The sequence below is a fragment of the Streptomyces sp. NPDC042201 genome, assembly GCF_055582185.1.
On the sequence record NZ_JBVJDS010000001.1, the window covers coordinates 285,413 to 343,083 of the forward strand.

At 67.7% G+C, this 57,671-nt stretch carries 50 protein-coding genes and 2 tRNA genes (2 of these 52 running past the window's edge); 30 read left to right on the top strand and 22 right to left on the bottom strand.

The window, feature by feature from the left end; translation table 11 throughout:
- Together ACZ6MZ_RS01230 and ACZ6MZ_RS01235 are read right to left on the bottom strand one after the other, a co-directional pair.
- Positions 1-511, bottom strand: the beginning of a protein-coding gene (locus ACZ6MZ_RS01230) for a glycosyltransferase family 87 protein (RefSeq protein WP_469349058.1). The gene continues 980 nt to the left of window position 1, outside the view; only the first 511 of its 1,491 coding nucleotides appear in the window; it begins with the start codon at positions 509-511; its stop codon lies off the left edge, out of view.
- A gap of 118 nt (positions 512-629) precedes the next feature.
- The gene (locus ACZ6MZ_RS01235; protein ID WP_469349059.1) at positions 630-3,329 is read right to left on the bottom strand and encodes a transglycosylase domain-containing protein; all 2,700 of its coding nucleotides are present in this window, start codon (positions 3,327-3,329) and stop codon (positions 630-632) included.
- Between the two features lie 367 nt (positions 3,330-3,696).
- Between ACZ6MZ_RS01235 and ACZ6MZ_RS01240 the strand changes: the two genes are divergently transcribed.
- The 3 genes from ACZ6MZ_RS01240 to ACZ6MZ_RS01250 all read left to right on the top strand — a co-directional run bounded on the left by ACZ6MZ_RS01240 (position 3,697) and on the right by ACZ6MZ_RS01250 (position 6,919).
- On the top strand, positions 3,697-4,413 hold the full coding sequence (locus tag ACZ6MZ_RS01240) for a PadR family transcriptional regulator (protein ID WP_384328890.1): 717 nt from the start codon (positions 3,697-3,699) through the stop codon (positions 4,411-4,413).
- Positions 4,414-4,473: 60 nt separating this feature from the next.
- Positions 4,474-5,556 carry an inositol-3-phosphate synthase gene (locus tag ACZ6MZ_RS01245; protein WP_386877005.1) on the top strand — a complete coding sequence of 361 codons (1,083 nt, stop codon included), beginning with the start codon at positions 4,474-4,476 and terminating at the stop codon, positions 5,554-5,556.
- A 97-nt stretch (positions 5,557-5,653) separates the two neighbouring features.
- A complete protein-coding gene (locus tag ACZ6MZ_RS01250; RefSeq protein WP_469349062.1) occupies positions 5,654-6,919 on the top strand; it encodes an MFS transporter in 1,266 nt (421 codons plus the stop codon).
- Positions 6,920-6,981: 62 nt separating this feature from the next.
- Here the strand turns inward: ACZ6MZ_RS01250 and ACZ6MZ_RS01255 are convergent, their stop codons facing one another.
- Complete coding sequence (locus ACZ6MZ_RS01255; protein WP_389675142.1) at positions 6,982-8,424, bottom strand: CCA tRNA nucleotidyltransferase; 1,443 nt, start codon at positions 8,422-8,424, stop codon at positions 6,982-6,984.
- A gap of 212 nt (positions 8,425-8,636) precedes the next feature.
- Here ACZ6MZ_RS01255 and ACZ6MZ_RS01260 point away from each other — a divergent pair, with 212 nt between their 5' ends.
- The 7 genes from ACZ6MZ_RS01260 (at position 8,637) to trxA (ending at position 18,147) form a co-directional block, all read left to right on the top strand.
- A complete protein-coding gene (locus ACZ6MZ_RS01260; RefSeq protein ID WP_469349064.1) occupies positions 8,637-10,985 on the top strand; it encodes a DUF6049 family protein in 2,349 nt (782 codons plus the stop codon).
- Between the two features lie 45 nt (positions 10,986-11,030).
- Entirely contained in the window at positions 11,031-13,166 is a 2,136-nt protein-coding gene (murJ, locus tag ACZ6MZ_RS01265) for a murein biosynthesis integral membrane protein MurJ (RefSeq protein ID WP_469349066.1), read from the top strand.
- A 119-nt stretch (positions 13,167-13,285) separates the two neighbouring features.
- A complete protein-coding gene (locus ACZ6MZ_RS01270; RefSeq protein WP_469349068.1) occupies positions 13,286-14,983 on the top strand; it encodes a protein kinase family protein in 1,698 nt (565 codons plus the stop codon).
- A 25-nt stretch (positions 14,984-15,008) separates the two neighbouring features.
- Positions 15,009-15,713, top strand: coding sequence for an RNA polymerase sigma factor SigM (gene sigM, locus ACZ6MZ_RS01275; protein WP_469349070.1), 705 nt, complete (start codon positions 15,009-15,011; stop codon positions 15,711-15,713).
- Positions 15,710-16,678 (top strand): anti-sigma factor family protein, encoded by a 969-nt coding sequence (locus tag ACZ6MZ_RS01280; protein WP_469349072.1) that lies wholly within the window; start codon positions 15,710-15,712, stop codon positions 16,676-16,678. Before sigM ends, ACZ6MZ_RS01280 begins: the two co-directional genes overlap by 4 nt.
- 118 nt (positions 16,679-16,796) lie before the next feature.
- A complete protein-coding gene (gene trxB, locus ACZ6MZ_RS01285) occupies positions 16,797-17,771 on the top strand; it encodes a thioredoxin-disulfide reductase (protein ID WP_469349073.1) in 975 nt (324 codons plus the stop codon).
- Between the two features lie 43 nt (positions 17,772-17,814).
- Positions 17,815-18,147 (top strand): thioredoxin, encoded by a 333-nt coding sequence (gene trxA / locus ACZ6MZ_RS01290; protein WP_319681722.1) that lies wholly within the window; start codon positions 17,815-17,817, stop codon positions 18,145-18,147.
- Positions 18,148-18,263: 116 nt separating this feature from the next.
- Here trxA and ACZ6MZ_RS01295 read toward each other — a convergent pair whose 3' ends face one another.
- The 9 genes from ACZ6MZ_RS01295 to rpmH form a co-directional block, all read right to left on the bottom strand.
- Positions 18,264-18,881 carry a GNAT family N-acetyltransferase gene (locus ACZ6MZ_RS01295; protein ID WP_384178301.1) on the bottom strand — a complete coding sequence of 206 codons (618 nt, stop codon included), beginning with the start codon at positions 18,879-18,881 and terminating at the stop codon, positions 18,264-18,266.
- Between the two features lie 301 nt (positions 18,882-19,182).
- Positions 19,183-20,283 (bottom strand): ParB/RepB/Spo0J family partition protein, encoded by a 1,101-nt coding sequence (locus tag ACZ6MZ_RS01300; RefSeq protein ID WP_469349076.1) that lies wholly within the window; start codon positions 20,281-20,283, stop codon positions 19,183-19,185.
- Positions 20,280-21,356, bottom strand: coding sequence for a ParA family protein (locus tag ACZ6MZ_RS01305; RefSeq protein ID WP_384178307.1), 1,077 nt, complete (start codon positions 21,354-21,356; stop codon positions 20,280-20,282). Before ACZ6MZ_RS01305 ends, ACZ6MZ_RS01300 begins: the two co-directional genes overlap by 4 nt.
- 262 nt (positions 21,357-21,618) lie before the next feature.
- Positions 21,619-22,335 carry a 16S rRNA (guanine(527)-N(7))-methyltransferase RsmG gene (rsmG, locus tag ACZ6MZ_RS01310; RefSeq protein ID WP_384178310.1) on the bottom strand — a complete coding sequence of 239 codons (717 nt, stop codon included), beginning with the start codon at positions 22,333-22,335 and terminating at the stop codon, positions 21,619-21,621.
- A gap of 105 nt (positions 22,336-22,440) precedes the next feature.
- Positions 22,441-22,965, bottom strand: a complete 525-nt coding sequence (locus tag ACZ6MZ_RS01315) for a Jag family protein (RefSeq protein ID WP_389782888.1) — start codon at positions 22,963-22,965, stop codon at positions 22,441-22,443.
- Positions 22,966-22,979: 14 nt separating this feature from the next.
- Positions 22,980-24,254 carry a membrane protein insertase YidC gene (gene yidC / locus ACZ6MZ_RS01320; RefSeq protein WP_384178316.1) on the bottom strand — a complete coding sequence of 425 codons (1,275 nt, stop codon included), beginning with the start codon at positions 24,252-24,254 and terminating at the stop codon, positions 22,980-22,982.
- 3 nt (positions 24,255-24,257) lie between these two features.
- Positions 24,258-24,617, bottom strand: coding sequence for a membrane protein insertion efficiency factor YidD (yidD, locus tag ACZ6MZ_RS01325; RefSeq protein WP_384178318.1), 360 nt, complete (start codon positions 24,615-24,617; stop codon positions 24,258-24,260).
- On the bottom strand, positions 24,614-24,985 hold the full coding sequence (gene rnpA / locus ACZ6MZ_RS01330) for a ribonuclease P protein component (RefSeq protein ID WP_384178321.1): 372 nt from the start codon (positions 24,983-24,985) through the stop codon (positions 24,614-24,616). The genes yidD and rnpA overlap by 4 nt, the downstream gene beginning before the upstream one ends.
- 26 nt (positions 24,986-25,011) lie before the next feature.
- Positions 25,012-25,149, bottom strand: coding sequence for a 50S ribosomal protein L34 (rpmH, locus tag ACZ6MZ_RS01335; protein WP_073787211.1), 138 nt, complete (start codon positions 25,147-25,149; stop codon positions 25,012-25,014).
- A gap of 364 nt (positions 25,150-25,513) precedes the next feature.
- Here rpmH and dnaA point away from each other — a divergent pair, with 364 nt between their 5' ends.
- From dnaA to ACZ6MZ_RS01390, 11 genes are all read left to right on the top strand, one after another.
- The gene (gene dnaA / locus ACZ6MZ_RS01340; protein WP_384178324.1) at positions 25,514-27,280 is read left to right on the top strand and encodes a chromosomal replication initiator protein DnaA; all 1,767 of its coding nucleotides are present in this window, start codon (positions 25,514-25,516) and stop codon (positions 27,278-27,280) included.
- 861 nt (positions 27,281-28,141) lie between these two features.
- Entirely contained in the window at positions 28,142-29,272 is a 1,131-nt protein-coding gene (gene dnaN / locus ACZ6MZ_RS01345) for a DNA polymerase III subunit beta (RefSeq protein ID WP_384178327.1), read from the top strand.
- A gap of 77 nt (positions 29,273-29,349) precedes the next feature.
- Positions 29,350-30,228: a phosphogluconate dehydrogenase (NAD(+)-dependent, decarboxylating) gene (gene gnd / locus ACZ6MZ_RS01350; RefSeq protein WP_389782882.1), complete on the top strand. Its 879-nt coding sequence runs from the start codon at positions 29,350-29,352 to the stop codon at positions 30,226-30,228.
- A 47-nt stretch (positions 30,229-30,275) separates the two neighbouring features.
- Complete coding sequence (gene recF / locus ACZ6MZ_RS01355; RefSeq protein ID WP_469349622.1) at positions 30,276-31,421, top strand: DNA replication/repair protein RecF; 1,146 nt, start codon at positions 30,276-30,278, stop codon at positions 31,419-31,421.
- Complete coding sequence (locus ACZ6MZ_RS01360; RefSeq protein ID WP_384328862.1) at positions 31,418-32,011, top strand: DciA family protein; 594 nt, start codon at positions 31,418-31,420, stop codon at positions 32,009-32,011. Before recF ends, ACZ6MZ_RS01360 begins: the two co-directional genes overlap by 4 nt.
- Before the next feature lie 451 nt (positions 32,012-32,462).
- On the top strand, positions 32,463-34,541 hold the full coding sequence (gene gyrB / locus ACZ6MZ_RS01365; protein ID WP_389782878.1) for a DNA topoisomerase (ATP-hydrolyzing) subunit B: 2,079 nt from the start codon (positions 32,463-32,465) through the stop codon (positions 34,539-34,541).
- Positions 34,542-34,592: 51 nt separating this feature from the next.
- On the top strand, positions 34,593-37,256 hold the full coding sequence (gene gyrA / locus ACZ6MZ_RS01370; protein ID WP_389782875.1) for a DNA gyrase subunit A: 2,664 nt from the start codon (positions 34,593-34,595) through the stop codon (positions 37,254-37,256).
- 3 nt (positions 37,257-37,259) lie between these two features.
- Entirely contained in the window at positions 37,260-37,964 is a 705-nt protein-coding gene (locus tag ACZ6MZ_RS01375; protein WP_389782874.1) for a DUF3566 domain-containing protein, read from the top strand.
- A gap of 58 nt (positions 37,965-38,022) precedes the next feature.
- Positions 38,023-38,096, top strand: a tRNA-Ile gene (locus tag ACZ6MZ_RS01380).
- Positions 38,097-38,285: 189 nt separating this feature from the next.
- Positions 38,286-38,420, top strand: coding sequence for a DLW-39 family protein (locus ACZ6MZ_RS01385; RefSeq protein ID WP_219852833.1), 135 nt, complete (start codon positions 38,286-38,288; stop codon positions 38,418-38,420).
- A 268-nt stretch (positions 38,421-38,688) separates the two neighbouring features.
- Positions 38,689-40,083, top strand: coding sequence for a hypothetical protein (locus ACZ6MZ_RS01390; RefSeq protein WP_469349080.1), 1,395 nt, complete (start codon positions 38,689-38,691; stop codon positions 40,081-40,083).
- A gap of 51 nt (positions 40,084-40,134) precedes the next feature.
- Here the strand turns inward: ACZ6MZ_RS01390 and ACZ6MZ_RS01395 are convergent, their stop codons facing one another.
- Together ACZ6MZ_RS01395 and ACZ6MZ_RS01400 are read right to left on the bottom strand one after the other, a co-directional pair.
- On the bottom strand, positions 40,135-41,559 hold the full coding sequence (locus tag ACZ6MZ_RS01395) for a serine/threonine-protein kinase (protein WP_469349082.1): 1,425 nt from the start codon (positions 41,557-41,559) through the stop codon (positions 40,135-40,137).
- Positions 41,560-41,622: 63 nt separating this feature from the next.
- Positions 41,623-42,171, bottom strand: a complete 549-nt coding sequence (locus ACZ6MZ_RS01400; protein WP_384178356.1) for a DNA-binding protein — start codon at positions 42,169-42,171, stop codon at positions 41,623-41,625.
- Positions 42,172-42,357: 186 nt separating this feature from the next.
- Between ACZ6MZ_RS01400 and ACZ6MZ_RS01405 the strand changes: the two genes are divergently transcribed.
- Positions 42,358-42,430 (top strand) — tRNA-Ala (locus tag ACZ6MZ_RS01405).
- A 150-nt stretch (positions 42,431-42,580) separates the two neighbouring features.
- On the opposite strand, the gene ACZ6MZ_RS01410 is transcribed toward ACZ6MZ_RS01405, so the two are convergent.
- Positions 42,581-42,958 (bottom strand): peptidase inhibitor family I36 protein, encoded by a 378-nt coding sequence (locus ACZ6MZ_RS01410; protein WP_469349083.1) that lies wholly within the window; start codon positions 42,956-42,958, stop codon positions 42,581-42,583.
- Between the two features lie 639 nt (positions 42,959-43,597).
- Here ACZ6MZ_RS01410 and ACZ6MZ_RS01415 point away from each other — a divergent pair.
- Positions 43,598-43,984 (top strand): DUF6344 domain-containing protein, encoded by a 387-nt coding sequence (locus ACZ6MZ_RS01415; protein WP_384178362.1) that lies wholly within the window; start codon positions 43,598-43,600, stop codon positions 43,982-43,984.
- Positions 43,985-44,131: 147 nt separating this feature from the next.
- On the opposite strand, the gene ACZ6MZ_RS01420 is transcribed toward ACZ6MZ_RS01415, so the two are convergent.
- Positions 44,132-44,830, bottom strand: coding sequence for a DUF5324 family protein (locus tag ACZ6MZ_RS01420; protein WP_384178365.1), 699 nt, complete (start codon positions 44,828-44,830; stop codon positions 44,132-44,134).
- 502 nt (positions 44,831-45,332) lie between these two features.
- On the opposite strand from ACZ6MZ_RS01420, the gene ACZ6MZ_RS01425 reads away from it, so the two are divergent.
- The gene (locus ACZ6MZ_RS01425) at positions 45,333-45,860 is read left to right on the top strand and encodes a peptidylprolyl isomerase (protein WP_389782715.1); all 528 of its coding nucleotides are present in this window, start codon (positions 45,333-45,335) and stop codon (positions 45,858-45,860) included.
- 130 nt (positions 45,861-45,990) lie between these two features.
- Positions 45,991-46,911, top strand: a complete 921-nt coding sequence (locus tag ACZ6MZ_RS01430; RefSeq protein WP_469349086.1) for a rhomboid family intramembrane serine protease — start codon at positions 45,991-45,993, stop codon at positions 46,909-46,911.
- A 328-nt stretch (positions 46,912-47,239) separates the two neighbouring features.
- Here ACZ6MZ_RS01430 and crgA read toward each other — a convergent pair whose 3' ends face one another.
- Positions 47,240-47,497, bottom strand: coding sequence for a cell division protein CrgA (gene crgA, locus ACZ6MZ_RS01435; RefSeq protein WP_384178374.1), 258 nt, complete (start codon positions 47,495-47,497; stop codon positions 47,240-47,242).
- Between the two features lie 142 nt (positions 47,498-47,639).
- Here crgA and ACZ6MZ_RS01440 point away from each other — a divergent pair, with 142 nt between their 5' ends.
- The 5 genes from ACZ6MZ_RS01440 (at position 47,640) to ACZ6MZ_RS01460 (ending at position 51,673) form a co-directional block, all read left to right on the top strand.
- Positions 47,640-48,407: a DUF881 domain-containing protein gene (locus ACZ6MZ_RS01440; protein ID WP_384328847.1), complete on the top strand. Its 768-nt coding sequence runs from the start codon at positions 47,640-47,642 to the stop codon at positions 48,405-48,407.
- A gap of 192 nt (positions 48,408-48,599) precedes the next feature.
- On the top strand, positions 48,600-48,773 hold the full coding sequence (locus tag ACZ6MZ_RS01445) for a hypothetical protein (protein ID WP_384178380.1): 174 nt from the start codon (positions 48,600-48,602) through the stop codon (positions 48,771-48,773).
- On the top strand, positions 48,770-49,408 hold the full coding sequence (locus ACZ6MZ_RS01450; protein ID WP_384178383.1) for an aminodeoxychorismate/anthranilate synthase component II: 639 nt from the start codon (positions 48,770-48,772) through the stop codon (positions 49,406-49,408). The genes ACZ6MZ_RS01445 and ACZ6MZ_RS01450 overlap by 4 nt, the downstream gene beginning before the upstream one ends.
- Positions 49,405-50,877 carry a class E sortase gene (locus tag ACZ6MZ_RS01455; protein WP_469349090.1) on the top strand — a complete coding sequence of 491 codons (1,473 nt, stop codon included), beginning with the start codon at positions 49,405-49,407 and terminating at the stop codon, positions 50,875-50,877. The genes ACZ6MZ_RS01450 and ACZ6MZ_RS01455 overlap by 4 nt, the downstream gene beginning before the upstream one ends.
- 37 nt (positions 50,878-50,914) lie before the next feature.
- Positions 50,915-51,673, top strand: a complete 759-nt coding sequence (locus ACZ6MZ_RS01460; protein ID WP_384178389.1) for a class E sortase — start codon at positions 50,915-50,917, stop codon at positions 51,671-51,673.
- Between the two features lie 36 nt (positions 51,674-51,709).
- On the opposite strand, the gene ACZ6MZ_RS01465 is transcribed toward ACZ6MZ_RS01460, so the two are convergent.
- The 5 genes from ACZ6MZ_RS01465 to ACZ6MZ_RS01485 form a co-directional block, all read right to left on the bottom strand.
- Positions 51,710-52,345, bottom strand: coding sequence for a restriction endonuclease (locus ACZ6MZ_RS01465; protein ID WP_469349092.1), 636 nt, complete (start codon positions 52,343-52,345; stop codon positions 51,710-51,712).
- A 156-nt stretch (positions 52,346-52,501) separates the two neighbouring features.
- A complete protein-coding gene (pknB, locus tag ACZ6MZ_RS01470; protein ID WP_469349094.1) occupies positions 52,502-54,520 on the bottom strand; it encodes a Stk1 family PASTA domain-containing Ser/Thr kinase in 2,019 nt (672 codons plus the stop codon).
- A gap of 168 nt (positions 54,521-54,688) precedes the next feature.
- Positions 54,689-56,155 carry a peptidoglycan D,D-transpeptidase FtsI family protein gene (locus ACZ6MZ_RS01475; RefSeq protein WP_389940668.1) on the bottom strand — a complete coding sequence of 489 codons (1,467 nt, stop codon included), beginning with the start codon at positions 56,153-56,155 and terminating at the stop codon, positions 54,689-54,691.
- On the bottom strand, positions 56,152-57,564 hold the full coding sequence (locus tag ACZ6MZ_RS01480) for an FtsW/RodA/SpoVE family cell cycle protein (protein WP_389782701.1): 1,413 nt from the start codon (positions 57,562-57,564) through the stop codon (positions 56,152-56,154). The genes ACZ6MZ_RS01475 and ACZ6MZ_RS01480 overlap by 4 nt, the downstream gene beginning before the upstream one ends.
- Positions 57,565-57,590: 26 nt before the next feature.
- Positions 57,591-57,671, bottom strand: the end of a protein-coding gene (locus ACZ6MZ_RS01485) for a PP2C family protein-serine/threonine phosphatase (protein WP_384178404.1). The gene runs 1,428 nt beyond the window's last position; 81 of the gene's 1,509 nt are visible here — the last part of the coding sequence; the start codon falls outside the window, past its right edge; it ends in the stop codon at positions 57,591-57,593.

Sequence of the window (57,671 nt, forward strand, 5' to 3'; positions counted from 1 at the left end):
GGGTGCGGGCGACGCAGACCGCGATGACCGCGGCGCAGATCATCAGCATCCCCGCGTTGACCATCCAGTACATCTGCTCGCGGTACTGGATGGAGCCGCCCGGCGTCAGCCAGGAGGCGACCTCCATGAAGACGCCCGTCAGCACGGGGTACTCCAGGTACTCCATGTCGCCGCTCAGCCGGTCGAAGTACGGCACCAGGTCGTCGGAGAAACCCCGCCCCAGGAAGAGGTGCGGAATGTCCGAGTAACAGGCGTGGGTGTACTGCGAGCTGGTGCCCCGGAACCATGCCCAGTCGTAGCACGGCATCTTCTGCGCCATGCCCAGCGCGAACATCCCGATCGCCACCAGTGCGACGACCCGTACGGGCGTGAGCCAGCTGCTGCCGTACCAGGCCCAGCGCCCGACAGGTCCGCCGATCAGCTCGCTGCCGGCCGCGGCGATCTCGTCCCGCCGGGTGGGCGGTACGACCGGCCGGTCCTGGTGCACGGTTGTCTCTTCTGCGCTCGGCATGCCGCCCATCCTGCCGTACGCGGCCGTGGACGCGGCGAGGGCCGCCGCACCGTACGTACAGCGAATCTGTACGTCACCGGTGCGACGGCCCTCGTGTCAGCTACCTGGGGCCGGGACGCTATCCCCCGGGGGCCCCGAAGATCCCTCCGTTGCCACCGTTCTGGCCGCCTTGATCGGCTCCGGGCGGCGTTGAGGGAGAGTTGGTGACTCCCCCGTCGCCGCCTCCGTTGGCCCCGCCTTGATCAGCACCCTGGTCGGCGCCCTGGTCGGCCCCGCCGTTGTCACCGCAGCCGAACCACTGGTCGCAGCTTCCGCTCGGGGTGATGTCGGACTCGGACGGAGTCACGGACGGCGTCTGTGAAGGCGTCTGCGAAGGCGTCTCGGACGGGGTCGGGCTCGGCGTCGGGGACGGCTCGGCGCCGCCGCCGTAGACGGCCTCACCGATGGGCTCGGGCGTGGGGAAGGGAACGGCCTCCTGACCCTTGACCGCCTCTGCCATGTAGTCGTGCCAGATCTCGGAGGGGAAGGACGCACCGTGGATCGACTCCTGGTCGCCGGTGCCGTACATCTCGAGGAACTCACGATTCTTGTTCGTCGCGTCGTCGTCCATCCGGTACATGTCGATGGCGGTCGACAGCTGCGCGGTGTAGCCCACGAACCAGGCCGACTTGTTGCCGTCGGTGGTACCGGTCTTCCCGGCCACCTCGCGCCCCTCGAGCTGTGCGTTCGTACCGGTGCCCTTCTCCACCACGGTCTTCAGTACGTCCGTGACGTTGTCCGCGACCGCCGCAGGGAATGCGTCCTCCGTCTTGTCCTTGTGCTTGAAGACGACATCGCCGCCCTTCAGCACCTCGTCGACGGAGTAGGGATCCCGCTGCTTGCCGCTGGACGCGAACGTGGCGTAGGAGCCCGCCATCCGGATGGCGCTCGGAGAGGAGATACCGATCGAGAACGACGGCACATTGGACTTGGAGAGCGTGTCGTCATCCCGGAGGCCGGCCCTGATGGCGGCGTCCCTCACCTGAGGGATGCCGACGTCCATGCCCAGCTGGACGAACGGGGAGTTGGCGGATTCCCTCATGGCCTCACGCAGATCAATGGGACCGTACGACCGCTGGCCGTCGTTGGTCTGCAGCCACTCCTTGTCGTCCTTGTTGGTCCAGGTCGAACCGTCGTAGTTCTTGATCTTCAGCTTGTTGTCGCCGTTGTACACGGACTTGTCCGGCGATACGGGCGTGCGCTGGTCCCTGCTCTGTGTCTCCGGGAGCTTGGGATCACGCACACCGTCCTCCATCGCCGCGGCCAGCACGTACGGCTTGAAGGTCGATCCGACCTGGGCACCCGTCTGGTCGGCGTTGTTGGTGAAGTGCTTGGTGGCGTCCTGTCCGCCGTAGATGGCGACGATCTTTCCGGTCGCGACGTCCACCGAGGCACCACCGAATTGGACATGCTTGTCGGTCTTCGGGCGCTTCTTGGGGTCGATGTTGGCGTCGTAGACCTTGGTGACGGCCTTACGCAGCTGCTCGACCTTCTTCTTGTTGAAGGTCGTGTGGATCTCGAAGCCGCCCTTGGACAACGCTAGAGCTGTGTAGCCCTCAGTGTTGTTGTTGATGAAGTACGCCTTGGCCAGGTCGACCAGATAGCCGATCTGTCCGCCCAGCTGGGCGTTCTTCTTCGGGGGGTCCGGCATCGGGAACTCTTTGTACTTGGCGCGCTCAGTGGCGTCGAGATGGCCGTCCTTCTCCATCTCGTCGAGGATCCACCGCCAGCGCTTCGTGGCGTTCTCGGTGTTTTCCTTCGCGGTGGCTGTCGGGTCGATCTCGGTGGCGCCGGCCGGGTCGAAGTAGGTCGCGCCTTTGAGGAGCGTGGCGAGGAAGGCGCACTCGCTCGGGTTGAGGTCCTTGGAGTCCTTGCCGTAGTACGTACGGGCCGCGGCCTGGATGCCGTAGGCGCCGCGTCCGTAGTACGACGTGTTCAGATAGCCATGCATGATCTCGGGCTTGGTCTTCTGGGTGCCGACCTTCATGGAAATGAACAGCTCTTTGAACTTGCGGTCCAAGGTCTGGCTCTGGTCACCCAGCATGGCGTTCTTGACGTACTGCTGGGTGATCGTGGATCCACCCTGGGTCTGGCCGCCCTTGGCCATATTGACGACGGCCCGGCCGATACCCATCGGGTCGATCCCGGAGTCCTCTCTGAACGACTTGTTCTCCGCGGAGATGACCGCGTTCTGCATCGCCGCGGGGATCTGCTCGATCCCGACAATCTGCCGGTTGACCTCACCCCCCGTGGAGACCATCGGGGTGCCGTCGTCCCAGTAGTAGACGTTGTTCTCGGCCTTCGAGGAGAGCTGTGCACTTGGCACATCGACCACGGCGTACGCGATGGTTCCCGCGACCATGACCGAGCCGAGGAAAGCGACGCAGAGACCGGTGGTCTGCTTCCAGGAGGGCACCCATCGATGCCAGCCGTACTTGTCATGGCGCGGATAGTCGATCAGCCGCTTCTTGGACGGCTGCCCGCCCCGGCCGCGGCCGGGGCCGTCAGGCCCGCCGCCTCCGCGCCGGCCTCCGCCGGATCCGCCATGACCGGCGCCCCCGCCGTCGGGAGCGCGCCTGCGGCCGCCCTTCTGGGCGGCCCGCCTGGCTTCGGCTCGGCCGCCGTAGGAACGCTCCTCCTCGTGCGAACCGGAGGGCGAAGCCGAAGCGGCTTCTCGGGAAGGGGCAGCGCGGCGGCCGGACGGCTGCTGGGCTGCACGCCTGGCCGCGGCACGACCGCCACCCTGCGGCTCTGGCGGTTTGCGACGGTGCTCGCTCATCGAACGACTACTCCTCGGGCAGGCGCGGACGCCTGGAAGCGGCAGTTGAGTTCCGGTCCCCCCGAAATGGATACGGACCAGCCCGGCATCAGGCTCATCCGGCATGCATCCGGTAGGCCGACAGTCTTGACGCTTATCGGCGCCACACGGTTCCCGGTGGTCTGCATGCCGCACAGACTACGCACGGTCAAAACCCGCCGAGAGCTGAAGTTCACCCCAAATCAGGCAAGTTGCTTCATGAGAATTGTCAATGTGACCTCGTTCACCATGGCCCCTCTTGTCGCGGCAGCATCCTCGTTCTATCGTGCTGATGTATCGAGTCGATACATCAGCACGGCATAAGGTCCCGGACAGGAGGAGGCGAAGGGTGAGCAGACGCTCGGGCATCCTTGAGTTCGCTGTCCTCGGTCTGCTCCGCGAGTCCCCCATGCACGGCTATGAGCTGCGGAAACGGCTCAATACCTCGCTGGGGATCTTCCGGGCCTTCAGCTACGGAACGCTCTATCCCTGTCTCAAGACGCTGGTCGCCAACGGCTGGTTGATCGAAGAGCCGGGCAGCGCTCCGGAAGACGCGCTCGCCGCTTCCCTCGCCGGGCGCCGCGCCAAGATCGTCTATCGGTTGACGGCGGAAGGTAAGGAGCACTTCGAGGAGCTCCTCTCGCACACCGGACCCGACGCCTGGGAGGACGAGCACTTCGCTGCTCGGTTCGCCTTCTTCGGTCAGACGGAGCGCGAGGTGCGGATGCGGGTGCTGGAGGGCCGCCGCAGCAGGCTGGAGGAGCGTCTGGAGAAGATGCGCGCCTCCCTGGTCCGTACGCGCGAGCGCCTCGACGACTACACGCTTGAGCTGCAGCGGCACGGCATGGAGTCCGTGGAGCGCGAAGTGCGCTGGCTGAACGAGCTCATCGAGAGCGAGCGGGCGGGGCGGGATCAGAGACGGTCCTTCCCCGGGGATCCCGCCGCGCAGGAAGACACATCTGGAGAAGCGGACGGCCTGCCCCGGCACCGGGATGCCGCGTCTTCCGGGGGCATGCCCCCGGGACGTCCCGGACCGCCGGATCCGTCCGCGGACACCGCCACGTGAGGTCCTGCATCTCCGCAGGGTTTCATCAGGAACACTGAGATCACACAGGGAGCAAGCGGAATGGGTTCGGTTCGCGTAGCCATCGTCGGCGTGGGCAACTGCGCCGCCTCACTGGTGCAGGGCGTCGAGTACTACAAGGACGCCGACCCGGCGGGCAAGGTACCGGGTCTGATGCACGTCCAGTTCGGCGAGTACCACGTACGGGACATCGAGTTCGTGGCCGCCTTCGACGTCGACGCGAAGAAGGTCGGCCTCGACCTCGCGGATGCCATCGGCGCCAGCGAGAACAACACCATCAAGATCTGTGACGTGCCGTCCACGGGCCTCACCGTCCAGCGCGGTCACACCCTCGACGGTCTGGGCAAGTACTACCGCCAGACGATCGAGGAGTCCCCCGAGACGCCGGTCGACATCGTCCAGACCCTCAAGGACAAGCAGGTCGACGTCCTGGTCTGCTACCTGCCCGTGGGTTCCGAGGCCGCTGCCAAGTACTACGCGCAGTGCGCCATCGACGCCAAGGTCGCCTTCGTCAACGCCCTCCCGGTCTTCATCGCCGGCACGAAGGAGTGGGCGGACAAGTTCACCGAGGCCGGTGTCCCGATCGTCGGTGACGACATCAAGTCCCAGGTCGGCGCCACCATCACGCACCGCGTCATGGCGAAGCTCTTCGAGGACCGGGGCGTCGTCCTGGACCGCACGATGCAGCTGAACGTCGGCGGCAACATGGACTTCAAGAACATGCTCGAGCGTGAGCGCCTGGAGTCCAAGAAGATCTCCAAGACGCAGGCGGTCACCTCCCAGATCCCCGACCGCGACCTGGGTGCCGACAACGTCCACATCGGCCCGTCGGACTACGTCGCCTGGCTCGACGACCGCAAGTGGGCGTACGTCCGTCTTGAGGGCCGCGCCTTCGGCGACGTCCCGCTGAACCTGGAGTACAAGCTCGAGGTCTGGGACTCCCCGAACTCCGCGGGTGTCATCATCGACGCCGTGCGCGCCGCGAAGATCGCCCAGGACCGCGGCATCGGCGGCCCGATCCTCTCCGCGTCCTCGTACTTCATGAAGTCCCCGCCGGTCCAGTTCTTCGACGACGAGGCCCGCGAGAACGTCGAGAAGTTCATCAGGGGCGAGGTCGAGCGCTAGAGCCCAGCTTTCCCCGTCCATACGAGAAGGGTCTCCGGGCTGCTTGTCCGAGACCCTTCTCGTATGTGCTGCCGGCGCGTATGTGACGCTGGTCCGCATGCCTGTTGTACGTGATGATCTGCGCGTACTGCTGCGCCTCAGCGATTTTCGCCGGCTGCTGGCGGTCCGTCTGCTCTCCCAGGCGGCTGACGGCGTCTTCCAAGTCGCGCTCGCCGCCTACGTCGTCTTCTCCCCCGAGAAGCAGACCTCGCCCGCCGCCATCGCTTCCGCCATGGCGGTCCTGCTGCTGCCGTACTCGGTGATCGGCCCGTTCGCCGGCGTACTGCTGGACCGCTGGCAACGCCGCCAGGTGTTCCTGTACGGGAACCTGTTGCGGGCCCTACTGGCGAGCTGTACGGCGCTGCTGATCCTGGCCTCCGGGCCCGACTGGCTCTTCTATGCCTCGGCGCTGTCCGTGACCGCTGTCAACCGGTTCGTTCTCGCCGGACTCTCGGCCGCTCTGCCTCATGTGGTCGACGACGACCGTCTCGTCCTTGCGAACTCGCTCTCCCCGACAGCCGGAACGCTCGCCGCGACCACGGGCGGCGGACTCGCCCTTCTCGTACGGCTGACGGCCGCGGACTCCGATGCCGTCGTCATGCTGCTGGGCGCCGTCCTCTACCTCGGTGCGGCGCTCACCTCGCTCCTGATGGCACGGGAGCTCCTCGGACCCGCGGCGGCCCTCGTCCAGCCGCGATTGGGAGCCGCCCTGACGTCCACCGTGCGGGGACTCGCGGCCGGACTACGTCATCTCGCGGAGCAGCGGGCAGCGGCCCGTGCGCTGGCCGCCATGACGGTGATGCGCTTCTGCTACGGGGCGTTGACCGTGATGGTGCTGATGCTCTGCAGGTACGCCTGGACGGAGCGGGAGTCCGACGGGCTGGCGCTGCTCGGGTTCGCTCTCGCCCTCTCCGGCGCGGGATTCTTCACCGCTGCGGTGCTCACGCCATGGGCGGTGGGGCGGCTCGGTCCGTCCGGGTGGATGACGGTGTGCGCGGGGACGGCAGCCATCCTCGAACCGGCCCTGGGGCTGGCCTTCGCACCCGTTCCCCTGCTGATAGCCGCGTTCGTGCTCGGCCTGGTCACGCAGGGCGCGAAAATAGCCACGGACACCGTGGTGCAGACAGCGGTGGACGATGAGTTCCGCGGCCGGGTCTTCTCCCTCTACGACGTCCTCTTCAACGTCGCCTTTGTCGGCGCTGCCGCTGTGGCGGCGGTCATGCTGCCCCCGGACGGCCGCTCGGCGCCCCTCGTGGTGACGGTTGCGATCCTCTACGCCGTCACCGCCGTGACCCTGATACGCAGGAGGCGATGTTTCACGTGAAACATCGCCTCCGGAGTAGTGCGCGCCGGTCATGTTTCACGTGAAACATGACCCGCTTGACTTCAGTTCTGCGCGGCCCACCATTCCTTGAGGGCAGCGACGGCCGCATCGTGCTCCATCGGCCCGTTCTCCAGTCGCAGCTCCAGCAGGAACGTGTACGCCGCCCCGATCACCGGACCGGGGCTCACGCCCAGGATCTCCATGATCTGGTTGCCGTCCAGATCGGGCCGGATGGCGTCGAGCTCCTCCTGCTCCTGGAGTTGGGCGATGCGCTCCTCCAGGCCGTCGTACGCCCGGGAGAGCGCGTTCGCCTTGCGCTTGTTCCGTGTGGTGCAGTCCGAGCGGGTCAGCTTGTGGAGCCGCCCCAGCTGCGGGCCGGCGTCGCGTACATATCGCCGCACCGCGGAGTCGGTCCACTCGCCCATCCCGTAGCCATGGAAGCGCAGGTGCAGCTCCACCAGCCGCGTGACGTCCTTCACCAACTCGTTGGAGTACTTGAGCGCGGTCATCCGCTTCTTGGTCATCTTCGCGCCCACCACCTCGTGGTGGTGGAAGGAGACCCGGCCGTCCTGCTCGAAGCGCCGCGTCCGGGGCTTGCCGATGTCGTGCAGGAGCGCGGCCAGCCGCAGCACCAGGTCGGGTCCGTCCTCCTCCAGGTCGATGGCCTGCTCAAGGACGGTCAGTGAGTGCTCGTAGACATCCTTGTGCCGGTGGTGCTCATCACTCTCCAGACGAAGCGCCGGCAGCTCGGGCAGCACCCGGTCGGCGAGCCCGGTATCGACGAGCAGCGCCAGGCCCTTGCGCGGGTGAGCGGAGAGGATCAGCTTGTTCAGTTCGTCACGTACCCGCTCGGCGGAGACGATCTCGATGCGGTCGGACATGGCTTCCATGGCCGCGACGACTTCCGGGGCCACCTCGAAGTCCAGTTGCGCGGCGAAACGCGCGGCCCGGAGCATCCGCAGCGGATCGTCGGAGAAAGACTCCTCAGGGGTGCCGGGCGTACGCAGCACCTGGGCGGAGAGATCCTCCAGCCCGCCGTGGGGATCGATGAATTCCTTCTGCGGCAGCGCGACAGCCATGGCGTTCACCGTGAAGTCCCGGCGTACGAGGTCCTCCTCGATGGAGTCGCCGTAGGACACCTCGGGTTTGCGTGACGTCCGGTCGTAGGCTTCCGAGCGGTACGTCGTCACCTCGATCAGATAGCCGTCCTTCTGGCTGCCGACCGTACCGAAGGCGATCCCGACCTCCCACACCGCGTCCGCCCACGGCCTGACGATCTTGAGAACGTCCTCCGGCCGGGCATCGGTCGTGAAGTCCAGGTCATTCCCGAGCCGGCCGAGAAGGGCGTCCCTGACCGAGCCGCCGACCAGGGCGAGACCGAATCCGGCTTCCTGGAACCGGCGGGCGAGATCGTCGGCGACGGGGGACACCCGCAACAGTTCACTGACCGCGCGGCGCTGCACCTGACTCAGTGCGCTGGGATTGTCTTCATTGGCGTTCGGCACAACAGAAAAGGGTACGTGCCGCGGCTCCTGCGGGCGCCCCTGTTTCGGTCTCCCCGGCCTCCGATGCATAGGTTTCCGGCGGCGCATGAGATTCTTAAGATCATGTGGAGCAGTCCCAAGCACTTCGCCACAGCGCACATCGTTACCATGCGTGGACGCAATAATCGACAACCACCAACGGCAACCAACGATGACGAGGGACGGGCGAGCGCGTGGCGGAGGCGGCAGACTTCCAGGGGACGGGTCACTCTCCTGCCCGCCAGTGGCTGCGGCGCACAGCCTCCGTGATCGCAGGAGCGCCGCTCCTGGCCGGACTATTGGCAGGCACGGGGGCCCCGGCGGCTCAGGCCGCGCCGGCGGCCAGTGGCTCCCGCACGGTCGATGTGGCGCTCGACACACTGAGCCCCAGCGCGCCGGTGAAGGGCGACACACTCACCGTCTCCGGCACGGTGACCAACGAGGGCAAGAACACCATCACCGGCGCCCAGGTGGATCTACGGGTGGGCCCGCGGCTGTCCGGCAGGACCGCGATCGACGATGCCTCCAAGCGCTCGGGCAACGCCTCGGGTGATGTGGCTCCCGTCGGTGGCAAGTACAAGGTCACCTTCCCGAAGCTCGCGTCCGGCATCCCCCAGGACTTCACCCTCTCCGTACCGGTCGGCGAGCTCGGACTCGGCGAGGACGGTGTCTACCAGCTCGGTGTCTCACTGACCGGGCAGACCGCCAACGCACCGTACGAACAGGTGCTCGGCATCCAGCGCACTTTCCTCCCCTGGCAGCCCGAGGCGACGGACCAGAAGACCCAGCTCACCGCCCTCTGGCCGCTGATCTCTACGCCGCATCTCTCCGCGGAGACCGGCTCGGACGATCAGCAGACCGCGGTCTTCGAGAACGACGACCTGGCCAAGGAGCTGGCCCCCGGTGGGCGGCTGGAGCAGATGGTCTCCCTCGGCAACGAGCTTCCCGTCACCTGGGTGATCGACCCCGATCTGCTCGCCACCGCCGATGCGATGACCCGGAACTACCGGATCAGAAACGGGAAGTCCACCATCCCCGGCAAGAACCAGGCCGTGGCCAACCAGTGGCTCAACAACCTTGAGAAGGCGGTGCAGGGCCGTAAGGTCATCGCACTGCCGTTCGCCGACCCGGACCTGGCGTCGCTGGCACACCGCGGCAAGGGAGTCTCCGGCGCGCTCAGCCATCTCCAGCCCGCCACGGACGTGGCCGGGAAGACCGTGGAGACCATCCTCCATGTGAAGCCGTCCGTCGACTTCGCCTGGCCCGTGGACGGCGCGATCGACCCCTCGATCGTCGATGTCGCGACCTCGGCGGGCGCCCACAAGGTGATCACCCGCAGCGACAGCCTGCAGGACAACCTGCCGTACACCCCCAGCGCCGCACGGCCGATCGGCGGTGGAACCACGGCTGTCGTCGCCGACACCCGGCTCTCCACCGCCTTCCAGGGCGACATGACGGCGGCGAGCAGCTCCACTCTCGCGGTCCAGAAGTTCCTCGCCCAGTCACTGGCCCTGACCCTGCAGGAGCCCGACAATCAGCGCAGCGCCGTCGTCGCGCCCCAGCGCATGCCGACGGCCGCCCAGGCGCAGTCCATGGCACGCGCGCTGCACGGTCTGGATCCCGAGCGGTGGACGGAGCCGGCCGATCTGATCGCGGCGGCCGCGGCCAAGCCCGACTCGGACGCCACCACCAAGGTGCCCGGCTCTTCGCGGTATCCGAAGAAGCTGCGTAGCCAGGAGCTGCCGACCCAGGCGTTCGTGGAGATCAAGAACACGCAGGACCGGCTCGAGAACTTCAAGGCCATCCTCAGCGCACCCGACCGTGTGGCCGCTCCCTTCGGCAACGCGATCAACCGGGCGATGTCGACCTCCTGGCGCGGCGAGGCGGGCGGGGCCCAGCAGTACCGCTTCACGGTGGAGCGCTATCTGCGGGACCTGACCACCGAGGTACAGCTCATCCCGAAGTCCGTCCTCACCCTGTCCGGACGCAGCGCGACGATCCCGGTGACCGTCCAGAACAAACTGCTGCAGGGCGTCGAGGAGCTGGTGCTGCGCCTCAAGTCCGACAACCCGACCCGCCTCAAGATCGACGGCGACCGGGCTGTCGCGGAACGGCCCATCAAGATCGACGGCGGACACAGCCAGTCGGTGAAGTTCACCGGCGCGGGCAATGCCAACGGCCCGGTCCAGGTGACCGCCCAGCTCTACACGGTGGACGGCAAGCCGTACGGCGACCCCATGACCTTCCAGGTCAAGGTCTCCGAGATCACGACCACTGTGATGCTCGTCATCGCCGGCGGAGTACTGCTGCTGGTCCTCGCCGGGGTCAAGATGTACAGCCGGCGCAAGCGCGCGGTGGCCCGTAGGGCGGCCGCGGAGCCCACGGACAACGACGAGGGCGTCGACGACCCCGGGAGCGCGCCCGGCACGGACGGCTCGCAGGCCGCGAAGGACACAGAACCCGAGCAGCCGAGTGACCCGACACCGGACACCGGACCGCAAAGCGCGGACCCGTCGGGTACGGGTGAGAAAGTGGACCGTTGAGCGATGTCGTGGCCGGTCGGCCGGGGACGATGAGGTGGGGTAACCATGAACGCGCCGTACGACGGTGACCGCGGGCAGGGCGCGGGCGGCGATCCGGCAGGCCAGGTTCCGCCTTCTCCGCAGCCTGCCCAGGATCCCTATGTCCAGGATGCTTACAGCCAGGACCCCTACTGGTCTCAGGACCTCTCCACGCAGGACCCGGTGACCGAGGCGCTGTACGACCGCGCCTCGCATCCACCGCCGCCTCCGGGCACGTACCAGGAGACCCAGCAGCTGTACCAGCAGCCGCCCGCGCAGCAGCACGCCCCCGATCCCCGGGTCTGGGCCCAGACGCCCCCGCCCGAGCCCTCCGGGCCTTCCCGGCGTCTGCCGTACGGGGACGACCCGAGAACCACTCAGTTCACGGGCGTCGACGAGCTGGTCTCCGAGGCCGGAGACGAGCCGCCGCCGCCGAACGCCTTCGCACATCTCTACCGCGACCAGCAGGTCACGGTGCCAGGCCCGGCCGCACCCGCGCCGGCCTCGGCGCCGTCCCCGGCCAAGAAGCCGGGCGGCCGGGCCGCGGGTCTGCTCAAGTCCAGTGCGGTGATGGCCGCGGGCACGCTGGTCTCCCGGCTCACCGGCTTCGTACGGAGCCTGGTGATCACCGCCGCCCTGGGCGCGGCCCTGCTCGGTGACTCCTTCACCGTGGCCTACACCCTGCCGACGATGATCTACATCCTCACCGTCGGCGGTGGCCTCAACTCCGTGTTCGTACCGCAGCTCGTGCGGGCGATGAAGAACGACAACGACGGCGGGGTGGCCTACGCCAACCGGCTGCTGACCCTCGTCATGGTGGCACTCGGCGCGATCGTGGCCCTCGCCGTGTTCGGGGCGCCGCTGCTGGTCCGGCTGATGTCGGACACGATCGCCAGCGATCCCGCCGCCAACAACGTCGCCGTCACCTTCGCCCGCTACTGCCTGCCCACGATCTTCTTCATGGGCGTGCACGTGGTGATGGGCCAGATCCTCAACGCGCGCGGGAAGTTCGGCGCGATGATGTGGACCCCGGTCCTCAACAACATCGTCATGATCGCCACGTTCGGTCTGTTCATCTGGGTGTACGGCACCGCCGCCGACTCGAGCATGACCGTCCGTACGATCCCGCCGGACGGCGTACGGCTGCTGGGCATCGGTACGCTGCTCGGCCTCGCCGTCCAGGCGCTCGCGATGATCCCTTACCTCCGTGAAACCGGGTTCCGGTTCCGCCCGCGGTTCGACTGGAAGGGCCACGGCCTCGGCAAGACGGTCAAGCTGGCCAAGTGGACCGTGCTGTTCGTCCTCGCCAACCAGGCGGGTGTGCTGGTCGTCACCCAGCTGGCCACCGCCGCCGGCGAAGCCTCCGGCAAGGACGGCACCGGCATCCTCGCCTACAGCAATGCCCAGCTCATCTGGGGCATGCCGCAGGCCATCATCACTGTCTCGGTCATGGCCGCGCTGCTGCCCAGGATCTCCCGGGCCGCTCACGACGGCGATCCGGGCGCGGTACGCGACGACATCTCCCAGGGACTGCGTAATTCCGCGGTCGCGATCGTCCCGATCGCCTTCGGGTTCCTCGCCCTGGGTGTCCCGCTCTCCATCCTGATGTTCTCGTCGAGCGGCCTGGAATCCGCACGGTCCATGGGCTTCATCCTCATGGCGTTCGCCCTCGGACTCATTCCGTACTCCGTGCAGTACGTCGTGCTGCGCGGTTTCTACGCCTACGAGGACACCCGGACGCCCTTCTACAACACCGTCATCGTCGCCGCGGTCAACGCCGCGGCGTCCGCCCTCTGCTACGTCGTGCTGCCCCCCCGTTGGGCCGTGGTCGGCATGGCGGCGTCGTACGGACTGGCCTACGCGGTCGGCGTGGGTATCGCGTGGCGCAGGCTGCGGAACCGGCTGGGTGGCGATCTGGACGGCGGCCGCGTGCTGCGTACGTACGCCCGGCTCTGCCTGGCATCCGTCCCGGGAGCCCTCGCGGCGGGCGGCGTCGCCTACGCCGTCCTGCACAGTCTCGGCAGCGGCGCTCTCGCCTCGTTGGCGGCGCTGGCCGGCGGCGGGATCGTCCTTCTGGGGCTCTTCTTCGTCGCGGCGAAGAAGATGCGGATCGAAGAACTCAACGCCATGGTCGGCATGGTGCGCGGACGTCTCGGACGCTGAGGCGGCGCCGCCGAGCACAACCATCCTCGGTCGCCGCGTGTCGTGCATAGGGGCCGACTGTGGGCACAATTGGCTTGGCTGTTGGATAGTGCGCAACGGATGGGGAGGCAGGAGCGACGGTGGCGGAACGTAGCACGGCTGCCGTCGACGTGGCCGACAACAGCGGTGATGAGCCGCTGACCGCCAAGGCGGGCAAGGCCACGACCGACGGGTTGACGAAAGCCCAGGACACGGCGGAGAAGTCCGCGCCGGACACGGGCGGTGAGCGGCAGAGCACCGAGCCGGCCGGCGCGTCGCCCGAGCTGCACAGCGGCCACAAACTCGCCAGACGCTACCGTCTGGAGGAGTGCGTCACCCGTCTGGACGGTTTCAGCAGCTGGCGTGCGGTCGACGAGAAATTGCGCCGTGCGGTAGGCGTCCACCTCCTTCCCGCCGACCATCCGCGAGCCCGTTCCGTACTGGCCGCGGCCAGATCAGCAGCCCTGCTCGGCGACCCGCGCTTTGTACAGGTCCTGGACGCCGTCGAGGAGAACGACCTCGTCTACGTCGTCCATGAGTGGCTGCCGGACGCCGTCGAGCTCACCGCTCTCCTCGCCTCGGGGCCGATGGACGCCCACGACGCCTACCAGCTGGTCAGCCAGATCTCCCAGGCCATGGCCGCCGCCCATCGCGAAGGCCTCGCGCATCTGCGGCTCACGCCAGGAGCGGTACTGCGGACCTCCTCCGGCCAGTACCGGATCCGTGGCCTCGCCGTGAACGCCGCTCTGCGCGGAATCAGCGCCGAGCGGCCGCAGCGCACCGACACCGAGGCGATCGGCGCGCTCCTCTATGCCGCGCTGACCCAGCGCTGGCCGTACGAGACGGACGCCTACGGGCTCTCCGGCCTGCCCAAGGGTGTCGGGCTGATCGCCCCCGACCAGGTACGCGCCGGCGTCCACCGCGGTCTCTCGGAGCTCGCCATGCGGGCCCTGATCAATGACGGTGCCACTGCCTCCCGGCAGGAACCACCGTGCACCACCCCGGACGAGCTGGCCGCGGCGGTCGCGGAGATGCCGCGTGTCCGGCCGCCGGAACCCACCTTCACCGCCCCGCCCGAATACCAGCGCACCACCTACCAGCAGGGCACGTACGGGCGGCCGCCGTCGGTTCCCGGGGCGCCCGCCCCCGCACCGGTGATGCCGCCGCCCCCGCTTCAGGGCCGTACCGGCAAGGCGCTGAAGTGGACCGTCGCCGCGCTCCTGATCGCCGCCCTCGGGCTCGGCAGCTGGCAGGTGGCCGACCGGCTCCTCGACGGGGGACGGGAGGGGAGCGACACCACTCCCACCGAGACGACCACCGGAGACGGTGACAAGGCGATCCAGCCCGGAAAGCCGGTCGCCATCGCCGGCGCCCGGGATTTCGACCCGCTCGGCCAGGACAAGTCCGAGAAGCCCGCCGGGATAAAGAACAGCTATGACGGCGACCCGAGCACGTTCTGGAACACCGACGGCTACTTCAGCTCGGACTTCGGCCGCCTCAAATCCGGCGTCGGCATCATCCTGGATCTCGGCACGGCTCAGCAGATCGGCCAGGTAGACGTCTCCTTCCTCGGAGGGACCACCGCCGTCGAGCTGAGGGCCGCGTCCGCGGACGCGACATCCCAGCCGGGCGCACTGGACGGTTTCACGAAGGTTGCCGAGGGATCCGGTGAGAAAGTCGCCCTCAAGCCCGGAAAGCCGCTCCAGGCACGGTACGTTCTGATCTGGCTGACCGATCTTCCGAAGACCAGCGACGGTAACTACCGGGGCAAGGTCTCGGAGATCGAGATCACCAGCTGACCGGACCAGGGGAGGGGGCTCACCGTTGGACGACGCCGCACTCGGCGACACAAGTGATCAGGACCTTCTGAGCGCTCATGTCGCAGGCCACCCTCATGCCTTCGGTGAGCTGGTACGGCGCCACCGCGACCGGCTCTGGGCCGTCGCCCTCCGGACCCTGGGCGACCGCGAAGAAGCGGCTGACGCGGTCCAGGACGCCCTGGTCTCCGCCTTCCGCGCGGCCCACACCTTCCGCGGGCAGTCCGCCGTGACCACCTGGCTGCACCGCATCACCGTCAATGCCTGCCTCGACCGGGCCCGTAAAGCCGCGTCTCGCAAGACCTCCCCCATGGATGACACCGAGCGGCTGGAACAGCTTCTTGAGCCCCATGAGTCGGCGGAGGCCCCTGCCGAGCGCCGAGAGCTCCACCGCCAGCTGCTGGCGGCGCTCGCCAAGCTCCCCATCGACCAGCGGGCGGCGCTGGTGCTCGTGGACATGCAGGGCTACCCCGTGGCGGAGGCCGCGCGCGCCCTGGGCGTGCCCGTCGGCACGGTGAAGAGCCGCTGCGCACGCGGCCGGGCGAGACTTCTGCCCATGCTCACTCATCTGCGGGGGGGCACCGGGGATAACAGCGGCATGGGCCGGGGAAGGAACCGGACGCCGGGGGCATCCGTCCCACCGGCATCGGGACCAAGGGATTCAGGACCAAGTGATCCTGCTGCAGCGAAGGGCGGAGGTGGGCGCGCATGACATCTACGGCCGACATGACTCAGCACCCGGATGTCTCGGAGATCTCCGACCTGGCAGAAGGACTGCTCTCGCCGTCTCGTACCGCTGATGTACGGAGCCACCTCGACGGCTGCGTGCTCTGCGCCGATGTCCGTGATTCGCTGGACGAGATCAGGGGACTGCTCGGCACTCTGCCCGGACCGCCCCGGATGCCTGCCGATGTCGCCGGGCGCATCGATGCCGCCCTCGCGGCGGAAGCGCTCCTGGATGCGACCGCACCGGATGACGCGGCTGCGCATGTTTCACGTGAAACAACGCCCTCCTCCCAGAAGCCCGCCGCCCCGGCCCTCCCGCCCTCGGACTCCACGCCCGCAGACTCGACAACGGCAGATGCCGTACCGGCCGACCGCCCTGCCGGCCGTCCACGGGCCGCCACCGGCCCCGGTCGCAGCAGTCACGCCCGCCGGCGCCGGCGCAACGTCGTCCTGGGCACCGTGTTCGGAACAGCCGCCGTGGGTGTCAGCGTTCTTCTGCTCCAGTCCCTGCAGTCGCTGCAGTCTTCGAGTGACAGCTCGGAGGCCGGCTCGGGGATCAGTGCCACGGCGAATGACGGCAAGGAATTCTCGGAGCCCCGTCTCCAGGGCCGCGTGGACGCACTGCTGGCCTCCGGCTCGGCGTCCAAGGGATCCAAGGAGCCCAAGACCGACCGGCAGGGTGCTCCGACCGACCGGGGTGCCTCGAACTCCCCGCTCTTCCGTCCCGAACCCGACGTGCCCCCCTGCGTTCGACAGGGCACCGGCCGCACCGAGCCGGTCCTCGCGGTCGAGAAGGGCACCTACCAGGGCAGTGATGCCTACCTCGTCGTCCTGCCGGACTCCGCTGACGCCACCCGGGTCGAGGCGTATGTGATCGACGGGGCATGCGTGGACAGCGCCCCGTTGGGCAAGGGAAAAGTTCTGCTGACTCACTCCTACACTCGCCACTGACGACACCCTCCGTGCCGCTGGGTCACCGCGGGAATGCCGGACCCGTAGGATCCGTTGGATGGGGTGAAAGTCGTTGATCCGGCCCCAGTAGGCAGTCAGCAGAGACGAGGAAGAACCCGTGAGCGACGTCCGTAATGTGATCATCATCGGCTCCGGGCCCGCCGGCTATACGGCCGCGCTGTACACCGCGCGCGCATCGCTGAAGCCGCTGGTCTTCGAGGGCGCCGTCACCGCGGGTGGTGCGCTGATGAACACCACCGATGTGGAGAACTTCCCGGGCTTCCGGGACGGCATCATGGGCCCGGACCTGATGGACAACATGCGGGGACAGGCGGAGCGTTTTGGCGCCGAGCTCATTCCGGACGATGTCATCGCCGTCGACCTCACCGGTGACATCAAGACGGTCACCGACACGGCCGGCACCGTGCACCGCGCCAAGAGCGTGATCGTCACGACCGGCTCCCAGCACCGCAAGCTCGGCCTGGCCAACGAGGACACGCTCTCCGGACGCGGCGTCTCCTGGTGTGCCACGTGTGACGGCTTCTTCTTCAAGGACCAGGACATCGCCGTCGTCGGCGGTGGCGACACCGCGATGGAGGAAGCCACCTTCCTGTCGCGCTTCGCCAAGTCCGTCACCATCGTTCACCGCCGGGACACCCTGCGCGCCTCCAAGGCCATGCAGGATCGCGCCTTCGCCGACCCCAAGATCAAGTTCGCCTGGGACAGCGAGGTCGCGGAGATCCACGGTGAGCAGAAGCTCTCCGGTCTGACCCTGCGCAACACCACCACCGGCGAGACCTCCGCGCTGCCGGTGACCGGTCTGTTCATCGCGGTGGGCCACGACCCGCGGACCGAGCTCTTCAAGGGCCAGCTCGATCTGGACAACGAGGGTTACCTCACCGTCGCGGCCCCGTCGACGCGGACGAACCTGTCCGGCGTCTTCGGCGCCGGTGACGTCGTCGACCACACCTACCGCCAGGCGATCACCGCTGCGGGCACCGGGTGCTCCGCCGCACTCGACGCCGAGCGCTTCCTCGCCGCGCTGAGTGACAGCGAGAAGACGGCTGAGCCGGAGAAGACCGCCACCGTCTGACCAGCCGTACCCACCCACACCCCACGAAGTTAAGGAGGCCGCCGTGGCCGGCGACCTGAAGCATGTGACCGACGACTCGTTCGAAGAGGACGTCCTGAAGAGCGACAAGCCCGTACTGGTGGACTTCTGGGCCGCCTGGTGCGGACCCTGCCGCCAGATCGCGCCGTCGCTCGAGGCCATCGCGGCCGAGCACGGCGACAAGATCGAGATCGTCAAGCTCAACATTGACGAGAACCCGGCCACCGCAGCCAAGTACGGCGTCATGTCCATCCCGACGCTGAACGTCTACCAGAACGGCGAGGTGGCCAAGACCATCGTCGGCGCCAAGCCCAAGGCCGCGCTCGTGCGCGACTTGGAGAGCTTCATCGGCGAGTAAGTCAGCGGCAGCTGACCCTCAATGTTTCACGTGAAACGGGCCCATCCCCGTACCAGGGGATGGGCCCGTTTTCCTGTCCCGCCGGCCCGATGACCGTTTCAGACCCGATGACTGTGTCAGAGCGGCCGCAGCGCCGGTTCCTTCTGCACAGCGCCCAGCAGCCGGTCCAGTGCCAGCTCCACGTCTTCCTTCCAGGAGAGCGTGGTGCGGAGCTCCAGCCTCAGCCGTGGATACCTCGGATGCGGACGTACGGTCTTGAAGCCGACCGCCAGCAGATGCTCGGCGGGCAGTACACAGGCCGGCTCCTTCCACCGCGCGTCACCGAACGCCTCAATGGCCTTGAACTCCCGCCGCAGCAGATCCTTGGCCACGGTCTGCACCATCACCCGGCCGAGTCCCTGCCCCTGATAGCCCGGCATGATCCAGGCGGTCATCAGCTGGACCGCGTCCGGGGAGACGGGGCTCGTCGGGAAGGCCGTGGATCGCGGCACATACGCCGGAGGCGCGTACAGAACGAAGCCGACCGGCACGTCATCGACATAGACGACACGGCCGCAGGATCCCCACTCCAGCAGAACGCCCGAGATCCAGGCTTCCTTCTCCCTCTCGGCCCTGCCCGCTGTTACTGCGGCTTCCCCGCTGACCGGATCAAGCTCCCAGAAGACACACGCTCGGCAGCGCTTGGGGAGGTCCGGAAGGTTGTCCAGCGTGAGCGGTACGAGCCGACGCCCCATGGAGGCTGTTCCTCACTTCCTTCGCTTGCCGCGCCTCGGGCGGCTGACAGCACGCTCCGTTCCCGAAGCAGACTGCCGACGAAGCCGCCGAGCATTCCAAGACCCAGTCCAGCTGACACCAGTTGGCTGCGGCTCACCGATCGCATGGCCCGCTCTCCTTCTGAGGTGGATCAAGGTGGATGCGCCATACCAGAACGCATCGTATCCACCCAGAGCTGCCCCGGACACCGGGAGACAGCAAAGGGCGGGCCGTGTTCCGGTAAGCATGGAACACGGCCCGCCCTGTGACGGTGCGAGAGCCTCAGCTCTCGTCGTCCTCCCCGGACTCCTCGGAGGAGTCGCTGTCCAGGACCCGCCTCTCGCCCGGGGCAAGAGCACCGAGAATCCGGTCCAGATCGTCTATTGAGGCGAACTCAACGACGATCTTTCCCTTCTTCAATCCCAGGTCGACCTTCACCCGGGTCTCGAACCGGTCCGAGAGACGCGATGCCAGATCGGTCAGCGATGGCGACAGCCGGCCACCGGCCCGCGGCCCCTTCGCCTTGGGGTTGCTCTGGGGACGCGACCCCATCAGGGTCACGATCTCCTCGACCGCGCGCACCGAGAGCCCCTCGGCCACGATGCGATGCGCCAGCCGGTCCTGCTCCTCGGAATCATCCACCGAGAGAAGCGCCCGGGCATGACCGGCCGAGAGCACTCCGGCCGCGACCCTGCGCTGCACAGGGGGAGAGAGTCGCAGCAATCGCAGCGTGTTGGAAACCTGCGGACGCGAGCGCCCGATCCGGTCGGCCAGCTGGTCATGCGTGCAACTGAAATCCTTGAGCAGCTGGTCGTAGGCCGCGGCCTCTTCCAGCGGGTTCAGCTGGGCACGGTGCAGGTTCTCCAGCAGCGCGTCGAGCAGCAGCTTCTCGTCGTCCGTGGCGCGGACGATCGCCGGGATGCGCTCCAGACCGGCTTCCCGGCAGGCCCGCCAGCGCCGCTCACCCATGATGAGCTCATAGCGCTCCGGCCCCACCTGCCGTACGACAACCGGCTGGAGCAGCCCCACTTCCTTGATGGAGGTGATCAGCTCGGCAAGTGCGTCCTCGTCGAACACCTCACGCGGCTGCCGCGGATTCGGCGTGATGGAGTCAATCGGCACTTCGGCGAAGTGCGCCCCGGCTGTCGGCATCGGCTCGGGCACTGCCTCGTGCTCCGGCCCGACCATCTCCGCGTCCGGCGCCGTGGCGGCCTGAGGCAGTGACGTCACCTTCGCCGCGGCCACACCCCGCTCCGCGGTCAGCACCGGACCCGCTCCGGGAGAGGCCGGCGCCGCTCCTGCGGAGGGCACCTGCTTCTCCTGCGGAGCGGCAGGGATCAGCGCACCCAGCCCACGCCCCAATCCTCTACGTCGCTCGCTCACTGGATCCCCTCCGACATACTCTGCTGACTGTTCTGGCTGCCCACATGGGCCTGCTGGGCGTCATAGTGCACCCCGACCCCCCGTAGGGCGATCTCACGGGCGGCTTCGAGATACGACAGGGATCCACTGGACCCCGGATCGTAGGTCAGCACCGTCTGCCCATAGCTCGGTGCCTCCGAGATACGCACGGACCTAGGGATGCTCGTCCGCAGTACCTCCTTGCCGAAATGACTCCGCACCTCGTCCGCCACCTGCGAAGCGAGGCGCGTCCTGCCGTCGTACATGGTGAGCAGGATCGTCGACACATGCAGCGTGGGATTGAGATGCCCACGCACCAGATCGACGTTCCGCAGCAGCTGACCGAGCCCCTCGAGCGCGTAGTACTCACACTGGATGGGAATCAGCACCTCTGCGCCGGCGACCATCGCATTGACGGTCAGCAGGCCGAGCGAGGGCGGGCAGTCGATGAGGATGTAGTCCAACGGCTGCTCATACGCCTCGATCGCCCGCTGCAGTCGGCTCTCCCGTGCCACCAGCGAAACCAGCTCGATCTCCGCACCGGCGAGATCGATGGTGGCTGGGGCACAGAAGAGACCTTCGACGTCCGGTACGGGCTGGACCACCTCTGAGAGTGGCTTGCTCTCCACCAGGACGTCATAGATCGAGGGAACTTCGGCGTGGTGATCGATCCCGAGCGCCGTAGAGGCATTGCCCTGTGGATCAAGATCGATCACCAGTACGCGCGCGCCATGGAGCGCGAGCGAGGCGGCGAGGTTGACCGTGGTGGTGGTCTTCCCCACACCGCCCTTCTGATTGGCAACGACCATGACACGCGTCTGCTCGGGGCGGGGCAGACCCTCGCCGGCGCGACCCAGTGCCTCCACCGCCAGCTGGGCAGCGCGGCCAATGGGGGTGTCGTCCATCGGGGGCGGTGTTTCACGTGAAACATCCTCCCCCGCCGACTCGGTACGGGGACCGGGGACCGGATCGGTCATCGGTCCCGCGATGTTGGCGTCGGACCGCAAGGATTCACTCTCCTCGACTTCAGACTCGCAATGGACAGAGCCTGCCATGCTTTCGGGGTCGTGAACCAGCGAGGCCCGTGGTTCTGTGGAGGAATCCACATCTGTGGACAACCTCGTCCCTCTCACGAGGGGCTTTCGGTCGCGCGGTGTGGCCGCGCGGCCACGGCTGATGATTCCCTGCAGCAGTGAGCGACGTTTCACGTGAAACACGATGCATGCGCCGCAGGCTCAGATCGTCACGACACTCCGCAATGCGTAGGTATGGCTGCTTGTATGGAGCACCATTGATAGGCAGTACGGACTGTACGGCTCAGCGGCGCCGCCTCGCACGACCCACCCGGGCGGCCTTGGCCCGCTTCGCCGCGAACCGCACCCCGCCGGGGCTCTCCCCGACCTCCACCCGCACCACCGTGGCCAGCGGATCGACGATGCCCTCCCCGACGTGCAGCACCGAGGCCTCCACCACACCGAGCTTGCTCAGTGCGGCGCGAGCCCCCTTGACCTCTTCCTCGGCCGTGTCGCCCTTGAGCGCCAGCATCTCGCCGTACGGACGCAGCAGAGGCACCCCCCAGCCCGCCAGGCGATCCAGCGGAGCCACCGCACGCGCCGTGACCACATGCACCGGCGGCAATGTGCCAAGGACCTCCTCGGCCCGGCCACGCACCACCGTCACATGGTCCAGGCCCAGCAGCTCGACCACTTCCTGAAGAAAATTCGTCCGCCGCAACAGCGGTTCCAGCAGCGTGATCTTCAAGTCCGGCCGAACCAGCGCCAACGGAATCCCCGGAAGCCCGGCACCGGAGCCGACATCGCAGACCATCACACCCTCGGGCACGACCTCGGAGAGCACCGCGCAGTTCAGCAGATGCCGCTCCCACAGCCGCGGCACCTCACGAGGGCCGATCAGACCGCGCTTGACTCCCGCGTCCGCCAGCAGCTCCGCGTAGCGGACAGCCTCTGGAAAGAACTCACCGAAAACAGTCCGTGCCTCTTCCGGTGCAGGGGGAAGCTCTGCTGTCTCCGTCACGGGAACCGTCCTTCCATACCGAACCACCATCTGATGGCTGACTATCAGGCTGACAAAGCTCGGCCCCGCCTGCGAAACAGACGGGGCCGAAAAGCGATGGACCGGTCAGGCAGGGAGCACCACGACGAAGCGCTGCGGCTCCTCGCCCTCGGACTCACTGCGCAGCCCCGCGGCCGCGACCGCGTCATGCACGACCTTCCGCTCGAAGGGCGTCATGGGGTTCAGCTTCACCGGCTCACCGGTGCTCTTCACCTCGTCCGCGGCCTTGGCTCCCAGCTCGGCGAGCTCGGTGCGCTTCTTGGCCCGGAAGCCCGCGATGTCCAGCATCAGCCGACTGCGGTCCCCGGTCTCGCGATGCACGGCGAGCCGCGTCAGCTCCTGAAGCGCCTCCAGCACCTCGCCGTCACGTCCCACAAGCTTCTGCAGATCCCGGCCACTCGAGTCGCTGATGATCGAGACCGCGGCCCGGTCGGCCTCGACGTCCATGTCGATATCGCCGTCGAGATCAGCGATGTCGAGCAGACCTTCGAGGTAGTCGGCCGCGATCTCCCCTTCCTGCTCCAGGCGGGTCAGGGTGTCGCCCCCCTCGGCGGCGGACTCGGCGTCGGCGGAAATGGTGCCTTCCGTCACGGATGGACTCCTTCTTACTTCTTGGACGGGTGCTTGGGCCGCTGCTGGCCCTTACGCTGCCCCGACTTGGCTTGGCGTGCGGAACCGGCGGCGGGCTTGCCCGACGGCTTGGACGTGGTGTCCTGCGGCTCGTCCTTCTTCACCAGCGAGGTCTTCGCCGCATCCCCGGCTGCCTCGGAGTCCTGTGCCGGCTTGTCCGTAACCGGCTGAGCAGCGGCGGCCTGCCGCTTCGCCTTGGTCTGGCGCTTCGGCTGCTGCCGCCTCGCCGCGCCGCCGGCCTCGGCCTCGGCACCGGCGGTGTCGCTCTTGACCACCGTGCCGTCGGCCTGCGCCGCCAGACCCACCTTCGCCAGACCCGTGATGAACTTGCGCTCATTGTCGTTGCGGTCGGGGCCCTTGGCCACGATCGCCTGGACGATATTGCGCTTACGACGGGAGCGCACCTCGTCGCGCGAGGAGATGGTCTTCAGCAGACGCTGCAGATACGCGTCCTGAGCCTTGCTGCCCGGAGTCGGGTTCTGGTTGATCACGTACATCTGCTGGCCCATGGTCCACACGTTGGTGGTCAGCCAGTAGACGAGCACACCGACGGGGAAGTTGATACCCGTGACGGCGAAGATCAGCGGGAAGATGTACATCAGCATCTTCTGCTGCTGCATGTACGGCGTCTTGACCGTCAGGTCGACGTTCTTCGTCATCAGCTGGCGCTGCGTGTAGAACTGCGACGCCGACATCAGGACGATCATGATCGCGGTGACGACCCGCACATCGGTCAGCGTGGCGTGCAGGGACGCCACCTTGTCACTGCTGTCCGTGAACTTGGCGGCCAGCGGGGCGCCGAAGATATGCGCCTGCCGGGCGCTGTCCAGCAGCCCCTGGTTGATGACACCGATCGTCTTGCCGCTCGCGATGCTCGAGAGCACGTGGTACAGGGCGAAGAAGAACGGCGACTGCGCCAGGATGGGAAGACACGAGGAGAGCGGGTTGGTACCCGTCTCCTTGTACAGCTTCATCATCTCTTCGGACTGACGCTGCTTGTCGTTCTTGTAGCGCTCCTGGATCGCCTTCATCTTGGGCTGGAGCACCTGCATGTTCCGGGTCGACTTGATCTGCTTCACAAAAAGCGGGATCAGACAGATCCGGATCAGCACCACCAGGGACACGATGGACAGCCCCCAGGCCCAGCCCGTATCCGGGCCGAAGATCGTCCCGTACAGCGAGTGGAACTGGACGATGACCCATGAAACAGGTGTGGTGATAAAGCTGAAGAGACTGGCAATCGTGTCCACTAATCAGGCTCCTTGAGCATTGGGCGAGGTCTCTGCGGCCGGACTGGGGGTGTCGGGGGCCGATCCCCCGGAAGGCACGCCAGCGGCGGAGTGCCCGCCCTTACTGCTGCGCAACGCGTTGCGCAGCAGTTCGTGCCAACGCGGGCGTTTACGTGGTGGAACATGGTCCACACCACCCGGCGACCACGGATTGCACCGCAGAATGCGCCAGGCGGTCAGCGCCGTGCCCTTCACCGCGCCATGTCGGTCGATAGCCGTGTATCCGTAGTGCGAACACGACGGGTAGTACCGGCAGACAGGCCCGAGAAGCGGGCTGATCGTCCACTGGTACAGCTTGATCAGAGCCAGCAGCGGGTACTTCATCGTGTGCCCCCTCCCAGCAGCCGCTGAAGAGCGGCATCCAGGTCTCGGGCCAGTTGTGCATAGTCGGCGTCACCCGCCCCGGGCAGCGCCCGTACGACAACCAGGCTACCGGGGGGCAGCTCGGGCAGTCGGTCACGTATCAGATGACGGAGTCTCCGCTTCACCCGCGTACGCACGACAGCTCCACCCACGGCTTTGCTCACGACGAAACCCGCACGCGACAGGGAAGCGCTCTCCCCAGGCGCGTGCGGGTCCGTTGCACCGCTGCGTAGATGGACGACAAGGAGCGGGCGTCCGGCCCGGCGTCCTCGGCGTACCGCGGCCGCGAAGTCCTCGCGCCGCCTCAGCCGATTCTCGGTAGGCAGCACGTCATGACCTGTTGGCTGTCAGGCGATCAGGCGGACAGACGGGCGCGACCCTTGTCACGGCGGGACGCGAGAATCGCGCGGCCGGCACGGGTACGCATCCGCAGCCGGAACCCGTGGGTCTTGGCGCGACGACGGTTGTTCGGCTGGAAGGTGCGCTTGCTCACTCGGGGGCTCCAGAAAATGTGTGTGAGAGATGGCGGTACATCGCCTGGCTGTCACCGTGCGCCCACGAGTAGCTCGCGTGTACGCCCGAGCGCACCGCTTCACAACCACAGTTCGTGATCTTTGCCCATCGGAGGCAGGCGGCAGCAGCCATCGACAACTCGACCTGGTCACGGTACGCGCGGCTACGCCATCCGGTCAAACCAGCTCAGTGCCGGGCTCCATTGTGCACAGGCTGTGGACAACAACTTGAACCGCGCGGGTCGGCCTGACTACCTTGACTGAACTCCGGATTCTTTTCCTGCCGGTCTTCCCATCCCGTCCCGAGAACCACACATTCGTGGGACCTGCGAGAGAGCGTGCCTTGTGGCTGATGTACCTGCCGATCTTGCCGCAGTGTGGCCACGAGTGCTGGAGCAGCTCCTCAGGGAGGGCCACCAGGGCATCGAGCCCAAGGACAAGCAGTGGATCGAGCGCTGCCAGCCCCTCGCCCTGGTCGCCGACACCGCGCTCCTCGCCGTCCCCAACGAATGGGGCAAACGCGTCCTCGAAGGCCGCCTGGCCCCCCTCATCAGCGAGACCCTGAGCCACGAATGCGGCCGGCCCATCCGGATCGCCATCACCGTCGACGACTCCGCCGCCGAACCCACCCCACCGGCCCCTCCGCTGCCCCAGCAGCACCGCTACCAGGGCCCGCAGCACGACGAGCCGCGGCAGAGCGATACATACGACAGCTACGGACACCGCCCCTCGGACGACGGCATGCCCTCGGTACGCCCCGCGTACCCGGACTACCAGCAGCAGCGGCCCGACCCCGGCGCCTGGCCGCGTACCCAGGAAGACCTGTCCTGGCAGCAGCCCAGGCTCGGCGGCTACCAGGATCGCGACCCGTACGCCACCGCCCGCCCGCAGCAGCCGCAGCACGACTACCGGCAGCCCCAGGGCTCCGAGCGTTCGCCGTACGAACAGCACCAGGACCGGCATGATCTGCAGGAGCCTCCGTCACCGCGTCACGGCGGAGGGCACAACGGCGGTCCGCGCGGCGGAGCGACGGGACCGCTGGGCGCACAGCCCGCCCCAGCGCCCGGGCCCGGCGAGCCCCATGCCCGGCTCAACCCCAAATACCTCTTCGACACCTTTGTCATCGGCGCCTCCAACCGATTCGCGCACGCGGCGGCGGTCGCCGTCGCCGAGGCGCCGGCGAAGGCGTACAACCCGCTCTTCATCTACGGGGAGTCCGGGCTCGGCAAGACCCACCTGCTCCATGCCATCGGGCACTACGCGCGCAGCCTCTACCCCGGCACGCGCGTGCGGTACGTCAGCTCCGAGGAGTTCACGAACGAGTTCATCAACTCGATCCGTGACGGCAAGGGCGACACCTTCCGCAAGCGCTACCGCGATGTCGACATTCTCCTGGTCGACGACATCCAGTTCCTGGCGAGCAAGGAGTCGACCCAGGAGGAGTTCTTCCACACCTTCAATACGCTCCACAACGCCAACAAGCAGATCGTGCTGTCCTCGGACCGGCCGCCCAAGCAGCTGATCACCCTGGAGGACCGGCTGCGCAACCGCTTCGAGTGGGGCCTGACCACCGACGTACAGCCGCCGGAGCTGGAGACGCGCATCGCGATCCTGCGCAAGAAGGCGGTTCAGGAACAGCTCAACGCCCCGCCCGAGGTGCTGGAGTTCATCGCCTCCCGTATCTCGCGCAACATCCGCGAGCTGGAGGGCGCGCTCATCCGGGTCACGGCGTTCGCCTCGCTCAACCGGCAGCCGGTGGACCTCGGCCTCACCGAGATCGTGCTCAAGGATCTGATCCCGGGCGGCGAGGACGCGGCCCCGGAGATCACCGCGAGCGCCATCATGGCGGCGACCGCCGACTACTTCGGTCTGACGGTGGAGGACCTCTGTGGCTCCTCACGGAGCCGGGTGCTGGTGACGGCACGCCAGATCGCGATGTACCTCTGCCGCGAGCTCACCGATCTCTCACTGCCGAAGATCGGTGCGCAGTTCGGCGGCCGCGACCATACGACCGTGATGCACGCGGACCGGAAGATCCGCGCGCTGATGGCCGAGCGGCGTTCCATCTACAACCAGGTCACCGAGCTCACGAACCGCATCAAGAACGGCTGACACAGCCGGCACCTGGCCTGCTGAGGGCGCTCAGGGACACCGTCCGAGACGGTCCCGGGGCGCCCTTCGTCATGCCGCAGGCCCCGCGGCGACCCCGTCGGCAGGTCGCTGCCACGTCATCGCTGTTCGAATACATGGCGGCGCGGGGGACTTCTCCACAGATTGTCCGGCGATCTTCTATCCACAGCCTGGGGATGGCGAAGTTGTCCAGACTGTGTCCACAGGGAGACCCGCCGAAATGACATCAGGCCAGGTCAGCACCCTGTGGAATTGTGAGTCCCGGTGCTCCACAGACTGTGGATGGAAAAGTCTTCCACAGGGCAGCGGTTCAGTTGTCCACCGACGGCCCACAAGCCTGGTGCTGTTGCCCACAGGCTGTCCACAACCCTGTCCACTGTTCGGCAACGAAACGCGCGGGATCGCTGAGTCGAGTGAAAGGCGTCACACCAAGGACCCCGGTTGGGCTGTGGGGAACTGGGGTAAAGCTGGGGACAGGTCTGGGGAGAAGTACCCCTGTCCTGTGCATCGGCTGTGCAGAACTTTCGGCCGTCCACAGAAAGAGCGAGTTGTCCACGGGCTGCACCCACAGGGTCGGTGGACAAAAAAACGGGTCTGACCTGCGCGGATGGCGTTATCCACGGTTTCCACAGGCCCTACTACTACTACCACTCAGAGTTAACGGGGAATCTGCTTCGAAGCAGGGCCTGTGCACAACTCGCCGCTGGAGCGCCCGGCCCCCGTTGCGTCGACTTGACCCGCAGCCGCGCCGACTGTCGGTGCCGTACGTCAGACTGGTCCCCGGCATCACAGCCGACGACGAAGGCCAGCAGGGCGAGCGAGCAACAGCAGGAGGCGGTTCCGGTGAAGATCCGGGTGGAGCGCGATGTACTCGCGGAGGCAGTGGCCTGGGTGGCCCGCAGCCTTCCGGCCCGTCCGCCGGCGCCCGTCCTTGCGGGCCTTCTGTTGAAGGCGGAGGAAGGCGCTCTCAGCTTCTCCAGCTTCGACTACGAGGTCTCGGCGCGGGTCTCGGTCGACGCGGAGGTCGAGGAGGACGGCACCGTCCTCGTCTCCGGCCGGCTGCTCGCCGACATCTGCCGGGCCCTGCCCAACCGCCCGGTCGAGATCTCCACAGACGGTGTACGGGCGACCGTGGTCTGCGGCTCCTCCCGCTTCACGCTCCACACCCTCCCGGTGGACGAGTACCCGGCGCTGCCGCAGATGCCGACGGCGACCGGCACCGTCCCCGGTGAGGTCTTCGCTTCCGCCGCCTCCCAGGTCGCCATCGCCGCGGGCCGCGACGACACGCTGCCCGTGCTGACCGGCGTCCGCATCGAGATCGAGGGCGACACGGTCACCCTGGCCTCGACCGACCGCTACCGCTTCGCGGTCCGTGAGTTCCTGTGGAAGCCGGAGTCCCCGGACATCTCCGCGGTCGCTCTGGTGCCCGCCAAGACGCTCCTGGACACCGCCAAGGCGCTCACCAGCGGTGACACGGTCACCCTGGCGCTCTCCGGGGCGGGGGCCGGCGAGGGGCTGATCGGTTTCGAGGGGGCCGGACGGCGCACGACCACGCGGCTGCTCGAAGGCGACCTGCCGAAGTACCGCACGCTCTTCCCGACCGAGTTCAACTCGGTCGCGGTGATCGAGACCGGCCCGTTCGTCGAGGCCGTCAAGCGTGTGGCTCTGGTGGCCGAGCGGAACACCCCGGTGCGGCTCAGCTTCGAGCAGGGTGTGCTCATCCTGGAGGCCGGCTCCAGTGACGACGCACAGGCTGTGGAGCGCGTCGACGCGCAGCTCGAAGGCGACGACATCTCGATCGCCTTCAACCCGACCTTCTTGCTGGACGGCCTGAGCGCGATCGACTCCCCGGTCGCCCAGCTCTCCTTCACGACGTCCACGAAGCCGGCGCTGCTCAGCGGCAGGCCCGCCGTCGACGCGGAGGCTGACGAGGCATACAAGTACCTGATCATGCCGGTTCGGCTGAGCGGCTGACCCCGCAGGTGAGTAGCCGGGTCCGGGCGTAGGCTCGGCCCCGGGTACGAATCGCTTCAACGCTTAAGGAACGCCTGATGGAGCTCGGTCTCATCGGTCTCGGCAAGATGGGCGGCAACATGCGCGAGCGCATTCGCCGCGCGGGCCACACCGTCATCGGATACGACCGCAATCCGGACCTCGCCGATGTGCACACCCTCCAGGAGCTGGTGGACCGGCTCAAGGGTCCGCGCGTGGTGTGGGTGATGGTTCCGTCCGGGGCCGCGACCCAGGCGACGATCGATGAACTGGCGGCGATGCTGTCTCCGGGCGATGTCGTGGTGGACGGCGGGAACTCCCGCTGGACGGACGACGAGAAGCACGCGGTGGAGCTGGGCATCAAGGGCATCGGCTTTGTCGACTGCGGTGTCTCCGGCGGCGTCTGGGGCTTGGACAACGGCTATGCGCTGATGTACGGCGGCACTCCGGATGACGTGGCGAAGGTGCAGCCGATCTTCGACGCGCTCAAGCCCGCGGGCGAGTTCGGCTCCGTGCACGCCGGCAAGGTCGGCGCGGGCCACTTCGCCAAGATGGTTCACAACGGCATCGAGTACGCCATGATGCAGGCCTACGCCGAGGGCTGGGAGCTGCTGGAGAAGGTCAACTCGGTCACCGATGTCCGTGAGGTCTTCCGCTCCTGGCAGGAGGGGACGGTCATCCGTTCCTGGCTGCTGGATCTGGCGGTCAACGCCCTGGACGAGGACGAGCACCTGGAGCAGCTGCGGGGCTTCGCGGAGGACTCCGGCGAGGGCCGGTGGACGGTCGAGGCGGCCGTCAACCACGCGGTGCCGCTGCCCGCGATCACGGCTTCCCTGTTCGCGCGGTTCGCGTCCCGGCAGGACGATTCGCCGCAGATGAAGATGGTCGCGGCGCTGCGCAATCAGTTCGGCGGCCACGCGGTCGAGTCGAAGAAGTAACGCCTGAGAAGAAGTAACGCTTGACCGGGGAAGGCCGGCGTACACCCATGCATGTCACGCATCTGTCGCTGGCCGACTTCCGGTCGTACGCCCGGGTCGAGGTTCCGCTCGATCCGGGCGTCACCGCGTTCGTCGGGGCGAACGGGCAGGGGAAGACCAATCTGGTCGAGGCGGTCGGCTATCTGTCGACCCTCGGCAGTCACCGGGTGTCGTCGGACGCGCCTCTGGTGCGGATGGGCGCGGAGCGTGCGGTGATCCGGGCCGCGGTCACCCAGGGCGAGCGTTCGCAGCTGGTCGAGCTCGAGCTCAATCCGGGCCGGGCGAACCGGGCGCGTATCAATCGGTCCTCGCAGGTCAGACCGCGTGATGTGCTGGGGATCATACGGACCGTGCTGTTCGCGCCGGAGGATCTGGCGCTGGTGAAGGGTGATCCGGGCGAGCGGCGCAGGTTTCTCGATGAGCTGATCACGGCGAGGTCGCCCCGGATGGCGGGGGTGCGGTCGGATTACGACCGGGTCCTGCGACAGCGGAACACGCTGCTGAAGTCGGCGGCGATGGCGCGGCGGCATGGCGGCCGCGGGATGGATCTTTCGACGCTGGATGTGTGGGACCAGCATCTGGCGCGCGTGGGGGCGGAGCTGCTGGCGCGGCGGGTCGAGCTGATCGCGACGCTGCAGCCGCTGACGGACAAGGCGTACGAGCAGCTGGCGCCCGGGGGCGGTCCGGTGTTGCTGGAGTACCGTTCCTCGGCCGGTGAGGCCTCCGGGGATGCCTTGGGTGAGGGCGCGCATACGCGCGATGAGCTGTTCGAACAGCTGCTGGCCGCCCTGGTGGGTGTGCGCAAGCAGGAGGTTGAGCGGGGGGTGACGCTGGTCGGTCCGCACCGCGACGATCTGGTGCTCAAGCTGGGGCAGCTGCCGGCGAAGGGGTACGCCAGTCATGGCGAGTCCTGGTCCTATGCGCTCTCCCTGCGGCTGGCCTCGTACGACCTGCTGCGTGCCGAGGGCAATGAGCCGGTGCTGGTGCTGGACGACGTGTTCGCCGAGCTGGACGCGCGGCGGCGGGAGCGGCTCGCGGAGCTGGTGGTTCCGGGTGAGCAGGTGCTGGTGACCGCGGCGGTGGACGATGACGTGCCGGGTGTGCTGGCGGGGGCGCGGTGCGTGGTCGCCGACGGCGCTGTGGAGCGCGTATGAGCGGCCTGGGGAGGCTGGGCGGGTCCGACCGGCCGGAGCCGCCCGCCGAGCTGCCCGAGGGGGCCGGGGCGGCGGGGCCTGTCGAGTCGTCGGGTGTGGATCTGGCGCGGGTCGCGTTGCGTGCGGCGAAGGAGCAGGCGCGGGCGCGTGGTGCGGCGGCGCAGCAGAAGAAGCAGGCCAGGCGGGGTGGCGGGCTGCGTTCCGGGGCGCGGGCCGATGGCCGTGATCCGCTGCCGCTGGGTGCGGCGATCAACCGGTTGATCACGGAGCGGGGCTGGGAGACGCCGGCCGCTGTGGGCGGTGTGATGGGCCGGTGGCCGCAGATCGTCGGCGAGGACGTGGCGAAGCACTGTGTGCCGCAGCGGTACGACGACGGCAACGACGAGCGGGTGCTGACGGTGCAGTGCGATTCGACGGCGTGGGCGACGCAGCTGCGGTTGCTGGCGCCGCGGCTGGTGGCCCGGCTGAACGAGGATCTGGGGCACGGCACCGTACGGGTGATCAAGGTGCTGGGGCCCGGGGGGCCGCCGCAGCGGTTCGGGCGGCTGCGGGCGCCGGGGAGCAAGGGTCCGGGGGACACGTACGGCTGATGGTGGGGGGTTCGCCTTGACGGAGGGCGGGCTCGTGCCTGGCCTGTCCGTCGCGCCCCGTTGGGTTCCGTACGGCCGTGACGGGGGCCCTGAGCCGCCTGTGCGGCGGGTCTCCCGGGCCTGTTCCGGGCCTGTCTCCTCCCTCTGTCCGGTCTCTCGTGCGCGGCGTGATGACCGGGGAGTGCGGCTGGGGAGAGTGAGGCGTCCCTCACCGTAGCGGGAGGTTGACAGGACGAAGCGCTCAACGCCCGTGTGAGCCTCCTGGAGCCCCTTCCTGAATATGGGGAGTCGGGAGGTGCTCATTCAGGGCGGCACATGCGGACTCAGGTACCGGCAAACCCCCATTCGGGTCGGCGCTACCGGTAGACTGGCTGCAAATCCCGCTGTGCTTGCGGGACACGTCGACACAAGCCGAACGACGCAGCCGCTCCCGCTTGCTCGGAAACGGCCTGTGCTGTGCCAGAAAGGGCGCTTCGTGGCCGATTCCGGCAACCCCCCTGAGAAGACTCCGTCCACTGCCACTGGCGAGCACGGCGAGGTGACCGCCTCTTACGACGGCAGTGCCATCACCGTGCTGGAGGGCTTGGACGCGGTCCGTAAGCGGCCAGGCATGTACATCGGTTCAACCGGTGAGCGTGGGCTGCATCACTTGGTGACCGAGGTCGTCGACAACTCTGTCGACGAGGCCCTGGCCGGGCACGCGGACACCATCGACGTCACGATCCTCGCCGACGGCGGGGTGCGGGTGATCGACAACGGTCGCGGTATCCCGGTGGACATCGTGCCGTCCGAGAACAAGCCGGCCATCGAGGTCGTGCTCACGGTGCTCCACGCGGGCGGCAAGTTCGGCGGCGGCGGGTATGCCGTCTCCGGTGGTCTGCACGGCGTCGGCGTCTCGGTCGTCAATGCCCTGTCGTCGAAGGTCGCGGTCGAGGTCAAGCGTGACGGCTACCGCTGGACGCAGGACTACAAGCTCGGTGTGCCGACGGCGCCGCTGGTCCGTAACGAGGAGACGCCCGACTCGGGTACGACGGTGACGTTCTGGGCCGATCCGGACATCTTCGAGACGACGGAGTATTCCTTCGAGACGCTGTCGCGGCGTTTTCAGGAGATGGCCTTCCTCAACAAGGGGCTGACTCTGACGCTGACCGACGAGCGCGAGTCGGCGAAGGCCGTCGTGGGCGCCGACGTCGCGGGCACGGACCCGGTCGAGCAGGCGGACGAGGAACTGGTCCGTACGGTGAAGTACTACTACGAGGGCGGCATTGTCGACTTCGTGAAGTACCTCAACTCGCGCAAGGGTGAGCTGATCCATCCGACGGTCATCGACGTGGAGGCCGAGGACCGGGACCGGATGCTCTCGGTCGAGATCGCGATGCAGTGGAACGCCCAGTACAGCGAGGGTGTGTACTCGTTCGCGAACACGATCCACACGCATGAGGGCGGTACGCACGAGGAAGGGTTCCGGGCGGCGCTGACGGGCCTGGTCAACCGGTACGCGCGCGAGAAGAAGCTGCTGCGCGAGAAGGATGACAATCTCACCGGCGAGGACATCCGCGAGGGTCTGACGGCGATCATCTCGGTGAAGCTGGGCGAGCCCCAGTTCGAGGGTCAGACGAAGACCAAGCTGGGCAACACCGAGGCGAAGACCTACGTCCAGAAGGTCGTCCACGAGCACCTGACGGACTGGTTCGACCGCAATCCGAACGAGGCCGCGGACATCATCCGTAAGTCGATCCAGGCCGCCACGGCCCGGGTCGCGGCCCGTAAGGCGCGCGATCTCACCCGCCGCAAGGGCCTGCTGGAGAGCGCGTCGCTGCCGGGCAAGCTGAGTGACTGCCAGTCGAACGACCCTTCGAAGTGCGAGATCTTCATCGTCGAGGGTGACTCCGCCGGTGGTTCGGCGAAGTCGGGCCGTAACCCGATGTATCAGGCGATTCTGCCGATCCGCGGCAAGATCCTGAACGTCGAGAAGGCGCGGATCGACAAGATCCTGCAGAACACCGAGGTCCAGGCGCTGATCTCGGCGTTCGGCACCGGTGTGCACGAGGACTTCGACATCGAGAAGCTCCGCTATCACAAGATCATCCTGATGGCGGACGCCGATGTCGACGGCCAGCACATCAACACGCTGCTGCTGACGTTCCTGTTCCGCTTCATGCGGCCGCTGGTCGAGGCAGGGCACGTATATCTCTCCCGTCCGCCGCTCTACAAGATCAAGTGGGGCCGGGACGACTTCGAGTACGCGTACTCCGACCGGGAGCGCGACGCCCTGGTCGAGCTCGGCAAGCAGAACGGCAAGCGGATCCGCGAGGACTCGATCCAGCGCTTCAAGGGCCTGGGCGAGATGAACGCCGAGGAACTGCGGGTCACCACGATGGACGTCGACCACCGCGTGCTCGGCCAGGTCACTCTGGACGACGCGGCCCAGGCCGACGATCTGTTCTCGGTGCTGATGGGCGAGGACGTCGAGGCGCGGCGGTCCTTCATCCAGCGCAATGCCAAGGACGTCCGCTTCCTCGACATCTGAGTCGGTCTCAGCTGACGGATTCGAAAAGGCCGAAAGGAAAACTGACCAGCAATGGCCGACGAGAACACCCCTGACACCCCCGAAAACGCCGAGACCTCCGGCACTCCCGGAACGCCCGGCACCCCTGTCGCCCAGGACACCGTCGAGGCGGTGGACGGTCTGGCGATGCGTGTGGAGCCGGTCGGGCTCGAGACGGAGATGCAGCGCTCGTATCTCGACTACGCGATGTCCGTCATCGTGTCGCGCGCGCTGCCGGACGTACGGGACGGTCTCAAGCCCGTCCACCGGCGCGTGCTGTACGCGATGTACGACGGCGGCTACCGGCCCGAGAAGGGCTTCTACAAGTGTGCCCGCGTCGTGGGTGACGTCATGGGTACGTACCACCCGCACGGCGACTCCTCGATCTATGACGCCCTGGTCCGGCTGGCGCAGCCGTGGTCGATGCGGATGCCGCTGGTGGACTCCAACGGCAACTTCGGTTCTCCGGGCAATGACCCGGCCGCGGCCATGCGGTACACCGAGTGCAAGATGATGCCGCTGTCGATGGAGATGCTCCGGGACATCGACGAGGAGACCGTCGACTTCACGGACAACTACGACGGCCGTAACCAGGAGCCGACGGTCCTGCCGGCGCGGTTCCCGAATCTTCTGATCAACGGCTCGGCGGGTATCGCCGTCGGTATGGCCACGAACATCCCGCCGCACAACCTGCGGGAGGTGGCGGCCGGTGCCCAGTGGGCGCTGGACCACCCGGAGGCCAGTCACGAGGAGCTGCTCGATGCGCTGATCGAGCGGATCAAGGGGCCCGACTTCCCGAGCGGTGCGCTGGTCGTGGGCCGTAAGGGCATCGAGGAGGCGTACCGCACGGGCCGTGGCTCGATCACGATGCGCGCGGTGGTCGAGGTCGAGGAGATCCAGAACCGCCAGTGCCTGGTGGTCACGGAGCTTCCGTACCAGACCAACCCGGACAATCTCGCGCAGAAGATTGCGGACCTGGTCAAGGACGGCAGGGTCGGCGGTATCGCGGACGTCCGCGACGAGACGTCCTCGCGTACGGGCCAACGGCTGGTCGTCGTCCTGAAGCGGGACGCGGTCGCCAAGGTCGTACTGAACAACCTGTACAAGCACACCGATCTGCAGAGCAACTTCAGCGCGAACATGCTGGCGCTGGTCGACGGGGTGCCGCGCACGCTCTCCCTGGACGCGTTCATCCGGCACTGGGTGACGCACCAGATCGAGGTCATCGTCCGGCGGACGAGGTTCCGGCTGCGCAAGGCCGAGGAGCGGGCCCACATCCTGCGCGGTCTGCTCAAGGCGCTCGACGCGATCGACGACGTCATCGCGCTCATCCGGCGCAGTGACACGGTCGAGATCGCGCGTGAGGGCCTGATGGGGCTGCTCACGATCGACGAGATCCAGGCGAACGCGATCCTGGAGATGCAGCTGCGCCGGCTGGCGGCTCTGGAGCGGCAGAAGATCGTCGCAGAACACGACGAGCTGCAGCAGAAGATCGATCAGTACAACGCGATCCTGGCCTCGCCGGAGAAGCAGCGTCAGATCGTCCGTGACGAACTGACGGTCATCGTCGACAAGTTCGGTGACGACCGGCGTTCGAAGCTGGTGCCCTTCGACGGTGACATGTCCATGGAGGACTTGATCGCCGAGGAGGACATCGTCGTCACCATCACGCGTGGCGGCTATGTGAAGCGTACGAAGACGCACGACTACCGCTCGCAGAAGCGCGGCGGCAAGGGCGTACGCGGCACGAAGCTGAAGGAAGACGACATCGTCGACCACTTCTTCGTCTCGACGACGCACCACTGGCTGCTGTTCTTCACGAACAAGGGCCGGGTGTACCGGGCGAAGGCGTACGAGCTCCCCGACGCCGGCCGCGACGCGCGCGGCCAGCACGTCGCCAACCTGCTGGCCTTCCAGCCGGACGAGAAGATCGCCCAGATCCTGGCGATCCGCGACTACGAGGCCGTGCCGTACCTGGTCCTGGCCACCAAGGCGGGTCTGGTGAAGAAGACCCCGCTCAAGGATTACGACTCCCCCCGCGCGGGCGGTGTCATCGCGATCAACCTCCGGGAGACGGAGGCGGGCGGCGACGACGAGCTGATCGGCGCCGAGCTGGTGTCGGCGGAGGACGACCTTCTGCTCATCAGCAGGAAGGCCCAGTCGATCCGGTTCACCGCAACGGACGACGCGCTGCGTCCGATGGGGCGTGCCACCTCGGGTGTCAAGGGGATGAGTTTCCGCGACGGCGACGAACTGCTCTCGATGAATGTCGTCAGGCCCGGTACGTTCGTGTTCACTGCTACCGATGGCGGGTATGCGAAGCGGACCGCCGTCGACGAGTATCGCGTCCAGGGTCGTGGTGGCCTCGGCATCAAGGCTGCCAAGATTGTGGAGGACCGTGGTTCTCTCGTCGGCGCGTTGGTGGTCGAGGCGACAGATGAGATTCTGGCCATCACCCTCGGCGGCGGTGTGATTCGCACGCGAGTCAACGAAGTCAGGGAGACGGGCCGTGACACCATGGGCGTCCAACTGATCAACCTGGGCAAGCGCGATGCCGTCGTCGGTATCGCACGCAATGCCGAGGCGGGCCGCGAGGCTGAAGAGGTCGACGGGACCGATGCCCCGGGGACCGAAGAGGCCGGTACGGCTGAGGTTGCCGAGGGCAGCAAGTCCTCGGCCGGGGAGCACGAGGAGTAGAGCGTGAGTGGAGCCACGGGCGCCGGATCGGCCGAATCCGGAGGGAACGGTGCTCGTGGCCCTGCCACGGACTCCCAGGGGGTAACGGTGACCGATACCCGGGGGCACAAGCCCCCGTACGAGACGTACGGATCTGACCAGTCGCAGCAGGCTGCTCAGCCGTACCATCCGCCGCAGGCGTATCCCTCGCCGCAGGGCGCGGGGACGCAGGACGGCCAGCAGGGTCAACAGCGCACTGCCGGGCAGCAGCAGGCGGCTCCGGCCGGTCCCATGGCTGACCAGGGTGGCGCGGCTTCGGCGGTGCGCCGGCCGCGGACGGGGGCGCGGACGACACCGCGTACCCGTAAGGCACGGCTGCGGGTGGCGAAGGCCGATCCGTGGTCGGTGATGAAGGTCAGTTTCCTGCTCTCCATCGCACTGGGCGTGTGCACGGTCATCGCGTCCGCGGTGCTGTGGATGGTCATGGACGCGATGGGCGTCTTCTCGACAGTCGGCGGCACGATCAGCGAGGCCACGGGCTCCAACGAGAGCAACGGGTTCGATCTGCAGTCGTTCCTGTCGCTGCCGCGGGTGCTCATCTTCACCTCGGTCATCGCGGTGATCGATGTGGTGCTGGCCACCGCGCTGGCGACGCTCGGAGCCTTCATCTACAACCTGTCGGCGGGCTTCGTGGGCGGTGTTGAGCTCACGCTCGCCGAGGACGAGTGAGGGTCGGCTATCGATTTTGGGGCTGGCCCTGAAGTGCGCTAATCTTCAGGGGCAGCGCGGGGCTATAGCTCAGTTGGTTAGAGCGCATCCCTGATAAGGATGAGGCCACAGGTTCAAATCCTGTTAGCCCCACCGCGACAATCGGCCCGTACGGAGAGCATCCGTGCGGGCCGACTGCATTCCGCAGTTCTTCAGATCGGCTGTTCTTTCGCCCTGGTGAAGCCCGGAGTTGGGTCGCGGGCAGGTCACCGATCGGTATCGGTCGGTGTGTATAGTCGGGCGCCAGAAGTCCCCTACGTCAAGGAAAGACGAGGTCGCGCGGTGAAGAAGCTTCTCTTGGTCGCACTGGCCGCCATCGGCGGGCTCCTCGTGTACCGCCAGATCCAGGCGGATCGCGCCGAGCAGGATCTGTGGACGGAGGCGACCGACTCCGTGCCCGCAGGTACGGGTGTGTGAGACGCAGCAGTCCGAATGCGAGCCCCGGCCGCCGAGCGGCCGGGGCTTCGTGCTGTCCGAGAGCTTCGTGCCGTTCCGGTTTTTGTGACACGGTGACGGCCTCTTCCATTGATTCGCTTGTGTGAAGTATTCGCTTGCATGAGTGAATGTCGCGAGGCGGACATGCGGGGTTATTCGGATGGGCGCGCAGACAGCGACGGGACCGCCGGGGCAGGATGGACCGGCGCCACGACCGGCGCGGGGCGGCCGAGACGACGAGGGGAAGCGCGTGAAGAGGCAGCGCAGCAGGGGCCGGGTCGCGCTGGCCGGGGCGGCGGCGATGTGCGCGATGGTGGCCCTGCCGGGGCAGGCATGGGCGGCCGGGGAGCCGAACCCCTATGTCTTCCAGCCCGAGGCGAAGCAGATCACCGGAGCGACGACCACGAGCGACGCGAAGCCGCTGGACCCTGGCTCCACCTACCGCGACTCGATCGGTCCTGGCGGCAAGCTCATCTACCGGCTGGACCTCGACGCGAAGACGAACGCCTATGTGTCCGCGGTGGCCGTGCCGAAGCTGGGCACGAAGGTTGCCTTCGGGGACAAGATCGAAGTCTCGCTGCAGAACCGCCAGGGCAACGACTGCAGCTCCAACGACGCGCGGTTCGGCACGTCGGGCGAGTATCCCCGGCCGCTCGCGGCCTACGCCTACCGGCTGATCGAGAAGGGCGCGTACTCCTGCCAGGAGGAAGGTCCGTACTTCGTCGTCATCGAGCGGACCAGTGAGGCCGGCTCGACCCCCGACCCGTGGGACCTGGAGATCCGCCATGTCTCCGAGCCCGGGCTGAAGGAGGCCGGGCCCACCCAGGCGCCGTCGGTATGGCCCAGCGCCTCCCCCGAGCCGGTCGGCGGCGCACCGCGGGTGCGCGAGGGCGGCACCAGCTTCTACGACGCCAAGGGGCTGGCGCAGGGCGAGTGGACGGCGAAGATCGAGCCGGGCGCATCGCTCTTCTACCGGGTGCCGGTGGACTGGGGACAGCAGCTCTACGCCAGCGCCGACCTGGGCAGCTCCGACGGGGAGGGGTTCGTGAGCGGCGCGTTCGCCGTGTCCCTGTACAACCCGGCCCGGGGGCTCGTGGACAGCAGCGACTCGGTGTCGTACGACGGCAAGCAGAAGACGACGGCCCTCGATCCGCTGCCGCCGGTGGCGTACGAGAACCGCTTCGGGTTCAGCACCGGCGACAAGGACATGCGGTTCGCGGGCTGGTACTACCTGCGGGTCAGCCTCCATCCCGAGGTGGCCGAGAAGTTCGGTGCGAAGCCGTACGGGCTCACGCTGCGGGTGAACGTCAAGGGCCAGGCCAGGAGCGGGCCGGGGTACGCGGGTCCGGCCGGCGACTTCACCGTGACCCCCGAGAAGCTGGACGACGCCTCGAACGGGCAGAGCGGCGCGGACGCGGCGCGGAGCGACACGATGCAACTGGTCGCGGCGGCCGGGATCGGCGCGGGCACGGTGCTGGTGCTCGGGCTCGGGGTATGGACGTTGCTCGCACGGCGGCGCGCGGACCAGGGGGCGGGGCAGTCGCAGGGACCGGATCAGGGCCAGGGGCAGCTACCCGGGCAGGGGCCGGAGGGCGCACCGACCCGGCCGACGCACCAGTACGGGCCGCCGCCCTCCGGCTGGTAACGCGGGGACAGCCCGCGGGGCATGCCGCGCGGGCCCGGATCCGGGTCGTGCTCAGGTCTGGGTCAGCGCCCAGATGCCTACCGCGAAACAGGCCAGCGCCAGCAGCAGCACCGGGACCGCCACCTTCGGGGGCGGTCCCGGTCGCTTTCGCGCGGAGTGGCGGGCTGGCGCCTGCGGGCGCGGAACCGGCTGCTGGGCGGGAACCTGCGGGCGTTGAGCGGTGTATGGACGAGTGAGAGCGTGATCGTGCCGTACCGCCGCCGTCTGAGCGTGGGACAGGTCGGCGGGTGTGGAGGGAAGGGGGGAGACCGGATGCGCCGACATCGAGGTGGGGGAGGAGTGCGGCTGCGCCGGGTGCGGCAGGGCGGGAGGCTGGTGGTGCCCATGCCCCTGTTGCGGGTGTGGCTGCTGTTGCCCGGATACCTGCTGCCGGTCCGGCGGCGGGGGGAGATGGAAGCTGCCCGTCTCCGACATGGAGGCGGCTGTGGAGGCTGTGGGGGAGGAAGGCCGCTGTCCCGTCGGCCGGCCGTCGGCCCGCTGAGCCGCGCGCGGGTCGGTGTGCGGGTCCGCCGGCCGGCCACCCGGCTGCGGATCCGTGACGGGACCGGACGGGCCGAACGCGGAAGGCAGCGGCCCGATCTGGTCGAAGATCTCGACCGGCTCGTCATCGGCGCCGGGCTCGGGAAGCAGCTCCACGGCCGTTGTCAGCGCCTTGCGGGCGCCGGTGGCTGTACGGAAGCGCGCGTTCGGGTCGGGCTGCAGCAGGCCCGCCAGGACCTGCCAGAGCGGCTCGGGGATGCCCTGCGGCGCTCCCGGGGTGCCATGAGCGGCGAAATACTCGACCAGGGCCTGGGAGTCGGGCTTCTGACCCTGCAGCAGATAAAGGGCGACGAGCCCGACCGCGAAGAGATCGGCCGGGAAGTCGGGCTCCGCGCCCATCATCTGCTCGGGCGCGAAGTAACCCGGCGTCCCCACCACATAGTTGGTCTCCGTCAGGCGCGGCTCGCCCTTGCGCATGGAGATACCGAAGTCGGACAGGCGCAGATGGGGCCGCGCCGTTCCGGTGGCCTCCATCAGGATGTTGGCCGGTTTGATGTCGCGGTGCACGACCCCCTCCGCGTGCACCGCGGCCAGACCGGACAGCAGCTGATCGAGCAGGGTGCAGACGAAACGGGGTGGCAGTGGCCCGTAGTCGCCGATGACGTGCGCCAGCGACCCGCCGCTCACCAGATCCATGGTGAACAGCACCTTGTCGTCGTCCGCGGCCCAGCTGGCCGGGGCGAGGACATGCGGGTGATCGATCCTCAGCGCCTGCTCACGGACGAACCGCAGCAGCGTGTGCGCGTCGCTCTGCTGGAGGACCTTCGCCGCCACATAGCGTCGGCGACGGTGGTCCCAGGCACGCCAGACGGCGCCGACACCACCCCGCCCGATCGGGTCGATCAGCTCGTACCGCCCCGCGAAGACCTCACCCATTGCGCCGCGCCCGCTCCCAGTCGTCTCGTCCGGCGGCCTGCCGCCCCTGCCCCAGGTCCAGTTCTAGCTCTGGTGCGCCTCGTAGTGGGCGACCGCCTCCGCGGTGCGCCCGGCGCCGTAGACCCTGAGGAACTCTGCCAGTTCGGGCTGGGTCGGGGCGAGGGACTCTGCGGCATCGATGATGTCGCCGGCCGCCGCGACCGACCGCAGCAGGGACTGGATCTCGCGGACCACCCTGCGCACGGTCGGCGCACCCGAGCTGTTCGTCGTCTGGCTGGTGCCGGTGAGGACGGAGCCGCCCTGCGACTTCTTGATCTCCTCCATCCGGTCCGTGGCCTCGCCGGCGCTGACGCTGCCGTCGGCCACCTGGCCCGCCAGATCCTGCAGCGCCTGGACCCGCTGGACCACCGCGGGATTGCCGATCTTCGCGCGTTGACCGCTCATGAGCTGGGAGAGCATCGGGGCGGACAATCCGAGCACCGCGGCGAGCCGGGCCTGGTTCAGGCCCAGGTCATCGATGAGACGACGGAACAAACCCCCCAACGGCTCTCCGTACCAGCTCCGCTGGAGCTCTCTCGCTCTCGCAGTCGATTCCTGCTGTGTGACATCCATGCGCGTCTCCCCATCGCTTCCCCAGCGCGGCAGCTTCGCTGCTGCGAACCTCGTGGGGCATCTTACGGAGCGTGGTCGCGCACGGGGAGTCCCATCTTTTTGCGGAATCACGGGGTACACCCGGTACTCTGGTCCCCGGTGATGGCCGAGCCGTTCCTGACTGCTCGGCCGTACCCACCCATTCCCGGGGCCTTAGCTCAGTTGGTAGAGCGCTGTCTTTGCATGGCAGATGTCAGGAGTTCGACTCTCCTAGGCTCCACGGTACGAGAGAGCTCCCCTGGCCTGCGGAAACGCGGGTCAGGGGAGCTCTTCGTGTGTGGGGCGCCAGTGTCACCGTCAGCGAGCGGGCGACGGGCGGGGGCGGTCGGCAGCGGGCGGGCCGAGAGCGAAGCTGCTCGGGAGCCGGACCTCAGCCGCAATTGTTGTCATTGATGCGCATGGACGATCCCCAGCGGCCGACGGAGTAACTCTGCAGATCGGCGATGCGGCCGCCGGGCTGGATACAGGTGTGCGATCCGCCGTACAAACTGTTCCGGTAGATCCGCGCGGTACGGCTGGAATTGTTGATAACCGAAAAAGTATTGTCGTTGATGGGCTGGTTGTGGAAGCGTGCGCCCCCGTCGGATCCGCGTCGGACGTACGGCACGCCCCCGTAGTTCGTCTGCGGGTAGATGCAGACCATGCCGGAACCGCAGGCCACTGCCGCTTCCACCGCCTCGGTGGGTGCTGTCGCACCCGCCACCGTGGCCCCGGCCGCGAGGGCGACGGTGGCCAGCGTGATTCCCATTGCTCGTTTCATCGGAAGTCCCCCAGAATTCAATGAGTGCGTCGAATTGTGCGGTCCTTTAGATACTCCTCGGGGCGTCAAGGAATTGTCAATGAATTCATTGAACTCATGATGAAACGCTTTTCTTAATTTACTGCGCACCTGCGGCCGGGCGTAACCACATCTTCGGCGGCATGGCAACCGCACACCGAGGGCGAGCCCGTCGCTGCCGGGCCGGCCACGGTGACGGTGCCGGTCCATGACGGCAGGACAAGGCGTGCGCTGTTTCTCGCGGCCCTGCTCCAGCCGGGTGCAACAGTCCGGACTCGGCCGGGCCGGCGGCGCCACGTCCTCGCGCCGCGCTCCCCTCAGGCGGTGGCGTCCGTACTCCGGTATCCCCGCTGCCTGCGGTTTCAGGGCAGCCTGCGGGCCCGGAGACACTCACCCCGCGGTGATCCCTCGCTCATAACGTCAGGCTGAGCTGAGCGCCAGTCGAGGCACGACGGGGCGGTCGACGACCGGCTCTCGGGGGCCGGTTGGACCGTACGAGTGGTGTTCATCCGAAGAACTGTGAGGCGGCGGCGTAGCTCCGTGGATTCCCGACATGCGTCCACATCATGAGGAAGGTATGCAGATCGCCCAACCCGAAAGCGAGGGGTCATGGCCGCCTTCAAGGTCAAGAAACTGTGGACCGTCTTCATCACCGCGTTCTTCGCGGTGCTTGCCTCCCTGGGGCTGACCGCCCCGGCCGCGGCCGCCGGCGCCGCCGCACAGCAGCCGACCGAGCAGCCCGTGCCGGCGCCCGTCGCCCCGCACCGGGCCGCCGAGGCCATGACAGCCAGAGCGGGGGTGCCACGGTCACTGCCACGCGACCGGTCGCTGCCGCCCACGATCAAGCAGCGTATCCACGCCGAGGCGCACGGTGCGTCACCCTCGGTCCGTCATCTGCCCGCCGACATGCTGGATGACGCCGTAGCCCGTGCCGGCGCGGCACGTGAGGCCGCCTACGCGGCATACGCGGCGGATGCCGCACTCCTCGCGGCGTAAGGCGCCGGGATCCCCGATGGTCTCCCGGCGCCTCACCGAACCCGGCACGCCTCTCGTGCCACGAATGTCACGAATGTCACGAACGCAGTGCATGCCGCGCATGTCACCGACCGCACGCATGCCACGCCCAGAAAAAGCGGTCCGTGATCAGGGACGATCGTCCCGGTCCCGATCCGTCTCCGACTCATCCTGCTTGGCCTGTACCTCCGGATCGAGCGGATCGATCACACCCTGGCTGCCGTCGACGGACGACAGCGGAGCACGATCCGACACCTCGGTAGCAGCCGGCGGTTCCACCAGCCAGTCCGGATTTGCCTGCTTGTCCCACCACTTCCACGCGGCGAAGGTCCCACCGGCCAGCACACCGAGGAGCGCGAGCCCCTTGGCCAGCCGTCCGGCCCTGGCCCGCCGCTCATGCTTCCTCACCAGCTTCTGGATCTCTTTCGCCGTGACCTGTCCGCGCAGAGCGGCCAGCGCGGCCGCGGAACGTGCCGCGGCCTGCTCCGCCACCGGCTGAGCGGTGGCCACCGCGTGCTCGACCCGCGGCACCGTGTAATCCGCCGCCTGACGGGCGGCCTTGCGGGTGCGGACGGCAGCACGGTGAGCCGCGTCATCGATCTTTGGGGGCACATGGGGTACATGCGGCGCCACCCGGGCGCCGTACTGAATACGAGCCTGCTGGGCGGCCTTAGACATCGTCGGGGCGAGCCGTACGCGCGCCTCGTTGGCATATAGAGCGGCCTGCTCCTTGGCCGTACCGGCGTAGGGGGCCACCGCTTCCGCGGCGTGCTGCACGCTCTCCTTCGCCGAACCGGTAGCGGCGCGCACGCTGTCCATGCGGGTCACAGGATCATCCTCCTCGGTGGCGTTCGGTATTTCGCCTATCCACCCTTTTCGAAATCATGCCCGCTGGGCGCGATCTCGGCATGCGGTGCGGGCATCCGGGTCATGGATGGCGATATAGGTCGATGCTCGGGCATTGCTGCCCAATGTGAGCCCAATGGGAGCTCCTGGACGACACTGCCACGCCCGGCTCCGGCATGCCCCGGTCCCGGCGCGATTCGGCTGTCCTTTTCTTCGCCTGTCCGCCACGGGCCGCTGTCATGCGTGATTCCGCCGCCGAGCCTGACTCACGCCTGCCCTGATCCCGATCCTGATCCCGATCCCGGTCCGGTTGCGCACCGGTCTGGTCCGATCCTGATCCGATCCCGATCCGCTCATGCCTCCATCCGGCCCCGAAACCGCCCCAAGACGGGCGCAAAGCCCGTTCCGGGGCAGCGGCCGGGCAACAGGCGTGCCGTCCGTGCGAGGATCGTGAGAGTCAGAGAAGACTTACGGAAGGCAGATCGTGGCCGAGCAGCTTTACGCCACCCTGAAGACCAACCACGGCGACATCGAGATCCGGCTCCTGCCGAACCACGCGCCGAAGACGGTCAAGAACTTTGTCGAGCTCGCCCAGGGCGAGCGGGAGTGGACCGACCCGGCGAGCGGTAAGAAGACGACGGACAGGTTGTACGACGGCACCATCTTCCACCGTGTGATCAGCGGGTTCATGATCCAGGGCGGGGATCCGCTGGGCAACGGCACCGGCGGTCCGGGCTACGAGTTCGAGGACGAGTTCCACCCGGACCTCGCCTTCGACAAGCCGTACCTGCTGGCCATGGCCAACGCGGGCCCGGGCACCAACGGCTCGCAGTTCTTCATCACCGTCTCGCCGACCGCCTGGCTGACCCGCAAGCACACCATCTTCGGTGAGGTCAGCAACGAGTCCGGCAAGAAGATCGTGGACGCCATCGGCGGCATCCAGACCAACCCGCGCACCGACCGTCCGGTGCAGGACGTGGTGATCGAGTCGGTCGTCATCGAGACCCGCTGACCGCTCACAGCCTGTTCGGTTCGCCGGATCCGGGGAACCTTCCCGCCCTGCCCGTCCGTAGTGGTTACATACCGGACGGGCGGGGCGGTGCGCTGTGTGCCGTCCGCCGTCATGAGGACCGAGGGGACCGATGGACAACCCGCCAGGAGGCCCTGGAGGCCAGGATCAGCACGCCGTCACCGACGGCCGGCCCAGCTGCTACCGGCATCCGGGCCGGCAGACCGGCATAAGCTGCACCCGCTGCGAGCGCCCCATCTGTCCCGAGTGCATGGTCAGCGCCTCCGTGGGGTTCCAGTGCCCGGAGTGCGTACGGCAGGGTTCCGGTACGGGACACTCGCCCACCGCCAACCGGCCACGCACCCTCGTCGGCGGCACGATCGCGGCCGACCCCCGGCTGATCACCAAGATCCTGCTGGGCATCAATATCGCGGTCTTCGTCGCCGTCCTGGCGGTGGGCGATCACTACCGCCTGGTTGACGATCTCGATCTCGTCGGTCGTGCCTTCAATCCCGAACTCCGCCAGGAGGTCGGCGTCGCGGACGGCGAGTGGTACCGGCTGGTCACCGCGATGTTCCTGCACCAGGAGGTGTGGCACATCGCCTTCAACATGCTGGGCCTGTGGTGGCTCGGCGGGCCGCTGGAGGCGGCGCTCGGCCGCGTCCGCTTCCTGGCCCTCTACCTGCTCTCCGGACTGGCCGGCAGCGCGCTCACCTATCTCGTCGCCGCGCCGAACGAGGCCTCGCTGGGCGCCTCCGGTGCCATCTTCGGGCTGCTCGGCGCCACCGCCGTACTGATGCGCCGGCTCAACTACGACATGCGGCCGGTCTTCGCCCTGCTGGCGCTGAACCTGCTCTTCACCTTCACCTGGCCCGGCATCGCCTGGCAGGCTCACGTCGGCGGCCTGGTGGCGGGCACGCTGATCGCCATCGGCATGGTGCACGCGCCACGCGAGCACCGGGCCCTCGTGCAGTACGGGACCTGTGCCCTGGTGCTGGTGGCGACGATCGTGATCGTCATGACCAGAACGGCCTCGCTGGCCTCGCTGATGTGAGCGGCGAGCGCCGAACACCGAGCATCGAGCGCCGTCAGCTGAACGCCGTCAGCTGAGTGTGACGCCGGGAAGACGGCCCGTACACATGAGTTGTCCACAGTGTGTGGCGGATCTTGTGCATCCTGTGGGGAACATCAGTGCCCCTTGTCGCCAATGTGGGTTTGACCAGCAGCGACAAGGGGCGACCGTGTCATCAGTACGGCGGACGCAGTCACACCGGCGTCAACATTCCGTGGAGTTATCCACAGATCGTCTTAACTTTTCCCCTGGCTGTGGACAACGCTGTGGATAAGTCAGGGGAGAGCTTGACCGCCGGGTGGTGGACCGGCTACTTCCATTGGGTGGAGACACCGAAACCGGCGGCGATGAAGCCGAACCCGACCACGATGTTCCAGTTTCCGAAGCTCTCCAGCGGGAGATCGCCCTCGGTCACATAGAAGACGACGATCCAGGCGAGTCCGATCAGGAACATGGCGAGCATGACCGGAGCCACCCAGCTCCGATTGGTCAGCCTGATGTTCGTTGCCTGCTTCGCCGCCGGGGGCGGCGTGAAGTCGGCCTTCTTGCGGATACGTGACTTCGGCACGAGGGACTCTCCTGTCGATGCGCTGCGTGACCGCGCAGGGGAACTGTAACGGGGTTCCGGGGCGGAGAGCAGGGCGAACACCACCGCCCCCGGGCGTCCGTTAGCGTAGTGCTTCCGCGGCGCCTAAGGAGATAAGGGTACGTTGAGCAATTCTGCCGACTCTCCCCCAGGGCCGGTTCGCCGATCGATCGGGCGGCCGGTCCGGCTGCTCACGGCTGCCGTCTTCGCGCTCGCCGGCCTGATCTTCGTGACCAGCTTCAACACGGCCAAGGGCACGAACATCCGTACCGATGCCTCGCTGCTGAAGCTCTCCGACCTGATCCATGAGCGCGACCGCAAGAACGCTGAGCTGGGCGAATCCACCGCCGTGGTGCGTCAGGACATCGATGCCCTCGTCCGGCGCGACGACGGCTCCACCGCGGCCGAGGACGCCAAGCTGCGCGCCCTGGAGAACGCCGCGGGCACCAAGAAGATCACTGGCCAGGCTCTCACCGTCACTCTCGACGACGCCCCGCAGAACGCCACCGCGAATCCCGGATATCCCGAGCCGCAGCCCAACGACCTCGTCATCCATCAGCAGGATCTGCAGGCCGTGGTCAACGCCCTGTGGCAGGGCGGCGCGCAGGGCATCCGCGTCATGGACCAGCGGCTGATCTCCACCAGCGCGGTGCGGTGCGTGGGCAACACGCTGATCCTGCAGGGCCGGGTCTACTCCCCGCCGTACAAGATCACCGCTGTCGGCGACCGCGGCAAGCTCCGCCAGGCCCTCACCGACTCCCCGGCGATCCAGAACTACCAGCTGTACGTCAAGGCGTACGGCCTCGGCTGGAAGGTCGATGAGCACGGCAAGGAGACGCTCCCCGGGTACTCGGGCGCGGTGGAGCTCCACAACGCGAAACCTGTCGAGTAGAGCGAAACCTGTCGAGTAGAGATCGAGTGGACCTCGAGTAGACGTTCGGACGGGCGTCGGGCCGGTCGGCGGCTGTGACGAACAGCAAGCTCGAACCTCCGTGCTAGCTGCCCCATGCGCCGCCCATGTGCCCCTGCGGCCCTTTAGTCTGGTGCCGTACCGCCTGGGGCGGCACCGAACGGAAGGGACAGCATGTACGGCTGGATCTGGCGGCATCTGCCGGGCAACGTGTGGCTGCGGGCGGCGCTCTCGCTGGTGTTGGCGCTGGCCGTCGTCTATGTGCTCTTCCAGTACGTCTTTCCGTGGGCGGAGCCGCTGCTGCCGTTCAACGATGTGACGGTCGACGGACCGGGGGCCGCCGGATGAGCGCGCGCATCCTTGTCGTCGACAACTACGACAGCTTCGTCTTCAACCTCGTCCAGTACCTCTACCAGCTCGGCGCCGAGTGCGAGGTACTGCGCAACGACGAGGTGGCCACCTCCCACGCCCAGGACGGCTTCGACGGCGTCCTGCTCTCCCCCGGCCCCGGCACCCCCGAACAGGCCGGTGTATGCGTCGAGATGGTGCGTCACTGCGCCGCGACCGGCGTCCCCGTCTTCGGTGTCTGCCTCGGCATGCAGTCGATGGCGGTCGCGTACGGCGGTGTCGTCGGCCGCGCCCCCGAGCTGCTGCACGGCAAGACGTCCCTCGTCACGCACGAGGGCAAGGGCGTTTTCGCCGGGCTGCCTTCGCCCTTCACCGCGACCCGCTATCACTCGCTCGCGGCGGAGCCCGGGGCGCTCCCGGCCGAGCTGGAGGTCACGGCGCGGACCGCGGACGGCATCATCATGGGCGTACGCCACCGTGAACTGCCCGTCGAGGGTGTGCAGTTCCACCCCGAGTCGGTCCTCACCGAGCATGGCCACCTGATGCTGGCCAACTGGCTCGCGCAGTGCGGCGATCCGGGCGCGGTCGGCCGGTCGACGGGACTGGCGCCGGTGGTGGGCAAGGCGCTCGCGTGACGGCACTCCGCCCCGAACACGACGCAGGACACGGAGGCTCGTACGAGGAAGGGGCCTACGGGGACTCCAGCGCGTTCGAGGCGGCGGTGGACGGGCTGGCGGACCCGTTGAACGATCCGCTTCCCGGAAGCAGGCAGGCGCGGCGCCAGGGGCGTCACCGGGGGCCGCAGCAGGGGGAGCACCAAGGGCAGCAGGGGCCGCAGGGCGGGGCGCAGTGGGTCCGCGCCGAGGAGGTTCCGGCCCGGGAGCCCGAGTGGTCCGGTGACTACTACCAGCAGTACGCGGCGGAGGGCGGTCAGGGGGCCCAGGAGGCGCAGCGGGCCCCGGGCGAGCAGCAGGAGTGGTCGGCCGGCGCCCCGTACTACGCGGAGGGGCAGATCGCGCCGGGTCCGTCCCCGGCGTCCGTTCCCGAGACCGCGCCCGAGACCGCACCCGAGCCGGTGTCCGCGCCTGGGCCCGTGCCTGGGCCGGCGGCCCGGCCTGCGATGGACGACCGGACGGTCGGTCTGCGTACGGCGGACACGCGCCGCGCGGCCGAGCCGGAGGCCGGATCCGGAGCTGGGTCCGGAGCTGGGTCCGGGGCTGAGGTCTCGGCCGCGTCCGGGACCGGTTCCGAGCGGGAGGACCCGGAGCCGCGTACGGGTGGCCGTGCCGAGCGCCGCAAGGCCGCCAAGGGCGGCGGCCGGGGCCGTAAGCGCCCCGACCCCTCGGCGGCCGGGTCCGAGCTCGACTCCGAGGAGCCGGCGCCCTCCCGGCCGCTCTCCCGCGTCGAAGCGCGCCGTGCGGCGCGTGCGAGCAAGGAGAGCCCCGCGGTCATCGCCAGCCGGGTGGTGGGCGAGCTGTTCATCACGTTCGGTGTCCTGATGCTGCTGTTCGTCACCTATCAGCTGTGGTGGACGAACATCCGGGCCGGTCAGTACGCGGGCCAGGAGACGAACAAGATCCAGGACGGCTGGGCGAAGGGGCGGCAGCCCGGCGTCTTCGAGCCCGGTGAGGGCTTCGCCATCCTGCACATTCCCAAGCTGGATGTCGTGGTGCCGATCGCCGAGGGCATCAGCAAGGCGAAGGTCCTGGACCACGGCATGGTCGGGCACTACTCGGAGGGCAGTCTCAAGACGGCGATGCCCTCCGACAAGCAGGGCAACTTCGCGGTGGCCGGGCACCGCAACACCCATGGCGAGCCGTTCCGCTACATCAACCAGCTGAAGCCCGGTGACGAGATCATCGTCGAGACGCAGGACGCGTACTACACGTACGACATGGCGAGCATCCTGCCGCAGACGCCGCCGTCGAATGTGAGTGTGATCCGTCCGGTGCCGCCGGGTTCGGGGTTCACGCAGCCCGGTCGCTACATCACGCTGACGACCTGTACCCCGGAGTTCACCAGTACCTATCGCATGATCGTGTGGGGCAAGATGGTGGACGAACGGCCACGCAGCAAGGGCAAGCCCGACGCTCTCGTCGGCTGAGGCGACCGGAATCACGACAGGGACGGGGACGGGTGCGGTGGCAGCGAGGACCGAACACGACGAGCAGACTGACGCGCCGCCACCGTCGGACCCGGTCCCGGCTCCGGCCCGCCGGCCTCGGAGCCGTATCGCGGCCGCGATCAGCGTCTTCGGCGAGCTGCTCATCACCGCGGGCGTGGTGCTGGGCCTTTTTGTCGCGTACTCGCTGTGGTGGACGAATGTCCTGGCCGACCGCGAGGCCGCCAAGCAGGGCGATGACGTACGCCACGGCTGGGCGCGACAGGGCACCGGCGGCACGCCCCGGTCCTTCGATTCGAAGGACGGCATCGGCTTTCTGCACGTCCCGGCGATGAAGAACGGCGAGGTGCTGGTCAAGAAGGGCACCGATCCCGCGGCGCTGAACGACGGGATCGCCGGCTACTACACGGACCCGATCAAGTCGGCGCTCCCCTGGGACGAGGAGGGCAACTTCACGCTGGCCGCGCACCGCGACGGCCACGGGGCGAAGTTCCACAACATCCACAAGCTCGAAAAGGGCGATCCGGTCGTCTTCGAGACCCGCGACACCTGGTACATCTACAAGGTCTACAAGGAGCTTCCGAAGACCTCGAAGTACAACGTGGACGTGCTGAAGCCGGTGCCGAAGGAGTCGGGGAAGAAGAAGCCGGGCCGCTATCTCACCCTGACGACGTGCACGCCGATCTATACGTCGGACTATCGCTACATCGTATGGGCGGAGCTGACGCGTACCGAAAAGGTCGACAAGAACCGCACGCTCCCGCCGGAGCTGCGCTGAGCGACGAGCGTGGCCGAGCCAACGAATTTCGGCACGTCAGGACTCCTCCAGGCGTTGGAGGCGTGCGTGGTGGAGGCAGAGCTTTCGCTTGACCCGCTGGACGTCGTCGCGCAGGGAGATCAGCTCCCTGCGGTGGTCTCCGGACGTTTCGATGAGGGCGTTGAACATCGGCACGACGGCCTTGCCGAGGATGTGGGTGATGCGCTGGTCGATGCGGTCGTCCAGGTCGGTGAGGGGGTCGGCGAGGGGGCTGTGAACAGAGTTATCCACAGGTTGAGTCCGGGCGACGTACTCCATGTCCAGGAGGTACGTACGCACCTGACGTGCGACTTCGCTGTCGCGGAGCAGCATGGCGACGTTCAGGACGGCGCGGCGGGAGAAGATCGCGAGGCTTGGCGAGTGGGACCGAATCCCACTGAGGTCCTTGAAGGACCTCAGTGCCGGACCTGTCAGTACGCGGTACCCGTGGGAGTCGAGCTCCTCCCGGTGATCCTTCACCAAGGACTTGACGGCCTCGATGCCTACCTGGAAGTAGACGGCGACCATCGCCGTCGTCACATGCATGCCGTCGGGCAGGAGCGAGAGTGCCTTGACCCGGTCGAGGACATCCGTCCGCTCCGCGACGCCTTCGCGCAGTGTCCTCGACTCCAGCAGGATCGCTTCGTTGATCATGGTTCTGTCCCTCTACTCGCGTAGTGGCCGGCCGGCCTGGGAGGGAGTCCAACACTCCACCCCATCCGGCCCAACGAGTCGGGACATATGAAGACACGACCGAAACGGCCCCGGCACTCGTGGAGAGTGCCGGGGCCGTTCGGTACGGGCTGTGCGTCAGTCGTTGCGGGAGCTGGCGCCCGACGGGCCGCCGAAGAAGCCTCCGCCGTTCTGGCCGTCGTTGTTGCCCGGGCCGCCACCGCCGACGGTGCTGACATTGACGGGCGTGCTCGTGGGCACCTGCTGGCCCGCTTGCTGGTCCTGGTTGAAGACCCGCGCGTTGTCGTCGCCCGGTCCCTGGATGGTGCCGATGGAAAGGCCGGCCTGCGCGAGCAGCTGCTTGGCCTCGCCGAGCGTCTTTCCGCGCAGATCCGGCACGGCCGCCATCTGCTGCTGCGGGCCCTTGGAGACTTCCAGGGTGATCTGCGAGCCCCTGTCGGCCTTGGTATCACGGTCGGGGCTCTGCTTGACGACCGTGCCCGCGGGTTGGTCGCTGTCCACGTCGGTCTTCGCGACGGTGAACTTCAGCGTTTCGAGCTGGTTCTTGGCGTTCTCGAACGGCAGGCCGACCACGGGCGGAACGGGGGTCTGCGTGTTCTTCGCGATCGTCAGCGTGACCGTCGTGCCCTTCTCGGCCTGAGTGCCGCCCTCAGGGCTCTGCTTGAGCACCGTGCCGGGCTCCGCGTCCGACTCTTCCTGGACGGTATCGACAACGAACTTGTCGTCCTCCAGTATCTCTGTCGCCTTTTGTTCCTTTTTATCGGTAACGTCGGGGACCTTGATCTGGGGAGCGCCCTCGGAAACGACGACCTGGACGGTGTCGCCCTCGTTCATCTTGCTGCCCTCGGTGGGGTCCTGGCTGCAGATGGAGCCCTTGGGGACGTCGCAGCGCTCCGAGCCGGACTCGGTGACCTTCACGCTCGCGTTGCCCGCGAGTTTCGTGGCCTCGGCGAGCGTTTTGCCGACGAACTGCGGGGCGGTCACCTGAGTGGGGCCCTCGTTGGAGCTGAAGACCGATCTGCCGATCAGGATCGCGCCGACCAGCACCAGGACGCCGGCGATCACCAGCAATATCGTCGAGGTGTTGGACTTCTTCGGCTGCCGGCGCCGGCCCGGGCGGTCGTCGTAGCCGCCGTAGCCGCCCTCGTCCGGGTTCACCGGCGGCAGCATGGACGTCTGGCCCGCCGGGTCGTTCTGGTGCAGCGCCGTCGTCTGCTGGTTGTCGTGGCCGCCGTAGCCGCCCCCGTACCCGCCTCCGTAGCCGACCGCGCCCATGGCCGCGGTGGCCGCGACGGGCTGGCCGTCGAGGCAGGCCTCGATGTCGGCGCGCATCTCGTCGGCGGACTGGTAGCGGTAGTCCGGATCCTTGACGAGGGCCTTCAGCACGATCGCGTCCATCTCGGGCGTGATCTCGGGGTCGTAGACGCTGGGCGGCTGCGGCTCCTCCCGTACATGCTGATAGGCGACGGCGACCGGGGAGTCCCCGATGAAGGGGGGCCGGACCGTCAGCAGCTCGTAGAGCAGACAACCGGTGGAGTAGAGGTCGGAGCGCGCGTCGACCTGCTCGCCCTTGGCCTGCTCGGGGGAGAGGTACTGGGCGGTGCCGATGACGGCGGAGGTCTGGGTCATCGTCATGCCGGAGTCGCCCATGGCGCGGGCGATGCCGAAGTCCATGACCTTGACCTGGCCGGTGCGCGTCAGCATGACGTTGGCCGGCTTGATGTCGCGGTGGACGATGCCGGCGCGGTGCGAGTACTCCAGTGCCTGGAGGATGCCGACGGTCATCTCCAGCGTGCGCTCGGGCAGCAGTCTGCGCCCGGAGTGCAGCAGCTCACGCAGGGTCGAGCCGTCGACGTGCTCCATCACGATGTACGGGAGGGAGACTCCGTCGAGGTAGTCCTCGCCCGTGTCGTACACCGCGACGATCGCCGGGTGGTTGAGCGAGGCGGCCGACTGGGCCTCTCGGCGGAACCGGGCCTGGAAGGACGGGTCGCGGGCGAGATCGGCCCGCAGCGTCTTCACGGCGACGGTGCGACCGAGCCGGGTGTCATGCGCGAGGTAGACCTCCGCCATGCCACCACGGCCGAGCACCGAGCCCAGCTCGTACCGGCCGCCGAGGCGACGCGGCTCTTCCATAACTGTTCCAGCCCTCTCCGTCAGTCCTGACCGCACCGGTGTGTGGTCCGGCGGTGTGCTGTTCGCGCCTACGCTACCGGGCACGCCGTATCCGATCCGCCCGTAGCGGTGACCTGATATACGACCGGTATCGCATTGTGCGGGTATGGACGTGAGCCGTGACCGGCGTCACTTCTTGCTGTCGATGACCGCCTTCATCACGTCCTTGGCGATGGGGGCTGCGAGGCCGCCACCGGAGATGTCGTCGCGGCTGGCGTTGCTGTCCTCGACGACCACCGCGACGGCGACCGGGGAGCCGCTGTCCGTCTTGGCGTACGAGATGAACCACGCGTACGGGTTCTTGCTGTTGTTCTCGCCGTGCTGGGCGGTGCCGGTCTTGCCGCCGACCGTCACGTTCGGAATCTGCGCCCTGGTACCCGTACCTGTCTTGACGACAGTCTCCATCATGCTCTGCAGCATCTGCGCGTTCTCCTGGCTGAGGGGCCGGCTCAGCTCCTCGGGCTCGGTCCTGCTGAGCACGTCCAGGTTGGGCGCTCCGAGCTGGTCGATCATGTACGGCTTCATCAGCTTGCCGTCATTGGCGATGGCGGCGGCGACCATGGCCATCTGGAGGGGGGTGGTGCGGGTGTCGAACTGGCCGATGGAGGACAGCGCGGTCTGTGAGGGGTCCAGCTTCTCGGGGAAGATGGAGGCGTCGGCGCGGACCGGGGTGAAGTGCTCCTGGTTGAAGCCGAACTTCTTCGCGGTCTCCAGCATCTTGTCCTTGCCGAGGTCCGCGCCCAGCTTGCCGAAGACGGTGTTGCAGGAGACGCGCAGCGCTTCACGGAGCGTGGCGTTCTCGCAGGGGATGTTGCCTTCGTTCGGCAGCGGCGTCGTGGTGCCGGGCATGGTCCAGGGAAGCGGGGACTCGGTGGGCGCGTCGACGTCCGTGACCTTGCCGTGCTCCAGGGCGGCGGCCGCGGTGACCACCTTGAAGGTGGAGCCGGGCGGGTAGGTCTGGCGCAGGGCCCGGTTGAGCATCGGGTCGTCGGGGTTGTTCTTCTTGTCGAGGGCGACCCAGGCCTTCGTGTCCTTGTCGCTGTTTCCCGCGAAGGAAGAGGGGTCGTAGCTGGGGGTGGAGGCCAGGGCGAGGATCTTGCCCGTCTGCGGGTCGAGGGCGGCGACGGCGCCCTTCTTGTCGCCGAGGCCCTCGAAGGCGGCCTTCTGGGCGGCGCCGTTGAGGGTGGTGACGACGTTGCCGCCCTTCTTCTCCTTGCCCGTGAACATCCCCATGGTGCGGTCGAAGAAGAGCCGGTCGTCGTTACCGGTGAGGATGCCGTCCTCGAGCTTCTCGATCTGGTTGGCGTCGAAGGCCTGTGAGGCGTAGCCGGTGACGGGTGCCCACATGGGGCCGTCGGTGTAGGTGCGCTTGTAGGCGAAGTCGGTGTCGTCCGTCTTGGTCGAGCCGGTGATGGGCTTGCCGTCGACGATGATGTTGCCGCGCTCGCTGCTGTACCGCTCGATGAGCACCCGGCGGTTGTACTTGTGCGAGTTCAGCTCCTCGGCGCGGGCGTACTGGAGCCAGTTGTCCCGGATCAGCAGGGCGAGCATGAGGAGCCCGCAGAAGATCGCGATGCGGCGCAGGGGCTTGTTCACGGTCGGACCACCTGGGTCATCTCGGCGTCGGGTGACGGGGCGGGGGCCGGCGCGGGCCGGCGCGCGGTGTCGCTGATACGGATCAGGACACCGATCAGGGCCCAGTTGGCGAGGACCGAGGAGCCACCCGCCGCGACGAACGGCATGGTCATACCGGTCAGCGGGATGAGGCCCATGACGCCGCCCGCGACGACGAACACCTGGATGGCGAAGGCGCCGGAGAGCCCGATGGCGAGCAGCTTGCCGAATGGGTCGCGGGCGGCGAGGGCGGTACGTACGCCGCGCTCCACGATCAGCGCGTAGAGCAGCAGGAACGCCATCGTGCCGGCGAGACCGAGCTCCTCTCCGACGGTCGAGAGGATGAAGTCGGCGTTGGCGGCGAAGCCGATCAGGTCGGAGTTGCCCTGGCCGAGTCCGGTGCCGAGGGTGCCGCCCGAGCCGAAGGACAGCAGGGCGTCACCGATCTGCTGGCAGGCTCCGTCCGTCTTGTAACAGGCGAAGGGATCGCTCCAGGCGTTGACGCGGGCCTGGACGTGTGACTCGAAGGAGGCGACGCCGACGGCTCCGGCGGCCGACATCAGCAGGCCGAAGAAGATCCAGCTGGTTCGCTCGGTCGCCACGTACAGCATGATCACGAAGAGGCCGAAGAAGAGCAGCGAGGTGCCGAGGTCCGTCTCGAAGACCAGGATCAGGATCGACATCGCCCAGATGGCGAGGATGGGGCCCAGGTCACGGCCGCGTGGCAGATACATCCCCATGAAGCGGCGGCTGGCGAGGGCCAGGGCGTCCCGCTTCACCATGAGGTAACCGGAGAAGAAGATCGCGATGAGGATCTTCGCGAACTCACCGGGCTGGATGGAGAATCCGGCGACCGTGATCCAGATCCTGGCGCCGAACCGGGGAGGGAAGAACACCGGCAGGATGAGCAGGACCAGTGCCAGCGCCATGGAGATGTACGTGTAGCGCTGCAGGATGCGGTGATCCTTGAGGAGCATCAGTACGGCGGCGAAGAGCGCGATGCCCATCGCCGAGTACAGGAGTTGCTTCGGAGCGCCTGGACTGAAGGCCCCGTAGGCGGTCTCGGCGAGCCGGATGAGCCGCCGGGACTGGTCGAGGCGCCAGATCAGCACCAGCCCGAGGCCGTTGAGCAGCGTCGCCAGAGGAAGCAGCAGCGGATCGGCGTAGGGGGCGAATTTGCGCACCACGAGGTGGGCGACGCCGGCGAGCAGGCCGAGGCCGAGCCCGTAGCCCAGCATCCCCGTGGGTACCTTGCCGTCGAGGGCGAGCCCCACGTTCAGGTACGCGAAGACCGGGATGACGACGGCGAAGGCGAGCAGGCCCAGTTCGGTGTTGCGGCGGCTCGGTGCTTCGATCGCGCCGATGGTGGTCGTGTTGGTGACAACGCTCATGGTGGTGAAAGGCCCCCTACGGCCGGCTACTGCTGCTTACCGCAGTTCGAGGCCACTTTCTGCTCCTCTTCGGAGAGGCTGGGGCCCGGAGTGGGAGTCGCTGCTTT

Excerpts from the sequence above, each read along its gene's own strand:
- ACZ6MZ_RS01235 (WP_469349059.1), bottom strand. The coding sequence starts at position 3,329 with ATGAGCGAGCACCGTCGCAAACCGCCAGAGCCGCAGGGTGGCGGTCGT.
- ACZ6MZ_RS01245 (WP_386877005.1), top strand. The coding sequence starts at position 4,474 with ATGGGTTCGGTTCGCGTAGCCATCGTCGGCGTGGGCAACTGCGCCGCC.
- ACZ6MZ_RS01250 (WP_469349062.1), top strand. The coding sequence starts at position 5,654 with ATGCCTGTTGTACGTGATGATCTGCGCGTACTGCTGCGCCTCAGCGAT.
- murJ (WP_469349066.1), top strand. The coding sequence starts at position 11,031 with ATGAACGCGCCGTACGACGGTGACCGCGGGCAGGGCGCGGGCGGCGAT.
- ACZ6MZ_RS01280 (WP_469349072.1), top strand. The coding sequence starts at position 15,710 with ATGACATCTACGGCCGACATGACTCAGCACCCGGATGTCTCGGAGATC.
- ACZ6MZ_RS01295 (WP_384178301.1), bottom strand. The coding sequence starts at position 18,881 with ATGGGGCGTCGGCTCGTACCGCTCACGCTGGACAACCTTCCGGACCTC.
- ACZ6MZ_RS01305 (WP_384178307.1), bottom strand. The coding sequence starts at position 21,356 with ATGGCAGGCTCTGTCCATTGCGAGTCTGAAGTCGAGGAGAGTGAATCC.
- yidD (WP_384178318.1), bottom strand. The coding sequence starts at position 24,617 with ATGAAGTACCCGCTGCTGGCTCTGATCAAGCTGTACCAGTGGACGATC.
- gnd (WP_389782882.1), top strand. The coding sequence starts at position 29,350 with ATGGAGCTCGGTCTCATCGGTCTCGGCAAGATGGGCGGCAACATGCGC.
- recF (WP_469349622.1), top strand. The coding sequence starts at position 30,276 with ATGCATGTCACGCATCTGTCGCTGGCCGACTTCCGGTCGTACGCCCGG.
- ACZ6MZ_RS01360 (WP_384328862.1), top strand. The coding sequence starts at position 31,418 with ATGAGCGGCCTGGGGAGGCTGGGCGGGTCCGACCGGCCGGAGCCGCCC.
- gyrA (WP_389782875.1), top strand. The coding sequence starts at position 34,593 with ATGGCCGACGAGAACACCCCTGACACCCCCGAAAACGCCGAGACCTCC.
- ACZ6MZ_RS01395 (WP_469349082.1), bottom strand. The coding sequence starts at position 41,559 with ATGGGTGAGGTCTTCGCGGGGCGGTACGAGCTGATCGACCCGATCGGG.
- ACZ6MZ_RS01400 (WP_384178356.1), bottom strand. The coding sequence starts at position 42,171 with ATGGATGTCACACAGCAGGAATCGACTGCGAGAGCGAGAGAGCTCCAG.
- ACZ6MZ_RS01410 (WP_469349083.1), bottom strand. The coding sequence starts at position 42,958 with ATGGGAATCACGCTGGCCACCGTCGCCCTCGCGGCCGGGGCCACGGTG.
- ACZ6MZ_RS01415 (WP_384178362.1), top strand. The coding sequence starts at position 43,598 with ATGGCCGCCTTCAAGGTCAAGAAACTGTGGACCGTCTTCATCACCGCG.
- ACZ6MZ_RS01430 (WP_469349086.1), top strand. The coding sequence starts at position 45,991 with ATGGACAACCCGCCAGGAGGCCCTGGAGGCCAGGATCAGCACGCCGTC.
- ACZ6MZ_RS01445 (WP_384178380.1), top strand. The coding sequence starts at position 48,600 with ATGTACGGCTGGATCTGGCGGCATCTGCCGGGCAACGTGTGGCTGCGG.
- ACZ6MZ_RS01450 (WP_384178383.1), top strand. The coding sequence starts at position 48,770 with ATGAGCGCGCGCATCCTTGTCGTCGACAACTACGACAGCTTCGTCTTC.
- ACZ6MZ_RS01465 (WP_469349092.1), bottom strand. The coding sequence starts at position 52,345 with ATGATCAACGAAGCGATCCTGCTGGAGTCGAGGACACTGCGCGAAGGC.
- pknB (WP_469349094.1), bottom strand. The coding sequence starts at position 54,520 with ATGGAAGAGCCGCGTCGCCTCGGCGGCCGGTACGAGCTGGGCTCGGTG.
- ACZ6MZ_RS01480 (WP_389782701.1), bottom strand. The coding sequence starts at position 57,564 with ATGAGCGTTGTCACCAACACGACCACCATCGGCGCGATCGAAGCACCG.